Here is a 57,285-nt window from a genome sequence, read left to right as displayed (position 1 = left end):
GCACCCCGTGCGCCTCGATGACCGGGGTGCGCGCGGGGTGGATGCGCCGCCCCAGGGCCCGCAGCCGCGCCACCAGCTCGGGGAACTCGAAGGGCTTGGTGAGGTAGTCGTCCGCGCCCAGCTCGAATCCTCCCACGCGCGCGTCCAGGGTCCGGGACGTGGTGAGCACGAGGATGCGGACCTCGGGGTGCTCGTTGACCACCCGTCGGCAGACCTCGTCGCCGTGGATGATGGGAAGATCACGGTCCAGGACGATGATGTCGTAGTCGTTGGTCGCCACCTGCTCCAGGGCGCTGGCCCCGTCGCCGACGACGTCCACCGCCATCGCCTCGCGACGCAGCCCTGTGGCAATGGCCTCGGCGAGGTAGTCCTCATCCTCGACGACGAGCACGCGCATCGTCCTGTCTCCTTCGCTGTGGTCTCGCTCGGTCTCCCGCTGGAGGGCCTGGCCCGGGCCCCGGCTGAGGTTATGCCCCCTGTCTACCCGCATGCGGCCCGCTTTGTCGCCCGGCCCCGACGCCGGCGCCACGTGTTGCGGAGGCGTAAGCGAATCCTTGAACGCCCCGACAACACCGTCACCGGTTGGCTTCGTCTTGACCGAAGGGGTGCCCCCGACTCGGCCGAAAGGACTTTTTCCCATGAAGACGAGCCTCAACACCCGGGGCGCACCCGGCAGTGCGAGCCTCCTGCACTCCTCCGACCGCTGCGCTCAACGCGCAGTGGCGAAGAGCCGGGAAACCTGACGGGAGGTGATGGAGACGTCCCGGCGGGAGGCCGCAGAGCCTTCGCGTTGACGGCGCCGGACTGCGGTGACGAGCGTCTTAGGCGCATGGGAGAGGAGGCTCAGGTCGGCCGGGACCCCGCGAGGGCCCCGCACAGTTGAGTGCGGGGCCCTCGCTCTAGCGATAGGAAGAGCGTGTTGCCAACCTCGAGAAAACGCCTCCCACATGGGTGGATATACCGTCATGGGGGAGGGGGGGCGCCTCAGCCCCCGTGATGCTGCTCGGCCCCGGCCGCTGTGCGGAGCATCATGTCATGACCGCCTGAGGACCTTGTAGTCTGATCCGGTCACCCCTATCAAGGAGATCCCAACAATGTCTCAGCCGATGACACCCGGCCAGCCCTATAACCCGCAGTCCGCGGCCTCCGCCCCCGGCGTCCCCGGTGGGTACCAGGCCCAGTACCAGCAGCCCCAGCCGGCGCAGTACGTCCCGGGTCAGCAGATGCCCGGCCAGCCCGCTCCGGTCAAGCCCACTGGCAGCTCGATGTTCAGCGCCCTGTTCAATGGCTCGGTCGGCTTCGCGGGCAAGCACGCCCACCAGATCTTCCTCGTCGCGGCGCTGTGCTACGGAGGTGGCTGGCTGCTCGACGTCATCAGCGGGCTGATCAGCACCGCGAATATCAAGTACGAGGCCTCCTCGGCCTGGATGCACTTCCTGTTCAGCACGCTCCTCGGTGATGGCGCCCGCGTCCTCGCCCAGCTCCTCTTCTTCCGGCTGATCCTGGAGATCGCGCGCCATCTGTCCCTCAAGGGCCCGCGTGACTGATCCTCGTCGCGCGGCGTCGCGCGCAGGATCATGCCTGGCTGCCCCACTCCGGCTCGAGGAGTGGGGCAGCCCTTTCCGCGTCCGGAGGCTGACAGCCCCTCAAGCGCTCGGCCTCGCGGATGAGGAAGCCAGCCCCGTCTTGGGAGAGAATCCCCTCATGTTCCCTGCCCCCAACACCGATCCCCAAGGAGGACGGCCGTGACCAATCGCTCTCCCAGTGCCGTCCGCCTTGTCTCCCGCTACCTGTTCGCCTCGGGCCTCGTCTGCTTCCTCGACACCTTCCTCAGCACGGTGCCCGGGATCGGCAGCGCCCTCTACATCCTCGTCAACTGGCTCATCCCCGTCACCATCGTCGACTGGCTCTCAGGCGTCATCCTCCTGCTCCTCGCCTCCGGCATCGCAAGGCGCAAGCGCGCGGCGTGGATCATCATGGTCATCGGCGTGACATTCAGCCTGCTCGCCTTCACCGGCCTGATCGCCTCCTTCCACCTGGCCCCGGACGACGTCCTCTTCACCGACGAGACCCGCTGGGCCCTCGCCATCAATCTGCTCATCCTCATCGCGCTGCTCATCGTCCTGCTGCGCCACCGGCGGGATTTCACGGTGCGCTCGCCGCGCGGCAACGCGGGGCGGGTCCTCCTCGTCCTAGTGGTCAGCTCCGCCATCGTCCTCCAGGTGGGGATCCTGGGCTCCTTCTTCTACACGGGGCTCGGCATCAGCCAGGCCAAGCGCTTCCTCCTCGCGCTCGTCAGTGATCCCGATACGCCCTCGCCAGTGCCCTCGTGGCTCTTCGCGCTCGTCGGCCTGGGACTCGCCCTCAGCCTCCTGATGGCCTTCTCGGTCATGCTGCGATCCCAGCGCAGCGAGGCCAGGCTCACCGTCGAGGAGGAGACGCGCGTGCGCGAGCTCCTCGCCGCCCACCCCGCCGACTCTCTCGGCTACTTCGCCACCCGGCGGGACAAGTCCGCGCTCCTCACCGAGCACGGCGGCGTCGTCTACCGGGTGGGCCTGGGCGTCGCCCTCGCCTCCGGCGACCCACTCGGTGATCCCGCCGGCTGGCAGGCCTCCGCCCTGGCCTTCAAGCGCCATGCCGAGTCCTTCGGCTGGGTGCCCGCCGTCATCGGGGCCTCCGAGGCAGGCGCCCGGGCCTACACCGAGGCCGGCCTGCGCGCACTGCGACTGGGCGACGAGGCCATCCTGTCCACCGCCTCCTTCGGCATCAACAACCTTCCCGAGGTGCGCCGCGCCGTCCTCAAGCTCACCGAGCTCGGCTACACCACCCGCATCCGGCGCCACTCCTCGATCCCCGCCGCCGAGTTGGAGCACTTGTCACGACTGGCCGGGCGCTGGCTCGACGGCGAGCCCGAGCGCGGCTTCTCCATGGCACTGGGCCGCTTCGCCGATCCCTCCGACGGCGAGTGCCTCATGGTGGAGGCCCTCTTCCCCGAGGGCGATGAGCGCGGGGAGGTCGCCGGCCTGCTCTCCTTCGCCCCCTGGGGCGCCGACGGCGCCAGCCTCGACGTCATGCGCCGCCATCCCGAGGTGGACAACGGCGTCACCGAGCTCATGGTTGCTGCGTTCATGAATGACGGCCGCGAGCTCGGCATCCACCGCGTCTCCCTCAACTTCGCCGTCTTCCGTTCGGCCTTCACCGAGGGCTCCCGGATCGGCGCCGGCCCGATCCAGCGACTGTGGCGGCGTGTCCTCCTGCTTGCCTCGCACTGGTGGCAGCTTGAGGCCCTCTACCGCTCCAATGCCAAGTACGACCCGGAATGGGTGCCGCGCCTCATCTGCTACCCCGAACCGAGCGACTTCACACGGGTGGCCGCCGCCATGGGCGTCGCGGAGGGCTTCGTCAACGCGCCCCGATGGCTCTGCCCCATCCCGGACCAGGACCAGCGCGCCCCGGAGGAGTCCGCCGCGCTCCTGGCCGCTTCCGCCGGATCGACGATCGCCCGTCCCGGGCCCAAGCGCTCCGACCAGCTCATCGCCCGCGCCGCCACCCGCGAGGCCATGCTCGCGGACGGCATCGATCCCTACCCGGCATCCGTGAGCGTCGACGCCGCCTGCGCCACCGCCGAGGGCCACTGCGCCGTGGCCGGGCGCGTGCTGACGATCCGCGACCACGGCAGCGTCATCTTCGCCACGCTGCGCGACGCCAGCGGTGACCTCCAGATCATCCTCGAGGCCGGGCGCGCGGGGACCGAGGCCCTCGCCTCCTTCCGGCGCCTCGTGCGCGGCGGGGACCAGATCGCCGTCGTCGGCGAGATCGGAGACTCCCGCACGGGCACGCGCAGCCAGCTCGCCGACTCTTGGATGATGACCTCCAAGGCGCTGCGACCCCTGCCGGACAAGCACCGCGGCATCCAGAACCCCGAGGTGCGGGTGCGCCTGCGCCATGTGGACCTCATCGTCAACCAGCGCCAGCGGGAGATGGTGCGCTCCCGGTCGGCCGCCATCCAGGCCGTGCGCGAGACCCTTCTGGGCCGGAGCTACCTGGAGGTCGAGACCCCGATCCTTCAGCCCGTCCACGGCGGCGCCAACGCCCGCCCCTTCCGCACCCACATCAACGCCTACGACCTCGACCTCTACCTGCGCATCGCTCCCGAGCTCTACCTCAAGCGCCTCATGGTCGGCGGGATGGAGCGGGTTTTCGAGATCGGCCGCAACTTCCGCAACGAGGGCGCCGACGCCACCCACAACCCCGAGTTCACGATGCTCGAGGCCTACCAGGCCCATGCCGACTACAACGTCATGAAGGACGTCATGCGGGACATGATCATCACGGCCTCCCGGGCCGCGACCGGCTCGACGATCGTGCGGGGGAGCGTGGGCGGCGTCGAGCACGAGATCGACCTCGCCGCGCCCTGGCGGACCGTCACCATCGCCGAGGCCGTCTCCACAGGGCTCGGTGAGGAGGTCGGCACCGACACCCCGGTGGCTGAGCTGCGCCGCCACGCGGAGAGCATCGATATGCCCTACGACCCCAAGTGGGGGTGGGGGACGATGATGCAGGAGCTCTACGAGCACCTGGCCGAGGGCACCACGGTGGAGCCGACCTTCTTCTCCGACTTCCCCGCCGCCACCTCGCCGCTGACCCGCCAGCACCGCAGGGACGCGCGCCTGGCCGAGCGCTGGGACCTCATCATCTTCGGCTCTGAGGTGGGCACCGCCTACTCCGAGCTCGTCGATCCCGTCATCCAGCGCGAGCGGCTCACCGCCCAGTCATTGGCCGCCGCTGGAGGGGACCTGGAGGCCATGGAGCTCGACGAGGCCTTCCTGGCCGCCCTCGAGCAGGGCATGCCGCCCTCGGGCGGACTGGGCATGGGGCTGGACCGCCTCGTCATGATGCTCACCGGCGCCTCGATCCGTGAGACCATCGCCTTCCCGCTGGTGAGGCCGGGCCGGTGAGGCGCCAGGTCCTGGCGGTCAGCGCCGTCGTCCTCTACAACACCTGGATCGCCTGGCCCCTCAACGGCGGCCCTGACGCGCTCCTCGGCTATGTCTCCGAGCTCGCCGCGGCCGACCAGCCCTTCTCCTGGTTCTTCCGCGCCGGCGACATCGCGGCCGCCGTCGTCTTCGCGCTGATCGCGCTGCTGGGGCGGCGGGGCTGGGAGGCCTGGCTCGGGCAGCGCTGGGCCCGCCGCGTCTGCCTGGCCCTGGCCGGGGTGACGGTGGGAACCGTCCTCGACGTCATCTTCAACCTGCCCTGCGCGGAGAGCAGGGACGCTTCCTGCGCCGCCATGCCGAGCCTCCAGAGGCACCTCCATGAGACGGCCTCCGCCATCACCTCGGTGGCGGAGGTCGCCATGATCACCCTCGTCGCCCTCGCGCTCGCGGCCCGCGATGGGTGGACCCGGCGGGCACGACAGGCGGCCCAGCTGGCCGGGGTGGTGACCGTGCTGCTGCTCACCAGCGCGGTGGCGCCTTACGCCCTCCCCGGCGTGCAGGGACCTATCCAGATCGTGCAGATCCTCCTATGCTCGCTGTGGATCGCCTACTTGGCATGGCAGCTACCGCAGGAGCAGCATGACTGACGCGCAGGATCGGTGGGAGAGCCGGCTCGCCGAGCACACCGTCCACCGCCGCCAGGGCGAGGGGCCCGTCGTGGTCCTGCTCAACGGGTGCGGGCTGGCCTCGGTGTCCTGGGACGCCGTCGTCGAGACCCTGCCGGGGCGCGCCATCATCGCCGTCGACCGGCCCGGCCGCTGCGGCACGGTCAACGACGGCCTTCCCGATCTGCGCCAGGAGGCCGACATCCTCGCCCGCATCGTCGGCGACGACGCCCCGGCGATCGTGGTGGCCCACTCCATGGCGGCCTTCCAGGCCGAGGCGCTGGCCCGCCTCCACCCGAGCCTCGGCGCGGGGGATCGTGCTCGTCGACCCCGCAGTCAAGTTGAGCGCTCGCTCCGGTCATCTGCGCCGCGCGGGGGCGGAGGGGATCGCCCGCGCGCTGGGCTCGGCGGTCCGGGTCGAGCCGGTGCGGCGCGTCGCGGCGGCCGCGGTCCGCTACGGGATGCGTCATGAGACCTCCCGCCCCGAGGCCCTCGACGACGAGCTGTGGCGCGCCTGCCATGACTCCCCTGAGGCGCTGGCGGCCTCGGCCGCCGAGTTCGTCTCCTACGGCGGCCAGGCCGCGGACTTGACCGCGCTGCGAGCCGAGCAGGCGGCGCCCGCGGCGGTGCCCGCGATCGTCCTGGAGGGCAGGCCCTTCCGCCCTGCGAGCCAGGAGGAGGCCCTCGCCTCCGCATTCTCCCACCTGGAGATCCGTCGCTTGCCGGGCTCGCGCCACCTCATGATGCTCGACGCTCCCGAGGAGATCGCCCGCGCCGTCCGCGACCTGAGCCAGGCCACCGCCACCGCGCCGTGATGCGGCGGCGCGGTGACGAGGCGCCCGGGCCACCGTCCCCAACGCGCGTGGGGCCCCGAACATACGGTGCGGGGCCCCACGTACTGGCGGCTGCGCCGAGGCGCCCGTCAGAACGAGCGCGTCACAGCATCACTGCGCCACTGGTCGTCACTCGTTGCCGATCTTGGAGTCGGCGGCCTCGACGGCGGAGTCGATCTTCTCGTCGAACTTGCCGCCGGTGACCTTCTTGGCGGCTCCGGCCGCGGCACCGAGGACCTTGTCGCTGACGGCCTCGACCTTGTCGCTCTTGAGGGCGTCGCTGGCCTTGTCGGCCAGGTCGCCGGCCTTGTTCTTGAGGTCATCGATTCCCATGATGCTCTCCCTTCCATCGGAGGACGCCGCGCCGGGCGGCGCGTGTCTGACATGATGGAATCAGACACGGTCCCATCAGGCAAATTGACGACGTCTCAGACATGTCGCGGGACTTCGGACGGGTGCCTGCGCCCGCAGCGCTCGGCCGAGGAACAGCCGAGAGGGATCGCCGAGGGCGAGGCGCCCGGATCACCACTGCCAGGTGGGACGCGGCGCCTCCCCAGCGGTGACGGCCAGGCGCAGGGCCTCCCGGACGGCGCGGGGGAGCAGCGAGTGGACGAGCCGGTAGGAGTCCTCGACGAGCTCGTGGGCGGTGGGGGCCTCATAGCCGGGCGCCGTGAGGTCGATGCTCACCCAGTGCTTCTTGGCCTGGTGGAATCCGGGCTCCGTCCAGGGGATCGAGCGGCGCACGGCGACGGCGTCCTCCGGCTCGAGCTTGACGTTGACGATGAGACGGCCGTCGGTGTGGGTGAGGAGCAGCGCGAAGAGCCGAGGGCCGATGCTCGCCACGCTCGTTCCCCACTCGGGCTTGTGCCCCACCCATGCCCCGGGGAGCGTGGCGGCGTACTCGAGCAGCTCCGAGGCCCGGTCGAGGGCCGGTTCGGCGGATGTCATGCCTGAAGGCTACGTCTCTGGCGTCGGCGCCCACCGGCGCGCTCTGCCCTGACTGGTGCGGTTTGCGCCGGGGCTCGGGTCTCCTCAGTGGGAGAAGGGCTCAAGGACGGGGCGTCACTTGACGCTGCTGGTCACCTGGGCGGCGAGCTTGTCGGCCATGGAGGCCTCGGTGGCGGTGACGGTGATGGCCGCGTGGCTTCCCTCGGAGGTGGGGGCGAAGACAACGGCTCCGTAGCCCGTGCCATCCTTCACCGTGACCTCGTAGTGGACCACGGTGGCCTCACCGTTGGTGGTGCTGATCTTCTCGTACTTCGTCATGCTGCTCGCGCCGGTTGCCTTGGCGAATTCAGACGCGCTCCTCTCGTCCGTTGGCACCTGTGACTTGGGGAAGGTCTGACGGGCGACGATGATGTTGTCGGCGTAGGGGAGGCTGCCGATCGCCTTGGCCTCTTGGCTCGAGACGAGCAGGTCGACATGCTTCATACTGGCCTTGTAGGTCGCCGGATCCTGGCCCACTGCCTTCGCGGCCGCTTCCACGACGTCCTCATCCAGGTTGGACGGATCGGAGATGACCGTCCAGTCGCTGGGGACGAGGAAGGAGATGCCGGCGGTCGAGGCGGTCACCTTCTGCCCGTCGGCCGATGCGGCGGAGTTGGAGTCGGCCATCGCGTCGGTTGAGGCCATCGCGGTGGCGGTCGTGGCGGTCGCGGAACTGGTGGAGTCAGCGTCCTTGGACTTGTCGGATGAGCACGCCGCTAGCGGGAGCGCCAGTGCGAGCACTGCGACGGCGGCGAGGGGGCGGGGCGTCTTCATGAAGATCTCCTTGCGGTAACGACGTGCGTTCACCTTATCCCGCGCCATGCGGCTCCCACCAGGGCGCCTTGAGGAGAAGACCTGGGAAGTCCTCCCCATCGAGGGGGAAGCGCCCCGCTGCGTAGGAAAGTTGAGTGGAATAGACTCAACTCGTCGGTAGTTGAGGTGGACGGAGGGAGCGGCCCGCACCACGGCCCCTCCCGGGCCCCTCCCGCTCGGACTCGCCCACCAGGCATGACATCCCAAGGAGAACCATATGGACACCAACTACACCACTCGCTCCCAGGAGGCGATCTCCGGGGCGATGCAGGCGGCCGCCGCCGCCGGCAACCCCCAGGTCGACACGGCCCACCTGCTCGCCGAGCTCCTCGGCTCCGAGGACTCCACGGCCCTGGCCCTGCTCACCGCCGTCGACGCGGACCCCGCCCGGCGGCAGCGCATCGGCGCGGCCTGCCGCCGCATCCTCACCTCCCTGCCCGCCTCCTCGGGCTCCACCGTCTCCCAGCCCCAGCCCTCGCGGGCCCTCCTCGCCGCCCTCGAGGCGGCCGCCGGCGAGGCCAAGGCCGCCGGGGACGACTACATCTCCGCTGAGATGCTGCTCATCGGACTGGCCGCCGGCAACCCCGGCGACCCCGTCGCCTCGCTCCTGCGCGCCGAGGGCGCCGCCCCCGACGCCCTGCGTGAGGCCCTGCCCGCCCTGCGTGGTGGCGCCCGCGTCACCTCCCCCAATCCCGAGGGCACCTACAAGACCCTCGAGAAATACGGCTCCGACCTCACTGAGGCCGCCCGCGAGGGCAAGCTCGACCCCGTCATCGGCCGCGACGCCGAGATCCGCCGCCTCGTGCAGGTCCTGTCCCGGCGCACCAAGAACAACCCCGTCCTCATCGGCGAGCCCGGCGTGGGCAAGACCGCCGTCGTCGAGGGTCTCGCCCAGCGCATCGTCGCTGGCGACGTCCCTGACTCGCTGCGCGGCAAGCGCCTCATCTCCCTCGACCTGGCCGGGATGGTGGCCGGCGCCAAGTACCGCGGCGAGTTCGAGGAGCGCCTCAAGGCCGTCCTGGCCGAGATCAAGGACTCCGACGGCGAGGTCGTCACCTTCATCGATGAGCTGCACACTGTCGTGGGAGCGGGCTCGGGCGCCGATTCCTCCATGGACGCCGGCAACATGCTCAAGCCCATGCTCGCCCGCGGCGAGCTCCGGCTCGTCGGCGCCACGACGCTCGACGAGTACCGCGAGCGCATCGAGAAGGACCCCGCCCTCGAGCGCCGCTTCCAGCAGGTCCTCGTCGACGAGCCCAGCGTGGCCGACACCGTCGCCATCCTGCGCGGCATCGCCCCCAAGTACGAGGCCCATCACCAGGTGACGATCTCCGACGGCGCCCTCGTGGCCGCCGCCGCCCTGTCCGACCGCTATATCACCGGCCGCCAGCTGCCCGACAAGGCCATCGACCTTGTCGACGAGGCTGCCTCCCGCCTGCGCATGGAGCTCGACTCCAGTCCCGAGGAGATCGACGCCCTGCGCCGCCGTGTGGACCGCATGCGCATGGAGGAGTCCTACCTCGCTGAGTCCCTCGGGGCCGACGGCGGGGATGGCTTTCCCGCGGGCGGCGGCGCGGACTCCGCCGAGGCCGCCGCTGACCGCGAGCGCCTTGAGCGCCTGCGCGCCGAGCTCGCCGACGCCTCCGAGGAGCTCGCTGGGCTGACCGCCCGCTGGGAGGCCGAGAAGGCCGGCCACAACCGCATCGGCGAGCTGCGCGCCGCTCTCGACGAGCTGCGCACCAAGGCCGACCTCGCTGAGCGCGAGGGCCGCTTCGAGGAGGCCGGCCGCCTGCGCTACGGCGAGATGCCCTCCCTGGAGGAGCAGATCCGCCAGGCCGAGGCCGCCGAGTCCGCCTCCGCCGTCGCCGGCCCTGACGGCGTCGCGCGAGACGCCGCGGCGGCGGCTGAGCCGATGATCGCTGAGAAGGTCGGCGCCGCCGAGATCGCGGAGGTGGTCGCCGCCTGGACCGGCATCCCCGTGGGGCGCCTGTTCCAGGGCGAGTCCGCCAAGCTCCTCCACATGGAGGACGCCATCGGGGAGAGGCTCATCGGCCAGAGGGCCGCCGTCGCCGCCGTGTGCGATGCCGTGCGGCGCTCGCGGGCCGGCGTGTCCGACCCGGACCGCCCCACCGCCTCCTTCCTGTTCCTGGGCCCCACGGGGGTGGGGAAGACCGAGCTGGCGAAGTCCCTCGCGGACTTCCTCTTCGATGACGAGCGCGCCATCGTGCGCATCGACATGTCCGAGTACTCGGAGAAGCACTCGGTGGCCCGGCTCGTCGGCGCCCCTCCCGGGTACGTGGGCTACGAGGAGGGCGGTCAGCTGACCGAGGCGGTGCGGCGTCGCCCCTACTCCGTGGTCCTGCTCGATGAGGTGGAGAAGGCCCATCCCGAGGTCTTCGACCTGCTCCTCCAGGTGCTTGACGACGGGCGCCTGACCGATGGGCAGGGGCGCACCGCGGACTTCCGCAACGCGATCCTGGTGCTCACCTCCAACCTGGGCTCGCAGTTCCTCATTGATCCGCTGCTCAGCCCCGACGAGAGGCGCGACGAGGTCATGACGCGGGTCCGCTCCCACTTCAAGCCTGAGTTCCTCAACCGGCTCGACGACACCCTCGTCTTCGACCCGCTCACCAAGGAGGAGTTGGGCCGGATCGTCGATATCCAGCTCGCCCGGATGGCCGAGCGCCTGGCGGACCGGCGCCTTGCGCTCACCGTCACCGACGCCGCCCGCCAGTGGCTGGCCGACGAGGGCTACGACCCCGCCTTCGGGGCGCGGCCTCTGCGCCGCCTCGTTCAGCGGGAGATCGGGGACCGCCTGGCCAGGCTCATCCTGGCCGGGGAGGTCCTGGACGGCCAGGAGGTCGTCGTCGATCTCAGCCTCGACGGCCCGGCCGCAGGCCTGGCCCTGCGCGCCGTGGGCGAGGGGCGCGCGCCAAGCGCGTCAAGCGCCCCAGCGGCGCCGCTTGCATAAGAGCAACGAATCGCGAGGGCGCGCCCGATTAGGAAAAGCTCGGGCGCGCCCTCGCGCATAGCGCTCAGGGCGCCTCTCCCCGCACCCCGCAAAGAGAGCGGGCGAACGAAGACCGGATACCTGTGGGGGTATAGATCGTGGGTGATCCTGGGTGTCAACCATGTATGGCGGAGGGTCGTAAGGATGGTGGATCCCACTAAAGTCGGACCCCATTTCAGGATGTTATTTTTCTGTAACTATTGATGTGAGAGGCGTTCCTGAAGAACGTGGGTGTCATATGCCCGTTTTCACATGTGTCGTCCGTGAGGGATGAAAAAGGGGCCCCGCACCTCAGCACGGTGCGGGGCCCCGGTCGGGTACGGGGGCGCGGTCCCTGAATCGCGCGAGTCCCGAACGCCGCGGCATGTCATCGGAGTCCCTGATCTCCTCGTGCCGGGGCGTTTCCCGACGGCGTCATCATATGCGACTTGATCCCCGCGAAGCACATTCAGGGCTCAGAAGCTGTCCTGGAATGGGATCGCGCCGAGCTCCGGTCTGTTCAAAACGGCGGAGAATCGCCAGATCGTAGCCTTGGCGCCCATGGGATCACATTTCCATAACGAGACGTCCGAGCTCGTGGACCCGGTCGGTGAATATGCCTGAGGCGCCCCACGAGAAGAGCTCCTCGGCGCGCTCGGGCGAATTGACGGTCCAGACATTGACCCCGTAGCCCAGGGCGCGGATCTCCTCGACCAGTGCCCTCTCCAGGCCCTCGTCCGCGGGGTTGACCGCCTCAACCCCCAGCATCTCCGCCCGGCTGCGCCAGTCCCCGGCCGGCATCCCGGCCTCCATGAGGAGCGCGAGCCGAGTGGCGGGGCGGCGCCAGGCCATCCGCTCCAGGAGCAGCGGCTTGAAGGAGGAGACCACCACCTGGCTGCTCGGCGCGCAGGAGGCCAATTGGTCCAGGCGCTCCGCGACGGCGTCGACGAGATCAGCGCAGGCTCGCGCGCCTGCCTCGCAGGGCTTCATCTCCACGTTGACGCTCAGGCCCTCGGCGGCGATCGCCCCCAGCGCCTGCCCGAGCGTCGGCAGGGGCTCACCGGTGTACGGGCGCGAGCCGTCCTCAGCGATGAACCACGAGCCGGCGTCGATGCCCTCCAGGTCCTTGCGGGACAGGGCGTAGTAGGGGCCCGTGCGGTCGGTGGTGCGGTCCAGGGCGGAGTCGTGGATGACGATGGGCGTTCCATCGCCGATGACATCCACGTCGATCTCCACCCAGGAGGCCCCCGCCCGCGCCGCGCGGCGGATCGAGGCGAGCGTGTTCTCCGGGGCGAGGGAGGGGGCGCCCCGGTGGCCCAGCACGACCCGGGTGCCCGCCGGCACCGGCCGGGGGCAGGGGAGGGGCTCGTGGGGCCGGGCGGGGCGGGGGCGCTCAGCGGTGGTCATCGCGCCGCGCGGCGCTGATCCGACGGGGGCGCGGTGCCAATACCACCAGTGGGGGCGTTCCACCATTCCTCCCACAGGAGTGTGTGGGGCGTCACCGAGGCCAGGGCGGGCACGACGACGAGCCCGGGATCGGCGGGGAACACCTTGGCCGCGCCGATCTGGACCACATGGATCCCATTGGTGCGGGCCGAGGCCACGCCCGTCGCCGAGTCCTCCACGACGACGCACTCCGCGGGAGCCATGCCGAGTCGCTCGACCGCCGTGGCGTAGGGGAGGGGGTCAGGCTTGGCGCCCGCGCCGTCGTCCCCCGTGACGGTCACGGCGAACACGTCCCCGAGGGCGCGCGCCACGCTCTCGACGATCCGGCGGGGGGAGGCGGACACGATCGCCTGCGCGACCCCGACCAGCGCCAAGGCTGAGGTGATCCGCTCCGCGCCGGGGAGCAGGGGAGGGGAGGCCGCCACGCGCGCCTCGACGTCGTCGGCGATGGCGGTGAAGAGCTTCCCCGGCGGCGGGGTCCGTCCAGTCGGGGACGGCGCCCGTCTCGGCGATGAGCCGCCGCGCCGTCTCGATGGACGCTCCGGTGAGGCGCTCCACGATCCCCGGGGTGGGAGCGCCCCCGGCCTCGCGGGTGCGGGCGACGAAGGCCTCGTCCCAGAACGGTTGGGAGTCCATGAGAGTGCCATCCATGTCCCACAGGACCGCTCGGATCGTGAAGCCCGGGCGGGAGGGGGGAACTGTGGCAGCCACCCCATGAGCGTAGCGCGCGGCGCGCGCCCGCGGGGCCTTCCTGTGGCATCGTGGGGACGGAGCATCGATCCGGGAGGAGGCCCGCCCGTGAGCCGTACTGAGCGCCGGGCGACGATGGCGGATATCGCGAGCGCCGCCGGGGTGTCGCGGACCACCGTCTCCTTCGTCCTCAACGACCGTCCGGACTCGCGCATCCCCCAGGCCACGCGGGCGAGGGTCCTTCGGGCCGCGAAGGAGCTCGACTACCGGCCGCGGGGGACGGCGCGCCTCGCCCACCCCCGGTCCAGCAGCGCCCTGGGCGTGGTCACCGACATCCTCACCGGCCCGCAGGCCTCCTCCATCATCCGCGGCATGCAGGACGCCGCCCTTCGTGAGGGAATGCCCTTGCTCCTCGTCCCCACCACGGGGCGCGCGGAGGACGACCGCCGCGCAGTCGCCTCGCTCCTGGAGCACCGGGTGGGCGCCGTCCTCCAGGCGCGCGCCAGTGGCGCCCAGGTCGCCGTGCCGGCCGAGGCCCGCGACATCCCCACGATCCTCGTCAACTGCCAGTCATCGGACAGTGGGCGGCCCAGTGTCCGCCCCGATGAGGAGCGCATCGCCGGTCTCGAGGCCGATGCGCTCCTGACCGGGGAGCACCGGGACATCGGCGTCATCGAGGTCTCCGGGGCCGACGTCGGCGCCCAGCCCCGGCGCGATGGCTACCGGGCCAGCTTCACGCGCGCCGGGATCGACTGGGATGGCGTTGCCACCGCCGTCGGGTACGGCACCGTCCAGGGCGGCTACCGGGCCGCGGGCCAGCTCCTCGACGCCCACCCGTGGACGACCGCCCTCCTGTGCGGCAACAACAGGATGGCGATCGGCGCCTACGACGCCGTGCGCGAGCGCGGCCTGCGCGTGCGCGACGACGTCGCCATCATCGGCATCGACGACGAGGACCTCGCCCCCGTGCAGCTCCGCCCCGGCCTGACCTGCGTGGCGCTTCCCTTCGAGGAGATGGGAAGGGTCGGCGTCGAGCGCCTGGCGGCCATGCTGAGGGGCGAGAGCGTGCCCGTCCAGACCCTGCTGCCAGGGCGGCTCGTGCGCCGCGCCTCCATCTGAGGCCCGGTCGCAGGAGCCGCGGGCCCGGAGGGCCTAACTAGGGCGGGCGGCGGGCTGGGCGGGTTAGGGTCGGCGTCGGAGCGGGGCAGGAACGTGGCAGGAACATGGCGGGCGCATGGCAGGATCGGGGCATGGCAACCCAGGACACCCAGGACTCGGCGGCCCCGCGGGACGAGGCCGCCGACCTCCCGAGCATCGCCTTTCGCTCCGCCTACGACCAGGGGTTCGCGCGCGTCGCCGCCGTCACCCTGCCCGTCGTTCCCGGGGACCCGGACAAGAACGCCGCCGCCATCATCGACCAGGCCCGGGCGCTCGGGGAGGACGGCGTCTGCCTCGCGGCCTTCCCCGAGCTGTGCCTTACCGGTTACGCCATCGACGACCTCCTCCACGCCGACGTCCTCCTCGATGAGGCGCTCGCCGCCATCGAGACTATCCGGGCCGCGAGCGAGGACTTTCTCCCGGCGATCGTCATCGGGGCCCCGATCCGCGTGGGCAACCGCCTGTTCAACTGCGCCGTCGTCATCGCCGGAGGGGCCGTGCGCGGCGTCGCCCCCAAGTCCTACCTGCCCACCTACCGCGAGTTCTACGAGGCCCGGCACTTCGCCGCCGGCGACGCCCCCGGGGCCGACCAGCGCCGCGCGCGCCTGCGGGGGGTGCGGGGCCCGGGGGGCGCGGGAACCGCTGACGCGACCGTGCCCTTCGGCCCCAACCTGCTCTTCGACGTCGTCGACGTCCCCGGCCTCACCTTCCACGTGGAGGTCTGCGAGGACATGTGGGTGCCCGTCCCGCCGTCGTCCGTCGCCGCGCTCGCGGGCGCCACGGTGCTGCTCAACATCTCCTCCTCGCCGATCACCGTCGGCCGCGCCGAGGACCGCCACCTCCTGGCGCGCTCCTCCTCGGCCCGGGGCCTGGCCGCCTACGTCTACGCGGCCGCCGGGCAGGGCGAGTCGAGCACGGACCTGGCCTGGGACGGCCAGACCATGATCTACGAGAACGGCGAGCTGCTCGGCTCCTCCGAGCGTTTCCCGGACGGGCCGCGCGCCACCATCGCCGACGTCGATATCGAGGGGGTGTGCGCCGAGCGCCTGCGTCAGGGGACCTTCGAGGACAACGCCCGCACCCTGGCGCGCGCCGCCGGCGGCGCGGACGCCCGGGGTCCCGCCTCGTTCACCAACCCCAGGGCCTTCGAGCGCGTCGAGATCCCGGCCGCTGATCTGCGCGCGCCTCGGACGGATATCGGGCTGCGGCGGCGCGTGGACCGCTTCCCCTTCGTGCCCGATGACCCGGCGCGCCTGGCGCAGGACTGCTACGAGGCCTACTCCATCCAGGTCGAGGCGCTCGTCCAGCGCCTGCGCGCCATCGGCAACCCCAGGATCGTCATCGGCGTCTCGGGGGGGCTCGACTCCACCCAGGCGCTCATCGTGGCCGCCCGCGCCATGGACCGCCTGGGCCGTCCCCGCTCCGACATCCTGGCCTACACGATGCCCGGCTTCGCCACGAGCGCCACCACCCGCCGCAACGCCGAGGACCTCGCCGTCGGGCTCGGCTGCGCCTTCTCCGAGCTCGACATCCGCCCCACCGCCACGCAGATGCTCACCGAGATGGGCCACCCCTACGGGCGCGGCGAGCGCGGTCCCGAGGTCTACGACGTCACCTTCGAGAACGTCCAGGCCGGGCTGCGCACCGACTTCCTGTTCCGCATCGCCAACGCCCGTGGCGGGATCGTTCTGGGGACGGGGGACCTCTCCGAGCTGGCGCTGGGCTGGTGCACCTTCGGCGTGGGCGACCACATGGCGCACTACGGGGTGAACGCCGGGATCCCCAAGACCCTCATCCAGCACCTCATCCGCTGGGTGGTGGCCGAGCGGGTCTTCGACGACGCCGTCGGGCGCACGCTGCTGTCCATCCTCGACACCGAGATCAGCCCGGAGCTGGTTCCCGGCAGCCAGGACGAGCCCATGCAGTCCACCCAGTCGCGGATCGGCCCCTACGCCCTCCAGGACTTCACCCTGTGGCACGTGCTGCGCAGGGGCTCGCGGCCCAGCCGGATCGCCTTCCTGGCGGAGAAGGCGTGGTCCAACGCCTCCGAGGGCGATTGGCCGCGGGGCCTGCCCGAGGCGGATCGGGTCGCCTACGCGCTGCCGGAGATCCGGCGCTGGGAGCTGCTGTTCCTCAAGCGCTTCTTCGCCAACCAGTTCAAGCGCTCGACCCTGCCCAACGGCCCGAAGGTCGTTGCCGGGGGATCGCTGTCCCCCCGCGGGGACTGGCGCATGCCCTCCGACGCGAGCGGCGCCGCCTGGATCGCCGAGCTCGAGCGCAACGTCCCCCGGTCCTAGTCCTCCGCCTCCGCCCGCCCCCGGCGCCGAGACCGGTCGAAAATATGAGCGAGACCGGTCCGGCATCCACAGATGAGGGCCGATGCCAACGCGCAGCACCGCCTGTGGATAGTGGATCGGTTCCGCTTCTCGTCGCGATTTGTCAGGACATATGAGGCGCTGGTGGTGTCTCAGATGCCCCGGAGCGTCCTGGGTCGAGGGTCGGGGTGGTGGGCCGGACGAGATCTCTTGGGGCAAGCTCCTCACCGCTGCCGGCACCGCTTCGCCCGCGCCCCGGCCGACTGCCAGAGCGTGTGCAGCACCTGCCGGCCTCGCCGGGCCCGGGAGGGGGCGCCCTCGCCCATGCCTGGGCCGCCGCCCCCGGCGGCACCGCCGAGCGCGTCTTCTTGGCTCCTTCGCCAACCGCCCCTAACCATCGCAGCACCGTCTCGGATGTCCTGACGCACCACAGGTGGGGGCGAGGCTGGTCCGCGAACCGGTCTCGTTGCTGTTTTCGACCGGTCTCGCTCCTGTTTTCGACCGGTCTCGGCGAGGGGGGCGGTTGGATCGGCGCGAATGTGATGAAGATCATGATTAGCGCCTGCGTTAGCGGATGTCTCGTGTGGGCCACGCGATATCGAGGATGTGGTGGGCATCTCATTGCTAACGCTCGGGCTCGTGCGTTGCTAACGCAGGTTATCTCCGGTGCTACCGGGTCTCATCGAGCTCTATTGGCCTGTCAGAGCGCCTATTGTCCCTGTCGCCACATCGTTTGCCGACGTCGGGCCCGCTCGCCGTCGGCCCGACTGGAAGGCGGTTATCCGTGGTATCCGTGATCATCGCTGCTCATGGGCGCATGGCGGAGGGACTGCTCGGCTCCTCCGCCATGATCGTCGGCCCGAGCGACGACGTCGTCGCCGTCACCTTCGAGCAATCGGAGGGGCCCGACGACCTCCTCGCCAAGTACGCCGCGGCCGTTGAGGCCTCGCCGTCCGAGCAGCACCTCATCCTGTGCGACCTCTTCGGCGGGAGCCCCTACAACGCCGCGGCGCGCTTCGCGGCGGAGCGCCCCGGCGCCGACGTCGTCTCCGGCGCCAATCTGCCCATGCTCGTCGAGGTCCTCGCCCGCCGCATGGCCGGCGCGGACCTGCTCGAGCTCGTCGAGGTCGCCCGCACCGCCGGCAAGACCGGCATCAAGATCCTCTCCGAGGAGTACGCCCCCACCACCCCCACCACCCCTGACGACGAAGGAGACGAGCTCTGATGGACATCAAGCTCCTGCGAATCGATTCCCGCCTGGTTCACGGACAGGTCGCCAACAACTGGGCGGGCTCCCTGGGTGCCGAGGCCATCCTCGCGGTCTCGGACAGCGCCGCCAACGACGAGCTGCGCAAGTCCCTCCTCCTTCAGACCGGCGGTGGCAAGGTGAAGGTCCACGTCCTGGGAGTGGAGAAGGCGGGGCGGGTCTACAAGAACCCCAAGTACGCCGCTCTCAAGGCCATCATCGTCGTCGAGACGCCTGCGGACATCGTCCGGCTCCTCGACCTCGGGATCGAGGCCGGCGAGGTCAACGTGGGTGGCATGACCTTCAAGCAGGGGACCTCACAGGTCTCCCAGGCCGTCTACGCCTCCCCTGAGGATGTCGCCGCCTTCGCCGAGATCGACTCGCGCGGCATCCCCCAGTACATCCAGCAGGTCCCCACCACTGGTCGTTCCGACCTCATGCCCACCCTCAAGTCGAAGGGGCTGCTGTGAGTCCGTCCTCGCGCTGAGCCCATGCGAAAGGTTCTTCCATGCATGACATCTCCACGATCCAGATCATCCTGGTCACCGTCGTCGCCTTCGTCGCGGGGCTGGGGAGCGTCCTCGACGAGCGTCAGTTCCACCGCCCCCTCGTCGCCTGCACTCTGACGGGACTCGCCCTGGGCCAGCCCACCGTCGGCATCGTCGTCGGGGGCACCCTGGAGCTGATCGCGCTGGGCTGGCTGAACGTCGGCGCCGCCATGGCCCCCGACGCGGCCCTGGCCTCGACCATCTCCACTGTCATCGCCGTCGCCTCCATGGACGGCGACGGCGGTACCAAGGCCGCCATCGATGCCGCTATCAGCGTCGCCGTCCCACTGGCCGTCGCCGGCCAGGCCCTGACGATCTTCGTGCGAACAATCGCGGTGTTCTTCGCCCATCAAGCCGATCGATACGCCAAGCACGCCAACTACCGGGGCATCGTGGCCATGCACTTCACCGCCCTGGGCCTCCAGGGCCTGCGCGTGGCTGTCCCCACTGCGATCGTCGCGGCGCTGGCCTCCGGCGACGCCGTCAACAAGGCGCTGGACGCCATCCCCGAGGTCATCACCAAGGGGCTGGGGATTGCCGGTGGGTTCATCGTCGTCGTCGGATACGCGATGGTCATCAACATGATGAAGGCGCGCAAGCTCATGCCCTTCTTCTTCCTGGGCTTCGTCTTCGCCACCTTCGCCACGACGATCGCCGGTAAGGGCTCCGCCTCCGACCCCCAGGGCGCCGGGGACATGGCGAACTGGGTCCTCCAGGTCATGCCGACAGGAGTGACGCTCGTGGGCCTGGGCATCGTGGGCGCCTGCCTCGCCGTCATCTACACCCAGCTCAACCCTGAGTTCGCCAAGCCGGCGCCCGCGCCCCAGGCGGCGCCCGCGCCCGCCGGTGGCGGTGCCTGCGCGGACGATGACCTCGACGACGAGCTCGACTGACTGAATGGAGAACGTGATCATGACTTCCACCACGACAGCCGTGCCGCAGCGCTCCCTGACCAACAGGGACTTGCGGTCCATGTACTGGCGCTCGACGACGCTCCTGGGCTCCTTCAACTTCGAGCGCATGCAGGCGATGGGCTTCTGCTTCACCCTCATGCCCGCGATCAAGAAGGTCTACAAGGGTGACAAGGCCGCGCAGGCCGCCGCTCTCGAGCGCCACCTGGAGTTCTACAACACCCACCCATGGGTGTCCTCCGTCGTCTTCGGCATCACCGCCGCCATGGAGGAGCAGCGCGCCAAGGGCGAGCCCATCGGCGACGACACCATCACCAACGTCAAGATCGGCCTCATGGGGCCGCTCGCCGGAGTCGGTGACCCCATCTTCTGGGGAACCGCCCGGCCCGTCCTCGCGGCCCTGGGCGCCTCGCTGGCGCTCGACGGCTCCATCGTGGGGCCGCTGCTGTTCTTCCTGGGCATCAACGTCCTGCGCGTGGCCACGCGCTGGTACGGGCTCAAGCTCGGCTATGAGCGTGGCACCGCGATGGTCACCGAGGTCGGCGGCGGCCAGCTCAAGAAGATCACCCAGATGGCCGCCGTCATGGGCCTGTTCGTCATGGGCGCCCTGGTCTCGAAGTGGACGACGATCAACTTCCCGGCCGTGGTCGCGTCGGTCGAGGACAGGGGCACTGGCATCGTCACCGACACGACGCTGCAGATGATCCTCGACCAGCTGCTGCCGGGAGTGGCCGCGCTGGGCCTGACCTTCCTGTGCATGTGGCTGCTCAACAAGAAGGTCAACGCGCTGTGGATCATCCTGGGCCTGTTCGTCGTCGGCATCCTCGGCGCCTGGACGGGCCTCCTCGGCTGAGCCGGGAACCGGCCCCCATGCCCTAGGCTGCGAGGGGCGCGTGGAGCGCCGCTCCCGCGCCCCTCGCGCGCACGGGCGTCGTCGCCCGCGCCAGGCCCGATAGCCCTGAGATCCGCCAGCCCAGCCAGAAGCCCGATGGAGGGCCCATGCGCCGCCTCATCGTCACAGACCTCGACTCCACCATCATCTTCAACCGCGGCGTGGCCCAGGCCGACCGCGAGGCCATGGCGCGCTGGCGAGCCGCCGGCAACCTGCTCGCCATCGACACCGGAAAATCCATCTTCGCCGCGCGCGGCGTCCTGGAGCCCGAAGGCGTGCGCTTCGACTACGGCATCGTCTTCACCGGCGCCGTCCTCATCGACGGCGACTACCGGCTCCTCGCGGCCCGCTACCTCCCCGACGGGGTCGCCCGCGCCATCGTCGAGGACACCGCCGGTCTGCCCGGCGTGACCACCTACGCCACCACGATCACGCAGGACTACGTCCTGGCTGACAACAACGACGACACCTCCCCCATCCTCCAGGTCTTCGAGCCCATGAGCGCCACGCGGATGGGTGAGCACCGCTTCATCGGAGTTCCGCTGCGCGTCACCGACGACTTCCTGCGCGAGCGCATCGAGATCGAGGCCGTCGAGCGCTGGGGGGCGGGGATCGAGTGCCACCGCAACCTGGAGTTCCTCGACATCGTGCCGACCGGCTCCTCCAAGGGGGGTGGGCTCGCCGAGCTCCTCGCCGGCCCCTTGGCGCCCATCCGGGCCTCCGAGGGCCTCGAGGTGTGGACGCTCGGGGACTCCTACAACGACGTCTCCATGCACGCCCTCGCGGACCACCCCATCACCCTGCCCTGGGCCCCGCCCGAGGTGAGCCGGGCCTGCGAGCGCGTGGTCGGCTCCATGGCCGAGCTCATCGACGGCCTCCTTGGCCAGGCCGCACCGGTCCCCTGAGGTGTGATGGCTGTCATCTCCTTGATACCCTGGCCGCATGACTCGCCGCTGGATCACCCCGCTCCCCAGCACGGCCACTCGGGCCGCGGTGACGGCGCTCATCGCCGTCGCCGGATTGGCCGGATGCTCCGGTTCCACGCCCGCCGCCGACCCCAGCGCCGCGGCCACGGCGGCGTCCGCCAGCGCCGAGCAGCCCGGCGCGGGGCTGCCCACCGAGCTGCGCACCGCTACCTCGACCCCCGCCCCGCTCGCCGCCGTCACCGCTTCCGCGCAGTGCGCGGCGATGGACGGCGCTGTCACGAAGGCCCTGGCCGAGACCCCCGAGGGGCAGCGGTACACGGCGCTCGCCGACTCGAGGGATCCCGTGGCCAAGCAGAGGGCATGGGAGTCCTTCGCCGGAGTGCTCGCGTCGACCTACCGGGGCCAGCTGGCCGACGCCGCCGGCTCCGACCCGACGGCCACCTCCGCCCTGGCATCCCTGGACACCTACGTGAGCGTGAGCGGCAGGCTCTCGGGCGGCGAGATCGCCGAGTACGCGGACGCCGCTCAGGCCGAGGACGACATCAAGTCCGGGCGGACCCCGACGCCCAACCCCGAGTACCAGGCCGCCGCTGACTCCCGCGCCAAGGCGCAGATCGCCCTCACCGGCTGCCTGTCGACCTGGCCGGTGGTCTTCTGACCCGCCCCACGCCCCTGGCGGGCCCCCTGCCCCGATCCGAATACCGCAGAACCCCACAGCCGGGGCGATGAAGCGCCCCTCCCCACGAGAGAAGAAGCCATGCACTGGAAACGGAGCACTGCCCGCCGCCTCGCGGCCGCTGGCCTCGCCGCCGCCCTCGCCCTCCCCCTCGCCGCGCAGGCGGGCGCCGTCGATGACCCGGGGGCGGCGCCATCCCCCAGCGACTCCGCCTCGGGAGCCGACAACCGCCTGGGCCCCACCCCCGCGGAGCGCCAGCCCGACGCGGGCGGATCGCCGTCGGCGCCAGCGATCGATCCTCAGGCGGCCGCGCCCGCAGCCGAGGGCCCCCAGCCGGAGGCCCTCCGGGCCGCCGCCGAGCCCTTGTCCTTCAGCTCCGCCGGCGCGTGGGTCAGGGCTGGCTGGCGCTGGTGGTGGAGGAACCCCGACGGCACCTTCCCCTCCTCCCAGTGCGCTCCCATCAACTACGCCATCTACTGCTTCGACGCCGAGGGCTACATGCGCACCGGCTGGTGGAAGGACGACGCCGGCTGGCACTACAACCGCGAATCCGGCACCCAGTACACCGGTTGGATCGAGGATCGCGGGCACTGGTACTACCTCGACGCCTCCAGCGGCGTCATGCGCACAGGCAGCCTCATCGTGGGCGGGGCGCGCTACTTCCTCGACGCCGATGGCGCCATGGCGCTCGGATGGATCAAGCACGCCGACGGCTGGCGCTACTACGCCCCCTCCACCGGGGCCATGGCCACCGGGTGGCTCGGCCTTGACGAGTGGTACTACATGGACCCCTCCAGCGGCATCATGACCACCGGCAGCCGGAGCATCGACGGCAAGACCTACTGGTTCTACGACTCCGGGGCCTGGTGGGCCTACTGGGCGCCGTCGTGGTTCCTCCAGCCCACCAAGACCATCACCCCGCTCAATGGCGCCAGCAATAACCTCACCAGGGGGATGAACGGCGTCAAGGTGAGGATCGTGCAGCAGTCGCTGGGCCTGTGGAGCCCCTCGAAGCTCGCCTCGGTGGACGACGCCCTCATGTCCACCGTCGCCAACTTTCAGAGCCGTGCCGGGCTACCGCCCACGGGCGTTGTCGACAAGGCCACCTGGGACGCCCTGGGAACCGGCTATGACTGGTTCGCCATCGAGGACTACCACGCCACCCCCATCCGCCTGAGCGCCACCCGCTCCGAGCGCATCGAGGCGATGATCGGTTACGCGCAGGACCAGATCGGATCGAGCTACACCTGGGGCGGGGCCGGGCCCTACGCCCTCGGCTACGACTGCTCCGGCCTGGTCCTGCAGTCCCTCTACGCCGGCGGCCTCGACCCCCAGCCCATCAACGCCCACCGGCACGCCTGGCCGGATTACCGCACCTCGCAGGAACTCTTCCGCCACCCCAGGATGCAGCACATCCCGCTGTCCCAGCGTCAGCGCGGTGACCTCATCTTCTACGTCAACGGCTCGGGGACGATCACGCACGTGGCCATCTACCTCGGCGGCGATCAGGTGGTCCACACCGACTGGATGGGCAGGCCCGCGCGCATCCAGCACATCACCGTCGGTTACGGCTGGGACGGAATGGTCGGCGAGGTCGTGCGCCCCTTCCCGGAGAACTGAGCCGGGGATCTGAGCGGCGAGCCCTGCCCTTCCGCTCGTTGGAGCGATGAGGCGCCCCGCCCCGGACCGGGGCGGGGCGCCTCTGGGGCGGGATCCGACTGCCGCGGGTGCCGAGCGCGACCTTCAGAGGGCTCAGTTCTTGGGGGCGCTGTGGCGGTACACGTTGGTCTCGCGCAGCTCGAAGCCGCAGCGCTGGTAGAGGCGGTTGGCCGCCTCTCGGGATGGGCGCGAGGTGAGGTCGACGGTGCGGGCCCCGAGCTCCTGGGCGTGGGCGACCGCCGCCTCGACGAGCTGCCTGCCGGCGCCCTGCCCGCGCGCCTCGGCGTCGACGACGACGTCCTCCACCCAGGCCCGCAGACCCGTGGGGATCGTGAAGGTCGCCAGGGTCAGCATGCCCAGGATCGGGGCGGGGCCTGCCCCGGCCGGGGAGTCCGGGCGAAAGGCGAAGAGGTAGACGCCGTCCTGAGCCAGAAGAGCCTCGCACTGCTCGGCGGTGAGCGCGGGGGCGCTTCGGGAGAGCTGGGGGATGAGGCGCTCCATCGCCTCGACGAGCTCGGGTCCGGCCTGGGTGACGATCTCGGTGGCCATCGTGGTGCCTCTCTGCGTGACTGCCGTGGGACGCGCGCCGCGTGAGGGCCGGCGCGAATGCCCTGAGCCTAGCGGCGATGGCCCGGGGCGGGGACAGGATGGGCGCACGGCGTCAGGATCGGGAGTAGTCTCGGGAGACCCAGCGCGGCACCGTTGGGACGAGCATCCAGCCGGAGGAGGCCCCGCCATGACCGAGCGCACCGAGCCGACCCAGGCGACTGGGCTGAGCGATCCGGCCGGGGGCGGCGCGCCGCCCGCCCCGGAGCGCGCCTTCGAGGCCCACGAGATCTTCTTCTCCACCACCGACGCGGCCGGCCGCATCCGCCGTGCCAACTCGATCTTCATGAGGCTGTCCGGCTACCCGCGCGGGGCGCTCGTGGGCCGGGCCCACAACGTGGTGCGCCACGCCGCCATGCCCGCCGGGCTCTTCCGCGGGGTGTGGGAGGACATCGAGGCCGGCCACGCGGCAAGCGCCTACATCACCAACCGGGCCTCCGACGGCGGGCGATACCGGGTCTTCGCCACCATCGTCCCCTCGGGCAGCGGCTACCTGTCCATCCGCACCCTCCCCCAGCTCATCGAGCAGCGTGACGCCTTCGAGCGGGCCTACGGCCGCGTGAGGGAGGTCGAGGCGGCCTCGGCCGCGGGCGGCTCCACCCGCCGGGAGGTCGCGGCCGCGGGACAGGCGGCGCTGGGGCGCGAGTTGGAGGCGCTGGGGTACGAGTCCACCGTGGACTTCACCCGGCGGGCCGTGGCCTCCGAGGTGGCCGCGCTCGTGGCCGCCGGGGTCGGCATCCCGAGCGCGGAGGGGGCTGAGGGGCCGGTGGCCCGCGTGCTGGCGGAGATGCACGCGATCGAGGGGGCCACTAGTGGCCACCTCGCCCTCCTCGACGAGCTCGCCCGCCTCGTGCGCCTCCTGGAGCGCCGCGCCACCGACATCCAGGCGCTCTCGACGAGGCTGGCCGAGTTGCGCGCCGCCCTGCGGGCCACGCGGGATGAGGTCGCGCGCCACGGCGCGGCGCGGCCCGGGGAGGGCGCGGGCGCCGGGGCTCAGGGCTTCGAGGAGCGTTACCAGAGGGTCGACGCCCTCGTCCTGGAATGCGCCGAGGAGCTCCGGCCGCTGGCCGGGCAGGTCTCCGAGCTGCGCGGCGACGCCTACTCCGTGCGCTTCGCCATCGCCCTCATGCGCCTGCACAACCTCGCCTCGGGCTTCTTCGCGGCCCAGATCCTCGCCGGGGATGATGACGTGGCCGAGAACGACGCCGTCGGCTCCCTCGAGGAGCTGACGAGCGCCCTGAACGAGGGCATCTCGCGACTCACCGACCATCGGGCCCTCCTGGAGGCCCGGCGAGAGCTCGTCGGCGGGGAGCTCGACGCCGTCGCCGAGGAGCTCGCGGCCACGCGGGAGCCGCTCACCGAGCTCCTGGCCGAGGCCGCCGCGGCGGGCGCGGGGGAGGGCGAGGCGGCGCGTAGGGCGGCGGCCCTCATCGGGGATGGCTTCCCCGAGGCGCGCGACCTGGCGGACTTGGCGGGGGCCGTCCGCGATCTGGAGATCCCCGCGCTGGCCGCTGAGATCCAGGAGCGCATCACCGCCGTGCGACGCGCCCTGACCGAGCTGCGCTGAGTAGCGCTGAGCAGCGCTGAGTAGCGCTGAGCGTCGGCTAGCGCTTTTCGCGCCGACTGGTGCGGAAAACACCGACCGGTGCGGGCAGGACGCACCACTGGGTGTGGATGGCGCCGCTCGGATAGCGCCGCCGGGGTCAGGCGCGCAGCGGCCATGGCTCGGGCATCTGCTCCAGGCCAGCCCTGACCAGGCGCTCGATCATCGCCGCGCCGTCGTGGTACCACGCGTCGGCCCAGCGCCACCGCCGTACCTTGACGCCGTACAGGTCCTCGAGGTCGTTCTGCCGGTCCTTCTCATCGAGCAGCACCGCTCGCGGGTCCTTCCCGAAGGACGCGGCGTCGTATTTGATCCTGCCGTCGTACTCGCCGACCAGGTTGATCGAGGCCCAGAAGAAGTCGACGCGGATCACCCGGCCACCGACGTCCAGCACGTACTGCAGGACCGGTCGCGGCAAGCGCCCCTGCCATTGGCGCACCCGCGACACGGACTCGCCCGGCGACTCGGAGCGCTCATCGGCCAGGCCGAGGGCGGTGCGAGCGGTCCGCACTCCCCGGCTGCCGGCCGGGAGCCGCTCCAGCGCCTCGCGGATCTCCTCCCAGACGCACAGCTCCTCATGGAGGGCGGCATCCATCGCGCACACGCCCGGGATGAGACCGCCCCAGCGAGCGATATCGATGACGGTGTCCGCGACCGACGGCAGGAGGAGGCCGTGGTGCTCCGAGACGCCCGTCAGCCCCTCCCGCTGGTGGCGGCGCAGCAATGACGTCGTCCCCCGCTGGCCCGACACGCGCAGCGCTTCCACCCGGTCCAGCCGAATTCCGACGATTGGCAGGCCGTGGACGACCGCGGCCGAGGCCCCGATCAGGATGGTGCCCTGCTCGGTGCGTCTCACCGCCTCGATGAGAACCTCGTGTCGCTCTCGCGGCAGCATCGTCTCCCAGGCGGCCGCCTCCGTGTAGATGCCCGAGGCGATCCGTATCAGGCCATTGATCCGCTCGGGGTGCCGGGGACCGTTGTCCAGGGCCGACGTCTCCTTGGCGATCACGATGACAGGCGCCGGCGGGGCGGTGAATCGGGCGGGGCTTACTTGGGCTGTGCTCATAGGACTGAGAGTGCGACTTCTCCGACGACTACCGGCAGCACGTCCACTGGAGCGGGTGTGGGATGGGCGTGACGCCGCCCTGTGGTTCCCGATCCACTGCGGCCATTGCCGCGCATCGATGGGAGGCTTCTATGAGATCGGGCAGATATCGGCGGGGCGACGTCGATCGCGATGCCGACTGGTGCGTTTCGCGCCGACTGGTGCGGAAAACACCGACTGGTGCGTGCAGGACGCACTGCTCGGTGCAGATGGCACCGCTGGGGCAGGCAGCACCGCGCAGGACGGGTGGCACCGCCTCAGCGCGCGAGCTCGACGAGCACCTCGGCGTGCGAGGTGTGCGGGAACATGTCGAACAGGCGCGCGCGGCGCACCCCCAGCGACGGCATCCTCGCGAGATCGACGGCGAGCGTCGCCGGATTGCACGAGGAGTACAGCACCCGCGCCACCCCCGAGGCCTCGATCCGCCCCGCCAGCTCCTCCCCGATCCCGCGCCTGGGCGGGTTGACGACGAGAAGATCCGGGAGCCCGCCCAGTTCGCGCGCTGCCGAGGGGTCGAGCACGTGGGCATCGCCCGCCTCGAACCGAACCCGATCAGCGGGCAGTCCCGTCAGCGCCGCCGAGGCCCGCGCGCCGTCGATCGCCGACGACGAGATCTCCACCCCGAGCGCGCTCGGCCCGGGTTCCCTGCCCTGACTCGATGCTCCCGCGAGCGCCAGTGCGAAACCGCCCACTCCGCAGAACAGGTCCCACATTCGCCGTGCCGGTCCCGCGCCATCGGGGGAGTCGGCCGTCCAGTCGCGGGCCGTCGAGTACAACGCCTCAGCCACGGCGGTATTCGTCTGGAAGAAGGAGCGCGTCGGCAGGTAGAGCGCCAGCTCGCTCGGCCCCGAGCCGCTCGGCAGCGATAGCCGCATGAGCAGGCGGTCCTCCTCGGTGAGCACGATCTCCTCCGTGCCCTCCAGGATCGCCTGATGGACGGGCTGGATATTCGCGCTGGCCACGGCGAGCGTCGGCAGGAGCTCGCGCAGGCGCGCCATCCCGTCGCGCAGGCGCCCCACAAGGCGCTCGGAGCGCAGGACGAAGCGGACCATGAGATCGCCGTCCGGCGAGGCGGTGACCAGCAGGTGCTTGAGCTCGCCCCGCCGCTCGGGGATCGAGTACGGCTCCAGCCCGGCCTCGCCGATGAACCCGGCGAGCACCGGCAGGGCCTCCTCGATCACCGGCACATGGAGAGGGCAGGAGCGCAGGTCGACGGCGCCGCCCCAGCGATCCGCCAGGCCCAGGACCGGCGCGCCCGCCGTCCCGCTGACCGCCATCTTCGCCTTGTTGCGGAAGCGCGAGGGCTCGCTCATGGCCGGGGGCTCCCAGGCGGCGTCGGGAACACGCGCGCCCAGGCGCTGGACGACAGCGCCCTGCTTGGCCGCCACCTGATCGGGCAGCGCCACGCCCATCCACGGGCAGGAGTGGCAGGCCCCCGAGTCGTGCAGCGCGCACATGCCTCCCGACGGCGCGCTTGAGCCGACGGCATGGGCGGCACGGTGATCAACTGGCACACCCGAGGATATCCCGACGCCCCGCGCCGGGCCGTTGGAGTCGCCGGCGGTGCCCCGTGCCCCGGCACCGTCGCCGGCCTCGCCCGCGCACGGCACACTGCTCCCATGAGCCCTTCCGACGCCACCCCCAGCGCCCCGCCCGCCACCGCTGTCCCCTCCGCGGCCCCCCTCATGCTCCCGCGCACCGGGATCGGCACTGACGTCCACGCCTTCGCCGCCGCCGACTCCGGCACGCCCTTGCGCCTGGCCTGCCTGGACTGGCCCGGTGAGATCGGGCTGGCGGGGCACTCCGACGGCGACGTCGTCGCCCACGCCTGCTGCGACGCCCTCTTCTCCGCCGCCGCCCTGGGCGATCTCGGCTCCAACTTCGGCACCGCCGAGCCGCAGTGGAAGGGCGCCGCGGGAAGCGCGCTCCTGGCCGAGGCCGCGCGGCGCGTGCGGGCCGCCGGCTTCGAGATCGGCAATATCGCCGTCCAGCTCGTCGGCGAGCACCCCCGCATCGCCCCCCGCATGGCCGAGGCCACCGCCGCGCTCAGCCGGGCCGCTGCCGCGCCCGTCCACTTCTCCGCCACCACCACCGACCATCTGGGCTTCCTCGGACGGGCCGAGGGGCTGCTCGCCATCGCCACCGCCCTCGTCTACCCCGTCGACCCGCCCGCGCGCCCCTGACCCGGGCCCCGACCCGCGCGCCGGCCCTGGGGCGCCGGCCCGGGCCCCCGCCCCGGGCCGCCCGTCCCCCGACGTGCCCACCGGATAGGCTGCCCCCGTGAGCACCGAGACCACCGACGCCCCAGCACTGGCCCTGCGCCTGTACGACTCCGCCGCGCGCGAGGTCGTTCCCCTGGCCCCCACCGCCACCCCCGGGGTGGTCGGCATCTACCTGTGCGGCGCCACCGTCCAGGGCTCCCCGCATATCGGCCACATGCGCTCCGGCATCGCCTTCGACGTGCTGCGCCGCTGGCTGGAGCGCTGCGGGCAGAAGGTCGTCCTCATCCGCAACGTCACCGATATCGACGACAAGATCCTTGCCAAGTCCGCCGCCGCCGAGCCGCCGGTTCAGTGGTGGGCCTGGGCGCAGCGCTTCGAGCGCGAGTTCGACGCCGCCTACCGCGCCCTGGGCATCGCTCCCCCCACCTACGAGCCGCGCGCCACCGGCCACGTCCCCGAGATGATCGACCTCATCTCCCGCCTCATCGACGCCGGTCACGCCTACGTCGGCTCGCCCGGCAACGTCTACTTCGACGTCGCCTCCCTGCCCGACTACGGCTCCCTCACCAACCAGCGCCCTGAGGACCTGGCCACCACGGAGGACGAGGCCCAGATCGACGCTGACGTCGAGGCGGACAAGCGCTCCCCGCGCGACTTCGCCCTGTGGAAGGCCGCCAAGCCCGGCGAGCCCGACGACGCCGCCTGGGGCACCCCCTGGGGGCGCGGCCGCCCCGGCTGGCACCTGGAGTGCTCCGCCATGAGCCGGCGCTACCTGGGCGACGAGTTCGACATCCACGGCGGCGGCATCGACCTGCGATTCCCCCACCATGAGAATGAGCAGGCCCAGTCCCACGGCGCCGGCTGGGGCTTCGCCCGTCACTGGGTCCACAACGCCTGGGTGACCGTCAAGGGCGAGAAGATGAGCAAGTCCCTGGGCAACTCCCTCGTCGTGGGTGAGCTGCTCAAGGCCTACCCCGCCCCCGTGCTGCGCCTGGCGCTGGGCACTGCCCACCACCGCTCCACGGTCGAGTTCTCCGAGGAGACCCTCGCCGACGCCGCCGCCCTCTGGGAGCGGCTGGCCGGCGCGATCACCCGCGCGCTCGAGCTCGCCACTGGGGAAGCGGGCGGCCCGGCCGGCCCCGTGGACGCCCCCGCGTCAGGGTTGCGCTCGCGGTCCCTGCCGGGCGAGTTCACCGCTGCCATGGATGAGGACCTCAACCTCGCCGGGGCCATGGCCTGCGTCCACGCAGCCCTCAAGGCCCTCAACGCCGCCCTCGCGGCGCCCGCGCCCGAGCCCGCGGTGATCGCCGCCGCGGCCCTCGACCTGCGCGCCATGCTCGACGTCCTCGGCCTCGACCCCCTTTCCGAGCCCTGGAGGACGGGCGTGCTCGGCGGCGCCGGGTCCGACGGCCCCGACGCCGCCATGGGCGCTCTCGACCACCTCGTGACCGCGCTCCTCGACGAGCGCTCCGCCGCGCGCGCCGCCAAGGACTGGGCCCGCGCCGACTCACTGCGCGACCGGCTCGCCGCCGCGGGCGTCGTCGTCGAGGACTCCGCGGGCGGCGCCCGTTGGCACCTCGCGTGATCACCGCCTGACCCATTCCCGGCCCCGGCGCGGATCGCCGCCCGAGCCGCCACCCCACGAAACGTAGACAGGAGGGCACGCGATGCCCGGCAACGAGCAGTACCCCGGCCCCCGGCGCCGCCCCGGATCCAAGAAGGGCCCCACGAAGGGCTCGGGCGGCAATCGCCGCCAGCGCCTGGAGGGCAAGGGCCCCACGCCCAAGGCCGAGAACCGCGTCGGCCACCCCAAGGCGCTCGCCAAGGCCCGCGCTGAGGCCCGCGCCTCCGGGGCCAACCAGCGGGTCAACCAGATGGAGCGCCTCAAGAGGGGCTTCCGCGTGCCCGAGGGGTTCGAGATCGTCTGCGGTCGCAACGCCGTGGCCGAGGCCGCCCGCGCGGGCGTGCCCATCAGCCGCGTCTTCATGGCCGTCTCGGCCGCCTCCGATGACCGGCTCGGCGCCGTCGTCCGTCGCGCGGCGCTGCTGGGCGCTCCCGTCCTGGAGACCACCCGCCTCGACCTCGACGCCCTCACCGACCGCGCCGCCCACCAGGGCGTGGCCATCGAGATCCCCGCCTACGAGTACACCACCGCCGCCGACCTCCTCGACCGCGCTCGCTCGCTCGGTCGCACGCCCCTGCTCGTCGCCCTCGACCAGGTCACCGACCCCCACAACCTGGGGGCAGTCCTGCGCTCGGCCGGGGCTTTCGGGGCCGACGGCGTGATCATCCCCGAGCGCCGCAGCGCCGGGGTCACCGCCACCGCCTGGAAGGTGTCGGCCGGCGCGGCCGCCCGCGTGCGCGTGTCCCGCGAGACCAACCTGGTGCGGGCCCTGCGGGAGTTGAAGAAGGAGGGGTGCTTCGTCGTCGGGCTCGACGGCGGGGGCGACACCCCGGTGGGGGGGCTCTCCCTGGCCGATGCCCCCCTCGTCGTCGTCACTGGCGCCGAGGGCGCGGGACTGTCCAGGCTCGTGCGCGAGACCTGCGACGTCATCGCCTCCATCCCGATCTCCGCGAGCGTGGAGTCCCTCAACGCCGCCGTGGCTACGGGCATCACCCTGTACGAGGTGGATCGCCTGCGCCGCGCGGCGGCCGAGGGCTGAGCGGGCGGCGCGGGTCTCGCCATCCCGGGCTGGTCGCGGCCCGGAGCCGCGACCGCGCTCAGGCCCGGAGCCGCGCTCCCGGCGCGGGTCCTGGAGCCCCCTCATTCACACGCGGGCGGTATTGCTGCCACAATGGGCCGCAGTCAACCCCGAGGAGACCGCCATGGCACAGGACGCATCGCAGCGCTGGAACCGCACGGAGGGAGTCGTCATCGCCCCCGGCACAGCGCCCCAGGAAGTGGCCGAGCGCCTGGACTCCGAGCGCGTCGTCGCGCGCCTCGAGTGGTACCCGAGCACCCCCCACCTGCTGTCCATCACCCTGCTCGCCGACGCCGAGGCGCGGGTCGCCGTCACCCCGCCCAGCCGCGGCGGCGTCGTTCCCGGCATGGGGGTCAGCGAGCTGGCCGAGTCCCTCGCGCGCGCCTTCGGCGCCTCGGTGACGATCGGCCCGGCCTCCTTCAACGCGCTCCCCGCTGACACCGAGCTGCCCGGGCTCGTGCGCCATGGCACGCCGACGGCCCGCACCGTCATCGTCTCCCCGATCAGCGCATACATGGTGCCCCTGCAGGCCACGCTCCTCGAGCGGCCGCTGGCGGTGGCCACTGTCCCGGAGATCGATCGGCGCATCGTCCTGCACTCCGGTGAGGGCCTGGCGCTCGGGATGTTCGGCTGGGACGAGGAGTCCCTGCCCGCGCTCGTCTTGACGGTCGACGAGGGCGACATGACCGTTCGCGCCGTGACCACCGGGGACTCTGAGGACGACGCCGTCTTCTCCTGGGGCATGACCTCCCAGTACGTGTGGGGCGGGGTCGCCGAGCCCGGGCCCGCGCTGAGCGCCGTGGTGGACGGCCTCCTCGCCGACGTCACGGACGCGTCGGCGATCACCGCCGCCGTCCCGGGAGCCGATGCCGAGGCCGTTGCCAAGGCCCTGGCCACCCCGGGCGCCGCGGGTCTGACCGCGATGATCAAGGCCCTGGGACTGCCGGGCTGGGTGGACATGGTGCTCTCCGGGGCGCTGGCGCCCGTGGAGGTGCCGGGCGTCGTCGTCCACGAGCCCCGCGGCCTGGCCAATGCTGTCACCCGCTCCGTCGGCCTGATGGTGAGCGACCCGGGAACACCCGGCCAGGCGATCCGGCAGGCCTACGTGGAGACCGTCACGGAGAAGCCGTGGACGGTGCGCGCCGCGGTCGTGCTGGAGGGCGGGATCGGCGGGGCGCTGCTCGGAGCGGCGCTGCGCCGGCGCGGTGGGATCCACAAGGGGGTGGCGACGGTGGGAGCGATGGTGCTCGTCGACGCGGTCCTCCAGGCCTCGCTGGCCTCCGTCGTGCGTCATCGCGAGCTGCGCCGCCGCGCGGACGAGGAGACGCGCCTCGTCGAGACCCAGCTCGTCTCCGACTAACCCGCCGAGACCGGTCGATATCAAGAGCGAGACCGGTCGATATCAGCATCGAGACCGGTCCACGGCACGCAGGGCGGCCGCGCCCTTGGCGTACCGGAGTGGCCTGTGGATAACCGACCGGTCTCGCTCTTATTTTCGACCGGTCTCGCATATAGGGGGAGGTGATCACTCGCCCTTGAACTTCATGCCGGCGGTGAAGCCGAAGGGGTTGGCGCTGTAGGCCTCGGCCGTCTCCTCATCGCGGGCCGCGAACTCGGCGTCATCCTCGATGAGCGGCTCGTCGTCATCGGTGAAGATCGCCTCCATCTCCTGGCTGTCCCCGAGCGACAGGTAGGACTCCTCGTCCCAGTGCTGGGGGAGCACATGGGTGATGTAATCCTGAGTGGCCTCCTCGGTGGAGACGTCGCGCTGCTGGGCCTCCGACATGTACCAGCGGTGCTCCAGCACCTCGTGGAAGATCTCCGCGCTCTGGAGCTTGCGGCGCAGCTCGATCGGCACGGACTGGATGGTTGGCTCGAAGACCTCGGCGAGCCAGATATGCGCCACTTGCTCGAGCGGCCGATCCCGCATCCCGCGTGTGACCCGGTAGGCCTCCAGGTCGTTGAGCATGCGGCGCCCCTGGCGCTCCTGGACATCCAGTCCCGTCAGGCGCAGCAGGCGGCGGTGGTAGTAGCCGGCGTCGACCACCTTGGGCTGGATGACGAGGTGCTCCCCGGTCTCGTCCGTGCGCATGGTCAGCTCTCCGACGTCGAATCCCTGCTCGTTGAGCCGCTCGATACGACGGCGCACCCGCCAGCGCTCGTTCATGGAGAAGGACTCCTCACCAGTGAGGATCTCCCACAGATCGTGGTAGCGCTCGATGATCCGGTCCCCGACCTCTATCGTGTCGACGCTCGGCTCCAGGAGGGCCCCGGCCTGCAGGTCCATGAGCTCGCCGATGATGTTCGTGCGGGCGACGTCGATGTCGTACAGGCGCTTGCCCTCCGTCAGACCGCCCTCGGGGTAGAGCTTCTCCCGTCTCGGCGTCCACGAGGTAGGCGGCGAAGGATCCCGCGTCCCGGCGGAACAGCGTGTTCGACAGGGAGACGTCCCCCCAGTAGAAGCCCAGCAGGTGGAGGCGCACGAGCAGCACCGCGAGGGCGTCGATGAGGCGCGTGGCCGTGTCGGGGCTCATGTACTGGCTGAACAGGGCCCGGTAGGGCAGGGAGTAGGACAGGTGCTCCGTGACGAGGGCGGAGTTCAGGCGCTCACCGTCGGCGCTCATGCGGCCGGTGATGACTGCCGTCGGGGTGACGCAGGGGGCGCCCAGCCGCACCAGGTCGCGCAGCAGCGCGTACTCGCGGTGCGCCACCGACTCGCCGATCTCCTTGACCGCGATGACGCGCTCGGAGAGGTTGACGAAGCGCACGACGTGCCGGGACAGGCCTCGCGGCAGGGCGGCCAGGACATCCTGGGGCCAGTCCTCCAGCGACAGCTCCCAGGGCAGGTCGAGGAGGGCCGGATCGATCGTCGCGGCCGAGATCTGCATGGACATGAGCATGCGACGATTCTCGCAGGAATCCCGTGCTGTCGGACAGACAGTGTATGAGGTCGTGACGCTGCCCTGGGGCGCCGCCCGACGGCGCCTCACCGGCGGTCGCGCCAGCGCTCCCCGCTCCGCCACGGCGGAGCCCCGCCCCCGCCGTGGCGGGGACGGGGCTCGGATGATGACCCGGGAGGGTCGTGGGGCTCGTGATCAGGCGGGCAGGCGCTCGCCGGTGGCCGCGGAGAAGATGTGCTCCTGGCCGGGCTTGATGCGCACGTGGACCGTCTCGCCAGCGCCCGGAGCGGTGCGCGGGGGGACGCGGACGATGATCTGGCTGGAGTCCTCGCCGCTGCCGAGCTTGTCCTCCGAGCCCTCGGCGCCCACGAGCTCGCCGTAGATGTAGGCGTCGCTCCCGAGCTCCTCGACGAAGGACACGCGCACCGGGATCGAGTGCTCATCGGAGGCGGAGACCACCTCGAGGGACTCGGGGCGGAACCCGATGGTGATCTTGCCGCCGTCCTCGGGCTTGATGGCGTCGAGGGTGGCGCGACTCAACTGGATCTTGGCGGAGCCGATGGAGGCGACGTCGCCGTTGACGGTGAAGTGCCCCAGGTTCATCGCGGGAGAGCCGATGAAGCCGGCCACGAACTCGTTGGCGGGCTTGTCGTACATCTCGCGAGGGGTGCCGACCTGCTGGAGGAGGCCGTCCTTGAGGACGGCGATGCGGTCTCCCATGGTGAGGGCCTCGGTCTGGTCGTGGGTGACGTAGACCGTGGTGACGCCCAACGAGCGCTGGAGGGAGGCGATCTGCGTGCGGGTCTGGACGCGGAGCTTGGCGTCCAGGTTGGACAGGGGCTCATCCATGAGGAAGACCTTGGGCTTGCGCACGATGGCGCGGCCCATGGCCACGCGCTGGCGCTGACCACCGGACAGGGCCTTGGGCTTGCGGTCGAGGTACTCGGTCAGGCCCAGGATCTTGGCGGCCTCGCGGACGCGCTTGTCGATCTCCTCCTTGGGGGTGCCGGCGATCTTCAGGGCGAAGCCCATGTTGTCATGCACGCTCATGTGCGGGTACAGGGCGTAGTTCTGGAAGACCATGGCGATGTCGCGGTCCTTGGGCTGGACGTCGGTGACGTCCCGGTCGCCGATGAGGATGCGGCCGGAGTTGACGTCCTCCAGGCCGGCGAGCATGCGGAGCGAGGTCGACTTCCCGCAGCCGGACGGGCCGACGAGGACGAGGAACTCGCCGTCGGCGATCTCGAGGTTGAGCTGGTCCACCGAGGGGCGGTCATTGCCCGGGTAGATGCGGGTGGCGTGATCAAAGGTCACGGTAGCCATGGAGTTATTCCCTTCACCGGCAGGTACGTGCCGGACGATCCGTGGTGGAGAGGTGCCGGGATGTCAGCGTTGACGGAGGTTGATGGAGTTCGGTCGAGCCGGGCAGCGCGTGGCGTCCTTGGCGCGGTGCCGGGGCGGAAGCCCTCGACGGGAGACATAGTGTCATGGCGCACTCCCGAGCGCGACACCTGTCAGGACGAGACCTGGGCAAACAATGTGTGAACCGCCTCACATGCTGGGCGCCATCCTGCTTGATCCTGCTCGGCCGGTACCCTGGCCGCATGACGCAGCCCTCGGACTCCCTTCCTCCGTCGATCAGCGGACTGCGGGCGGGCGCCACCGTCGGCGGCTACCGGCTCCTGCGGCGTCTCGGCGCCGGGGGCATGGGCGCGGTCTGGGAGGTGACCGATGAGGCCGGCGACCGCGTCGCCATGAAGATCCTCCACCCGCAGATCGCCGCCGACCCCATGGCGAGGCGACGCCTCGACCGGGAGGCCCAGGTCCTGGCCAGGGTGCGGGATGCCCGCGTCGCCCGCATCCTCGACATCGAGACCGGCGACTCCGAGTCCGCTCACGGCATGACCTTCGTCATCACCGAGCTCGTCGAGGGCCCCACCCTCCAGCGCGAGGTCGACCGCGAGGGGGCCTACGACCTCGTCACCGACGCCCGCGACCTGTCCGACCTCGCCCATGGCCTGGTCGACGCCCTGCGCGCCGTCCACGCCGCCGGCGTCATCCACAGGGATCTCAAGCCCTCCAATGTCATGCTCGGCGCCCAGGGCCCGGTCCTCATCGACTTCGGCATCGCCCAGGTCGCCGACGACGTCCGCCTCACCCAGGCCGGCCAGGTCACCGGGACGCCCGGGTTCATCCCGCCCGAGATGCTCGACGGCGACGAGCCCTCCCCGGGTGTCGACTGGTACGCCTGCGCGGGTGTGCTCCTCTTCGCGGTCACCGGGCGCGCGCCCTTCGGCTCCGGCCCTTGGCAGGTGGTCTTCCGCCGCGTCTACGCCGGCACGCCCGAGCCTCGGCGATCTTCCCGAGGAGCGCCCCGCCCTGGCGCGGGCCTTCCGCGCCGCCCTGGAGCCCAAGGCGGTGGACCGCCTCTCGATCGACGGGCTTCTCTCCGTCCTCGATGAGATCGCCGACGGCGGGGACGGCTCCCGGGCGCTCGCCGCGGTTGCGCCCGGGGCCGGCGGCGCTGGGCCGCTGCCGTCCTCGGGGGCGCCGGACGGCGCCTACGGGACGCCAGTGGCGAGCGGGCCGAGCCCGACGTCGGTCCAGCGCCCGGGGGGCAGTCCCACGATGACCCCCGCGGCCTCCGGCTACGGCGCCACCCCGGGATCCTATGGGAGAGTCCCCGCGCCGAGCCCCTTCGAGGGCGCCGCCCCCGATGCGCGGGCCGGCGGGACGGCGCTGCCAGCCTCCTACGCCCCCGGCTCCGGCGGGGCGGGACCCGGCGGGGCCTCTCCCATGAGCCGGCCCTCCTCGCCGCCCGCGCTGCCGACTCCTCCCTTCGGCGGGCCGGTCCCCCCGGTCGGCGGGCCGAGCGCTGGCTGGGCTCCTGCCCAGGCCGCCCAGCCGATGCCGGCCGCGATCTCCCCCCAGGCCCAGGGGGTGGGCGCCCCCGCCCCCGGCCCGACCGCGTCGGGGTGGTCAACCGGTCCCGCCAGCACCGGGCCGACGGGCGTGGGGACCGCTTCCGCCGGGGCGCTCGACCCCGCGGGCCCCGATGCCCGCCCCGCCTCGGCCGGGACGTCCGGAGGCGCGGACGCCCCGGCCGCGGTTCTTCCCGACTGGGCCCGCGAGCCCCGGCGCCGTCCCGCGATGATCCTGTGCGTCGGCTTCCTCCTCGTCATGCTCGCCATGTGGGTGCCTGTCTGGGTGGCATTGGCCGCATCCATTCTCGTCGTGCTCGCCGGCGCCGCGGGCCGTGGGGATGACGACCGGCGCTGGCGCAGGCTTCACAAGGGGAGCGCGACGGCGGCGGACACCGCTCGCATGTGGGCCTCGAGCCCGCTCTACCTGCTGCGCTCTGCCGGGGCAGCGCTGCCTGCGATCCTCCTCGCCGGCGTCGTCGCTGGTGGCCTCTACTTCTTGCTCCGGGATCCGATGGGCGCGGAGGTCGGTGCGGACCCGTCGGTCCTCGAGGGCGTGCGCCTGCGCCATCGCAGGGCCCTCCTCCTGGCGGGCTGCGAGCTCGTCTTCCTGCTCATCGTGTGGTTCGTCCCCTGGGGCGCGTCCACTCGGCGCGGTGGCGCCAAGATCGTGTCCGCCTTCATGCCCGGTCGGCCGATCCGCGTGCTGTGGGCCGTCGTGCTCCTGTCCCTCGGCGTCGGGTGCCTCGTGCTGGAGATGCTCATGCGCCTCCCGCCGGCGACGCTCAGCCCCCTCCAGTGAGGGGGCGGCGCCGTCGGCGATCGCCGGGGGCGCGGCGCGGGCCCGGGGCAGTGACAATTAGCGCGGCCCCTTCCTGAAGAGTGAATTTTCAATTATTGTCGGTGCGAACCGTCGCGCAACGACACCTACGCAGATTCGGAGGAGCCGATCATGGCCTCGAGTGATCCCCGCCCAACCAAGGCCGAGCGCCGGGAGGCCGCCCGCGCCAAGGCCCAGACCCTGCGCGAGGAGCAGGCCCGCAAGGCGCGCCGCGCCACCCTTACGCGCCGCGCCCTCATCGGGGCCGGAGCCGTCGCCATCGTCGGCGGGGTCGGCGGGACCATCTGGTACTCGAGGTCCGCTGAGGAGGCCAAGAAGAACAGCAAGCTGCCCTCCGGCGTCCGCGACGACGGCTCGTGGACCTACGGGGCCGATCTCGCAGTGGGCTCCTCCAACGCCGACGCCCCGGTCCTCGACGTCTACTTCGACTACTCCTGCCACTTCTGCGCCAACTTCGAGGTGGAGCACTCCGAGGAGATGAAGAAGCTCGCCGCCGACGGCAAGATCACCCTCGCCCTCCACCCCGCGCAGTTCCTCAAGCAGGACTGGACCAACCTGGCCTACCACGCCATGGGCGCCGTCCTCGATAACGAGCCCGCCAAGGCCTTCGACTACCACGACGCCCTGCTCGCCCACTTCGGCACCGCGTTCTCCAAGAAGGACGTGGGCCTGCTCACCAAGGACGCCATCAACGACCTCGCCTCTCAGGCGGGCCTGTCCTCGGACACCCGCAGCGTCATCAAGAAGGCGGTGAGGTCCTCCGGCTATCAGAAGTGGATCGACGTCTCGACCAAGGCCTTCAACGACGGCGGCTTCCGTGGCACCCCGACGATCGTCTACGACGGGAAGCAGGTCGACTTGAGCCTGCTCCAGGCCAAGAACAGCCTGGTCGACTACATCAACGGCCAGCAGAGCAGCGCAGCACCCGCCACTCCGGCCGAGACCCCCGCCACTCCGGCCGAGACCCCGGCCGCGTCGGATGGGCCCACCCCTGAGGAGGGCGCCGAGACGCCCGGCTCCTGAAGAGCGTCCCGCTATCCCCGGCACATGTGCCACACTTGCGCCCGGGCCTCGTGCCGAGGCCCGCGCCGCCGCGTTAGCTCAGCTGGTAGAGCAGTTGTCTTGTAAACAGCAGGTCGCCGGTTCGAACCCGGCACGCGGCTCCACGCCCATCGGCCCTGAGCGGCATGAGGATCGATACGCGCGGCGCGCCCCTCCCGCGTCGATGCGCGGGAGGGGCGTGACTCCGCGGGGCCGGCCAGTGCTGTGGGTCAGGCCCCCGCGCGCCGCTTGCCGATGATGTCGACGGCGACGGCGAGCAGGAGGACCAGCCCCTTGATGGCCTGCTGCCATGCGGAGTCGACCGCCATGATGGACAGCCCCATGTTGAGCACGCCCATGATGAGCGCTCCGATGATCGCCCCGGACACCCTGCCGATGCCCCCGGAGACCGCGGCGCCCCCGATATAGGCGGCCGCGATCGCATCCATCTCATACAGGTTGCCGGCCGTGGAGACCGCGGCGCCCGCACGGGATGTCGTCACGATGGCCGCCAGTGAGGCGAGGAGGCCCATGTTGACGAACAGCAGGAAATCGACCTTGCGCACATCAACGCCCGACAGGCGCGCGGCCTTGAGGTTGCCGCCCACGGCGTAGACGTGTCGGCCGAAGACCGTGCGCCCCATGATGAAGGAGTAGACCAGGATGACCAGGCCGACGATGACCAGCACGATCGGCGTGCCCCCGGCCGAGTAGGCGAGCAGCGCCGTCAGCGCCGCGATCGCGGCCGCGAGGACGCCCTGGCGCACGAGGAAGGCGCTCAGGGGCATGACGGAGCGGCCCGCGGCCACCGCGCGCCGTCGGGCCCGCGCCTGCGGCAGGACCAATCCGCCGATCGCCACGAGGCCGATGAGGATCGTCACGCCGTCGTAGTCCTGGAAGTAGCCCAGCCAGGGCGGCAGGGAGCCATTGGCGATCGACACGAAGCTGGAGGGCATGCCGGAGACGGTGCGCTGGACCAGGACCACGGTCAGACCGCGGAAGATGAGCATGCCCGCCAGGGTGACGATGAAGGCGGGGATCTCCATGCAGGCGACCCAGAACCCCTGCCAGCACCCCACGAGCATCCCGATGCCGACGGCGATGAGGACCACCACGATCCACGGCAGGCCCTGGTTGACGATGAGCAGGCCGATGACGCCGCCGATGAACCCCACGAGGGAGCCGACGGACAGGTCGATATGGCGCCCGATGATGACCATGACCATGCCCACGGCCAGGATCATGACGTAGGCGTTCTGCTGGATGAGGCTGGCCACGTTGTTGGGCGACAGCAGGAGGCCGCCGGTGAGGACCTGGAAGAAGAGGATGATCGCGACCAGGGCCGCGAGGATGCCGTACTGGCGCAGGTTGCGCCCCAGGTATGCGTTGACGCCCTTCACTTCGCGCCGTCCTTTCCCGCTGATTGATCGTGGTCGCTCTTCTCGATGGTCATGAGCCGCATGAGGCTCTCCTGGTCCGCCTCGCTCCGGGGGAGCTGGCCGGTGATGCGCCCGTGGCTCATGGCGTAGACGCGGTCGCAGATGCCCAGCAGCTCGGGCAGCTCGGAGGAGATGACGAGGACCGCCTTGCCGGAGTCCGCCAGCTCGCCGATGATCTGGTAGATCTCGTACTTGGCGCCGACATCGATCCCGCGCGTGGGCTCATCGAGGATGAGGACGTCGGGGTCAGTGAAGATCCACTTGGCCAGGACGACCTTCTGCTGGTTGCCCCCGGACAGGGAGCCGACGGGGGTCGACAGGGAGGCGGTCTTCGTCCGCAGCTCGTGGCGGTAGCGCTCGGCGATCTCGATCTCGGCGCTGTCGTCGACGACGCCGCGACGAGAGATCTTCCGCAGCGCCGCGGCGGTGGTGTTCGTCTTGACGTCCTGGATGAGGTTGAGCCCCAGCGCCTTGCGGTCCTCGCTGACGTAGGCCAGCCCCTGACGCATGGCCCGGGCGACCGAGGAGGTGGAGACCTCAACCCCGTCCTTGAGGACCGTGCCGGAGATCCCCGTGCCGTAGGAGTGCCCGAACACGCTCATCGCGAGCTCGGTGCGCCCGGCGCCCATGAGGCCGGCCAGTCCCACGATCTCACCGCGCCGCAGGCTCAGCGCCGCCCCGTCAACCACCTTGCGCGCGGTGTCGATGGGGTGGTGGACCGTCCAGTCGCGGATCTGGAGGATCTCCTGGCCGATGCTCGGCGCTCGCTCGGGGTAGCGGTTGTCGAGGGAGCGGCCCACCATGAGGCGGATGATCTCGTCCTCGGTGATCGCCCCGGGGCCCCGCAGGGGGGCGGTCTGGATGGTCCGGCCATCGCGGATGATCGTCGTGCGGTCCGCGATGCGGGAGACCTCCCCGAGTTTGTGAGAGATCATGACCATGGAGATGCCGCGCTCGCGCAGGCCCCGCATGAGGCCGAGCAGGTGCTCGGAGTCCTCGTCGTTGAGCGCGGCCGTCGGTTCGTCGAGGATGAGCAGGCGCACGTCCTTGGACAGGGCCTTGGCGATCTCGACGAGCTGCTGGTGGCCGACCCCCAGGTCCGCCACTCGCGTCCGCGGCTGAATGTCGAGGCCGACCTCGGCCAGGAGACGGGCCGCCTCGTCATTGGTGTCGTCCCAGTTGATGACGCCACCGCGCTGCCTCTCATTGCCCATGAAGATGTTCTCAGCCACCGACAGGTAGGGGCTCAGCGCCAGCTCCTGGTGGATGATGACGATGCCCAGCGCCTCGGACTCCCGCACGGAGCGGAACTCGCGGACCACGCCGTCGTAGACGATGTCGCCGTCGTAGGTGCCGCGCGGCCACACCCCCGACAGGACGTTCATGAGGGTGGACTTGCCCGCGCCGTTCTCCCCGCAGATCGCGTGGATCTCACCGCGCCGCACATCGAAGGTGACATCCTGGAGGGCGGTGAACCGCCCGAAGGACTTCGTGATGCCCCTCATCTGGAGGATGAGGCCCCCCGGGCCGCCGTCAATGGCGGGAGGCGACGTCGACTCTGGGCTCATGACTCCCCTCCTGCCATGCGCCCGCGCGCCGGGCTCATAGCCCGACCTCCTCGGCGCTGTAGTAACCGGAGTCGACGAGGACCTCCTTGACGTTGCCCGCATCGACGGTCACCGGCTCGAGCAGGTAGGCCGGGACCACCTTGACGCCGTTGTCGTAGGAGCCGGTGTCGTTGACCTCGACCTGCTCGGACTTGACGATCTGGTTGACCATCGTCGCGCAGCGCTCGCCGAGCTTGCGCGTGTCCTTGAAGACGGTCATCGACTGGCGGCCCGTCACGATATTGGCGACATTGGCCTGATCGGCGTCCTGGCCGGTGAGCGCCGGCCAGTCGGCCGGCCCGTAGCCCGCGGAGTCCAGCGCCTGGGACACGCCCAGGGCGATGGCGTCGTTGGGCGCCAGGACCGCCCCGACGCGGGTGGTGGTGCTGTAGAAGGAATTGAGGCGGTTCTCCATCTCCGCCTGGGCCGTGGTGTTGGACCAGGCCTGGATGCCGATGGACTGCCAGTCATCGACGGATGCGGGCATCTTTCCCGAGGGGCACACGAGGGCGCCGGCCTTGACGTAGGGGGCGAGCACGTCCCAGGCCCCGGCGAAGAAGAAGCGCGCGTTGTTGTCGTCCGGGGACCCGGAGAAGGGCTCGATGTTGATCGGCCCCTTGGCGGACTCCAGTCCGAGCGCGTCGACGAGGTACTGGCCCTGCAGCGCGCCGACGTTGTAGTTGTCGAAGGTGACGTAGTAGTCCACGGCCTCGGTGTCGCGGATGAGGCGGTCGTAGGCGACGATCGTGATGCCGAGGTTGGCGGCGGACTGGAGGACCGGCGCCAGGGCCGAGCCGTCGATCGCGCCGACGACGATGACCTTCGGCGACTTGTTGATCATGGTTTGGAGCTGGGAGCTCTGCTGCTCGACCTTGTTGTCGGCGAACTGGAGCTCGACCTGGTATCCCAGGTCGGTCAGGAGCGTCTTGAGGTTCTCGCCGTCGCGGCTCCACCGCTCGAGGTTCTTGGTGGGCATCGACACGCCGACGAGGGCGCCCTGCCGCCCGGAGGACGCGCCGTAGTAGTCGGCGGAGCGCTCGGCCGTGCACGCCGTGACGGCGGCGGCGAGGCTCGCGGCCCCGCCGGCCACGAACGACCTGCGGGTCAGGTTCGACATAGGGCCTCCTTGCCTGCTATGTGAGGGGTGGCCCGGCGAGCCACCTATTTGTTGCACCGTAGCAGTTGAAGGAATCCCTGTAAATAGGGGTGTCCTGCCTCAATATGTCGGTGACAGTTCATCCTCAATACAGAGGCGTGGCAGTCAATGACGTCCTGAGGCAGGACACCTGTTGGTGGGGGGCGCGGTCAGCGTCCCGGAGCGGTGCGCGGCTCCGTCGCCCGCGGGGCCCGGGTGGTTGGGGGCGCGGAGTCTCGGTTGCTCAGTCGTGGGTGAGGAGGAGTCTCGCGGCGGCGGTGTAGGCGGCGCGGATGCCTGGTTGGGGGGGCGCGGTGAGGCGCTCGGGGGCGCTGGGGGCCCATGCGGGGGGCTGATCGGTGTTGGTCAGGACCCAGGCGGCTTGTTTGGCGGCGCCGTCGGCGACGTGCTCCCCGGGGGCGGGCGCGTCCACCGGCACGCCCAGGATGGCGGGGGCCAGGGCCTTGGCGCAAGCCCATTTGGTCCCGCCGCCGGTGAGGGTAACGGCCTGGATGCCCACCCCCTGGGCGCGCACGGCGTCCAGGGCGTCGGCCATGAGGCACAGCAGGCCCTCGGCGGCCGCGCGAGCGTAGTTGGCCGGGGTCAGGTTGGTCAGGGTCATGCCGGTCAGGATCCCGGTGGCGCCCGGCAGGTTGGGGGTGCGCTCACCCTCGAGGTAGGGCACGTGGACGAGGCCGCCGGCGCCCGGCTCAGCCGCCAGGGCCATGGCGTCGAACTCGTCGTAGCTCACGCCCAGGACCTTCTTGGCGGCGTCGAGGATCCGGGCGCCGTTGAGGGTGCAGGCCAGTGGCAGGAAGGCGCCGGTGGCGTCGGCGAAGCCGGTGACGAGGCCGGAGGCGTCGTGCGTGGGCGTGGTGGACACCGCCGCGACGACGCCGCTGGTGCCCAGTGACACGCTGGTCTGGCCGGGGCGCAGACCCAGGCCGAGTGCGGCGCCGGCGTTGTCACCGCATCCGGGGCCGAGCGCCAGGTGGGACAGGTCGCGCCCCAGGACGTGGGAGCCGCCCCGCAGGGCGACCTCCTGGGGTGCCACCACCCGCGGCAGGACGATCGCCTGCGCCTCCTGCTCGCTGATGCGCAGGGCGCGGGCGAGCAGGTCGCGGCGGTAGACATTGGCCACCGCGTCGAAGTAGCCGGTGCCCGAGGCGTCGGAACGGTCGGTGGTGAGGGTTTGGAGGGACTGGGCGCCTGAGAGCCTCCAGGTGAGCCAGTCGTGGGGCAGGCACACGGCGGCGACGCGGGCGGCGTTGTCGGGCTCGTGGTCCGCCAGCCAGCGCAGCTTGGTGATGGTCAGCGAGGCGACGGGCACGCTGCCGACGGCCTGCGCCCAGGCCTGGCGGCCGGCCGCCTCGTCGCCGCCGCCCAGCTCGCTGATCAGATCGAGTGCCGCGCCGGCCGAGCGGGTGTCATTCCACAGCAGGGCCGGGCGGATGACCTGGCCGTCGGCGTCGAGCACGACCATGCCGTGCTGCTGGCCGGCCACGCTCAGGGCGGCGACGTCGTCGAGGCCGCCGACGGCGTCGAGGACCTCCCCCAGGGCGCGCCACCACTGATCAGGATGGACCTCAGTGCCACCAGGATGCGAGGCCTTGGCCTGACGTGACAGGACACCGCTATCGGCGTCACGGATGACGATCTTGCATGACTGCGTCGACGAATCAACGCCAGCAACCAGAGTCATGATGCTCCTTCCATGGTGAGGGCGCGGTGCGCTGATGTCAGTGCGGGCAGGTGGGCGGTCAGGGGCGGGAGCGCCCGGGGTGGCGGCGCGCCGCCACCGCCCCGGGCCGTCCGGTCTCAGCCGATCAGACGCATGACGGCCTTCTGGTAGAGGTCGACGAAGTGGTAGTCGCGGGCGGCGGCGGCCTCGGCGTCGAAGTCCTCGAAGGCGGAGCGGTCGGCCAGGAAGTCCGCTAGGGACTCGCCCGATCCCAGGGTGGGCTCGCCGAGCTCGTAGACGCCGGAGAGCCTCAGGGCCTCCTGGACCTCGGCGTCGGCGCGGAAGGCCTTGGCCTTCTCCGCGAGCTGGAGCCACATCTCCATGTTGGCCGCGGCGGACTCCCACACGCCGTCCATGCCGTCGGTGCGTGAGGGCTTGTAGTCGAAGTGGATGGGCCCGTCGTAACGGGGCCCGCCCCCGGGGAAGCCGTTGACGAGCAGGTCGACGGTGAAGAAGGCGCTGAGCAGGTCGCCGTGGCCGAAGACGAGGTCCTGGTCGTACTTCAGGCCCTTCTGGCCGTTGAGGTCGATGTGGAAGAGCTTGCCGGCGTTGAGGGCCTGGGCGATGCCGTGGGTGTAGTTGAGGCCCGCCATCTGCTCGTGGCCGACCTCCGGGTTGAGCCCCACGACGTCGCCGTTGTTGAGCTCGGCGATCAGGGCCAGGGCGTGGCCGACGGTGGGCAGGAAGATGTCGCCGCGGGGCTCGTTCGGCTTGGGCTCCAGGCCGATCCTGAGATTGTAGCCCTTGTCCTTGATGTAGCCGGCGACGGTGTCCAGGCCCTCCTTGTAGCGGTCGAAGGCCGCGTTGAGGTCCTTGGAGGAGTCGTACTCGGCGCCCTCGCGCCCTCCCCACATGACGAAGGTCGTGGCGCCGAGCTCGGCGGCCAGGTCGATGTTGCGCAGGACCTTGCGCAGGCCGAAGCGGCGGATGGAGCGGTCGTTGTTGGTCAGGCCGCCGTCCTTGAAGACCGGGTGGGTGAAGGTGTTGGTCGTGACCATCTCGATGGTCAGGCCCGTGGCGTCGACGGTCTCCTTGAGCCGGCGCACGATGTCGTCGCGCTCGGCGTCGGTGGCGTCGAAGGGGAAGACGTCATTGTTGTGGAAGGTGATGCCCCACGCGCCGAGCTCAGCGAGCCTCTCGGCGTACTCCCACGGCTTGAGGGCGGCGCGGGTCTTGTCGCCGAAGGGGTCGGCGGCCAGCCAGCCGACGGTCCACAGGCCGAATGAGAACTTGTCTTCCTTCGTGGGCTTGCGAGCCATGATCTCCTCCTCGAGCCGGGCGTGCGCCCATATTTGTTTGGCGGCACAACTATGGCATGGCGATGAGGTAGGGTCAAGGGGTGCCCGCTCGTACCACCTCGGCGGCATCGTCATCACCGCCCGCCAGCACCGCCTCCTCGGCGCGCCAGTCGACGCTGCGTACCGCGAACCTCGCGCTCGTCGCCCGCCAGGTGCTGTCCGCCCCGACGCCGGTCTCCCGGGCCGACGTCGCCGCCTCGACGGGGATGACGCGCTCAACGGCCTCGCGCCTGGCCGACGACCTCGTCGCGGCCGGCATCATCGCCGAGCTGGAGCCGGTGCCCTCCGTCGGTCCTGGCCGCCCGGCCGTCCCGCTCGTGGCGCCCAGCGGCACCTTCGTGGCGCTCGGACTGGAGGTCAACGTCGCCTACATGGCCGTGCGCGCCATCGACCTGTCCGGTGACCTGCTCGCGGAGCGCGTCGTCGTCGACGACTTCGCCGGCTCGGATCCCGCGCGGGTCCTCAGCGCCCTCGCGCGCCTGACCACCGACGTCCTGACCATCTCAGCCGTCCAGCAGTCCACGGTCGTGGGGGCGGGCCTCGCCCTGCCCGGCCTGGTCTCCGGGGACCGGCTGCTGCGCGCCCCGAACCTGGGCTGGGAGGACCTGCGCCCGTCGGACGTCCTGGCGCCGGCGCTCGAGCCCGCCGGGCTGGCCTCGATCCAGGTCGGTAACGAGGCGAGTCTGGGCGCGCTGACAGTCGGGCGGCGGCGCCCCGCCATGGTCCACGCCTGGCCCAGCTACATCTACCTGTCGGGGGAGAACGGGATCGGCGCGGGACTCGTGCGCGACGGGGCCGCGGTCGACGGCGCGAACGGGTTCGCGGGGGAGATCGGGCACGTCCAGGTCGATCCGCGTGGCCCGGAATGCACCTGCGGCAACCGCGGGTGCCTTGAGCGCTACGCCGGGCGCCGCCTCATCCTGTCCGCGGCCGGGCTGGCCGACGACGCGCCCGCGGAGAGCCTCGTGGAGGCCTGGGAGGCGGGGGAGCCCCGGGCCAGGGCCGCTCTCTCGCGCGCGGCCCACGCCCTGGGCGTGGGCCTGGGGGCGGCGATCAACATCCTCGACATCCCCATCGTCGTGCTCGGCGGCCATCTCTCCCCGCTGACCGAGGTGCTGCGCCCCGAGCTGGAGGAGGAGCTGCGCGCGCGCGTCCTGGCCTCGGCGTGGTCCCCCCCGCAGGTGCTCAGGGCCGACAATGACCAGATGTCCGGGGCCACGGGCGCGGCCTGGGCGCTGCTGGAGGGGGTCGCCGCGGATCCCAGCGCCTGGATGTAGGGCCGCGCCTCCGGGCCTCACCCACTCCACCTCCGCGGCTCCGGCCCCGGATACCGGGCATGAGTCGGCGACGCGGGAGACTGGGCCCATGACCTCCCATCACTCGCTCCTTCCCTCCGACCCTGGCGGGCGGGCCGCGCCGCCCGGCCCCGCGTCCCCGGCGCGGCCGGCCTCCCCTCCCGCCCCCGTCCTCACCGCGCGCCAGGCCGCCGATCTGCGAGCGGACCTGGAGGAGTCCGGATGGGGCGTCGACGCCGTCACCGGCCTCATCGGAAGCGTCGCCGAGGCCGCCCTGCGCCGGGAGGTCCGCCTGCCCGCCCTGCGCGCCGCACGGGCCGCCCTGGAGGCGGGGCGCCAGGCGGGTGCCGGGCCGAGCCCGGTCGCCGTCCTCACCGCGCTGTTCATGCTCGGCGAGCCCGTGAGGGCGGGAGAAGCTCGATAGCGCCCTCCCGCGCACCGGGGCTCGCGGCGCCGCCCGGATCGGCCTCGTCGCGCTGGAGGGGGGCGAGGAGGCCGAGGGCCGCGGGAACCGCCCGGGACGAGCCGCCCTCGCGCGCGCCCTGGTGGACCTGCGCCCTCACGAGGCCCGCGACGACGCCGGAGAGGCGCGCTGGTGGGTGGCCTCCGACGTCGGGGAGCTCGTCTCGGGGCGGGCCCTGGCCCCCGATCACGTGCTCGGTATCGGCGGCGCCGGCCTCACCCTGGCCGGGCTCGCGCCGCGGCGGCCGGTGGGCGACGCGCTCGACCTGGGCTGCGGCTGCGGCATCCAGAGCCTTTACCTCGCCCGGCACGCCGAGCGCATCACCGCCACCGACATCTCCGAGCGCGCCCTGGCCTTCACCGCCTTCAACGCCGCGCTCGCCGGCATCGCCCCCGAGCGCCTCGAGCTCCTCGCGGGCTCCTTCCTGGAGCCGCTCGGCCGACGCCGGTACGACCTCATCGTCTCCAACCCGCCCTTCGTCCTCACCCCGCCCGCCGTGCGGGAGGCCGGCCTGCCGCTCATGGAGTACCGCGACGCCGGTGGGCCCGTTCTGCCGAGCCTCGTGCCGGGCCTCACCGGGAGGCTGGCCGACGGCGGCACCCTCGTCATGCTCGGCAACTGGGAGCACGGCGCCGGTGGAGACTGGCGGACGAGAGTGGGGGAGTGGTTCCCCGACGACGTCGACGCCTGGGTCATCGAGCGCGACGCCCAGGACCCGGTCGAGTACGCCACCATGTGGCTGCGCGACGGCGGCCTGGCCCCTGAGCGCGAGCGCGACGCCTTCGAGGCCGCCCTGGGCGCCTGGATCGGCGATTTCGAGGCGCGCGGCGTCGAGGCGATCGGCTTTGGCTACCTCCTCGCGCATCGGCCCGAGGCTGTGGGTGCCGCGAGTCCCCGTCGCGGGCCCTGGCGCGTCCTGGAGGAGGTGGGCACGAGCCCGTCCGGGGCCCTGGGGGCTCATGTCGCGGCGTCGATCGCCGTCCGCGGCCGGCTGGCCCTCCTGGATGACGACGACGTCGCCGCCCTGAGGCCGGTCGTCGCCGCCGACGTGACCGAGGAGCGCTACCACGTGCCCGGGCGCGCCGACCCCAGCGTCATCCTCCTGCGCCAGGGCGGCGGACTGGGGCGCTCCGTCCAGGCGGGCACCGCCCTGGCCGCGCTCGTCGGCGTGGCCGACGGCGAGCTGTCCATCGCCCAGATAGCGGGCGCCGTCGCCGCGCTCCTGGACGCCGACGCCGAGGCGCTCACCGCCGAGCTCGTGGCCCAGTGCCGGGATCTCGCCGCCTGGGGAATGCTCAAGCTCCCCTCCACCCCCTGATCAGGCGCCGAGACCGGTCGAAAACAAGAGCGAGACCGGTCGAAAATATGAGCGAGACCGGTTCGGGGACGCGCGGCGGGACAGATCGGAGCGCCGCGTGGCCGCGGCGCCGCATCGGATGGTGACGCAGTGATCCCGCAAGGCGGTCGGCCTGGTGCTCAGCACGAGCCTGTCGGTATGGTGAGGCTCACCTGATAATCGGCTGATTGGTGGAGAGATCCTGCATGACCAACCCCTGGGAGATCTACGACGCGCTCATCGACGACCTCCCCGATGACGCGCGCGTGACTGCCGTCCACCGCGGCCCGCAGTGGACGCGCGTCTTCAACGACGGCGGCGGCTGTGGCGCGGGTTACACCATCGACGCCCACTCGCGCCCGGCGCTCAGCGCTGACTCCCCAGTGGAGGGCCGGCCGCTCCGTGACATCGCCTCGCTGGTGAAGTCCTGGAACCTGGCCGAGGCGAGCGTGGGTCTCGCCGCGATCAACTCCTGGTACTCCCGCCAGGAGACCGCTGTCGCCAATGGCTTCGCGCCCACGGGGGAAGGAGTGGGTTGGCGAGAGGTTTTCGACCCCTACAACGAGCGCTTCGCCGGAGCCCGCGTCGGCATCATCGGGCACTTCCCCTTCGCCCGGGGAGCGCTGACCCGAGCCGCGGAGGTCCTCATCCTGGAGCGCGACCCGCGCCCTGGCGACTACCCCGATACCGCTTGCGAGTACCTGCTCGCGGATTGCGACGCCGTCCTCATCTCGTCGTCGAGCCTCGTCAACAAGACGATGCCCCGGCTCATCGAGCTCGCCGTCGGCGGGGGAGCGCACACGGTCCTCGTGGGGCCGTCGACGCCGATGCACCCCCTCTTCCTCGACCTCGGCGTCGACACGATCACCGGCTGGGTGGCGGACCGCAGCCTAGAGGTGAGCATGCTCGATGTCCTGCCCGGCATCGGCCCCGGCCGCCGCATGCATCTGCACCGCGTTCCGTCCTGACCTCGACGGGCGGGACGCGGGGCGCCGTGAGCGGGACCGGTCTCGTTCCTGTTTTCGACCGGTCTCGATGAATCAGGGGAGGCGCCAGTCGACGGGGTCGGCGCCCTGCTCGACCAGCAGCGCGTTGGCGCGCGAGAACGGCCGCGAGCCGAAGAACCCCCGGGAGGCGCTCAAGGGCGAGGGATGCGGCGAGGCGACGATCGGCGTCGATCCCAGCATCGGGGTCAGCGACTGCGCGGGTCGGCCCCACAGGATCGCCACCAGCGGGCCGCCGCGCTCCACCAGCGCCTCGATCGCCCGCTGTGTCACCCGCTCCCAGCCCCATCCCTTGTGCGAGGCCGGCGAGCCCGGCCGGACCGTCAGCACCCTGTTGAGCAGCATGACCCCCTGGCGGGACCATGGGGTGAGGTCGCCGGAGGTCGGCCGCGGCGTGCCGAGATCGCTCACGAGCTCGGTGAAGATGTTCTCCAGGCTCCGGGGCGGGCGCACGCCCGGCGCCACGGAGAAGCTGAGCCCCATGGGGTGGCCCGGCGTCGGGTACGGGTCCTGGCCCACGATGAGGACGCGCACGCCGCCGAGCGGGTAGGTGAAGGCGCGCAGAACATCCGTTCCCGCCGGCAAGTAGCCGCGCCCCTCGGCGATCTCCTGGCGCAGGCGCGCGCCGATCTCATGGATCGTCGGCTCCACGGGCGCCAGGGCGCGCGCCCACGAGGGGTCGATGATCCGGTCGAGTGGCTGGGGCTCACGGGACTCGCTCATGCCCCGAGCGTAGAGCGTCATCACCACCGGGGGCGCATGAGCGAGATCTCGCATGGACGCTTCCCGGCCGACCCGCCCCGGAGCCCGCCGGGCCGCTCGCGCCCATGGATCAGCGGGCAGGTGCAACCACGCCCTCGTCGTGTCCGCTGCGCCGGGAGCGGCGGGCCGGTATTCTGCCCGCGTGAGCCACTACGACTACCCCGACGACGAGTTCGACGACGGCAGAGGCGCTGGACCCGCGCCGATCGGCGTTCACCGTGCCGAGCTCCCCGCCTGGCGGAGCTGGGTATCCCTCCTCGCTGTGCTCATCCTGGTCCCGATCCTGGCCTGGGGGGCCGTCAAGCTCCTGGGCCACTCCAGCAGCAGCTCCACGAGCACGGCGGGAACGTCGACGGCGGCCCCGGCCAGCACCGGCGCGCCCGCCCCGGGGGGCCCCGCCACCCCCAGCGGCGGCGCGGGTGACTCCTCCGCCTCCGCATCCGCCGCGCCGACGGGCAAGGCCGACATGTCCACCGGCATCACGCTTTACAACGGCACCTCCATCCAGGGCCTGGCGGGACGCACCGGTGAGAAGCTGACCGCCGCCGGATACACGCAGGTCAACGTCTCGCCGGGCGCCTACACCGTCGAGCGGCCCACGAAGACCACCGTGTACTACAACTCGGCCGAGCAGGCCGCCACGGCCCGCGCGGTCGTCGCCCTCCTCGGAGGCGGCGAGGCCGTGGAGGACTCGGGCCAGGCCCAGTCCAACCCGATCGTCATCATCCTGCGCGAGGACTACCCGGGCGCCTCCGAGAACGGCTCCGCCACCCCGGAGGATGGCCCCAACGGCGGCACCGCCGAGGCGGACAACGGCGACACCGGTAGGCGCAGGGGAAACAACCGCTGATGAGCGCCTGATGGGCGACGGACGCGAGCCCGCCCCCGCCGCCCCGGTTGAGGGGCCGCCGCGCGGCACGGGAACCCTGCGCCGCCGGAGCGCCATCGCCCTGCCCCTCCTCGCCGGGGGCGCGCTCGCGGCGATCCCCGCGATCACGCGCCTGACCGCGCGCCCCGAGCCAAGCCTCCTCAGCGAGGGGCTCGCCGTCGGGGCCGGCGGCCTCGTCCGCCCGCTCGCCCCCGGTACGCCCATCGACTACCTCCCCGGCACGCGCGTGCCCTCCTCCGCCGACCCCCTGGCCCTCGACGACGCCGCGCGCGCCGCGGCCCAGACCGCCTTCCTGCGGCGCGCCTCCGGCGCCCGCCTTCCGCAGGGGCGGTGGCAGGGGCTCGCCGCGGACGCCCTGGTCGACCTCCTCGCCCTCACGAGCCCGACACTCGCCGTCGAGCCCGCGCCCGCCACGGACGCGGCGGTCCCGTCCGCCGAGGCCGAGGCCTTCCCGGTGGGCGCCGTCGTCGCCGGTCCCGTGAGCGCCTGGCGCTACGTGTGGCCGCGCGACGCCTCCTTCGCGGCCGTCGCCCTCGACGCCGTGGGCCTGAGGGCGGAAGCCCTATCCGTCCTCCGCCGGCTCGCCGCGCTGCAGCTGCCCGACGGCGGATTCGAGGCCCGCTACAACGCCGTCGGCCAGGTGCCGGACGGCCGTCCCCGCCAAGAGGACGGAGCGGGCTGGTTCCTCTGGGCGCTCGGTCGGATCATCGCGGGGGGACGGGCCGTCCCCGCCGGCGGGGACGACCCGCTCAACCCGACCGACCTGGACGGCCTGGCCGATCCCGCCAGCCGGGCCGCCGACCGACTGATGACCCTCACGTCCGCGTCCTCCCACCTGCCCCCGGCCGGCCCCGACTACTGGGAGGTGCCCGAGAAGCGGACCACCCTCGGCCTGGCCGCGCCCGTCCTCCTGGGGCTGGAGGGGGCGCTCGCGCTTGCGGACTCGCTCCTGGCTGATCGCGTCGGCCCGGTGGCGGGCGCGCCCACCAGCGGGCTGCCCCCCGCCATCGCGAGCCGCGAGGTGCTCGCCCAGCGCGTGGAGGAGACGCGGGCAGCCATCGAGTTCTCCTTCAACCCAGGGTGGGGCCGCCACGTGCGCGATGACGACGTCGACGCCGCGATCGCGCTCGCCGGTCCGCCCTTCACCCGGGCCCTTGCCGGCAGCGCGCGAGTCCGCGCCGGCGCCCGAGCGCGGATGACGCGCGCGGCGGGCGGCCTCGCCCCGGGCTCGGGCTGGCGCGACGACGGCGTCTCCTGGACTCCGGAGACAGCCCTCCTGGCATGGTCGGCGGCGGCGCTGGGGGAGCGGGCCGAGGCGGAGGAGCTCATGGCCTGGCTGGAATCGCACCGCACAGCGGCGGGCGCCCTGGCGGAGAAAGTCCTGCCGGACGGGCGGCCCGCCGGCCCCGCGCCCCTGGCATGGACCTGCGCGCTCGTGCTGCTGGGGGTCTGCGAGCTCGCCGGCTGACCGACTCGAGGCCGCCGGGATGCCTGCGCGTCCGCGGGAGGGGCGGGTTCGCCGTCGGGGGAAGCCGGCGCGTGGCGCGGCGGGCATCTTGCACTCGGGCACCGAGAGTGCCAGCATTGCCGTTAGCACTCGGAGCCTTCGAGTGACAATTGACCCGGCTGGGACGTGAGGACCGGTGCTGGGCGTGACGTGAACGCCCGGAGTCGATCCGTCCGTCGCGGGCGCGGACCAGCCACCCACCACGCAGTGGAGGAACACAATGCCCAAGATCATCGCTTTCGAGGAGGAGGCCCGCCGCGGCATGGAGCGCGGCCTCAACGTCCTCGCCGACACCGTCAAGGTCACCCTCGGCCCCAAGGGCCGCAACGTCGTGCTCGACAAGAAGTGGGGCGCCCCCACGATCACCAATGACGGCGTGACCATCGCCAAGGAGATCGAGCTCGAGGACCCCTACGAGAAGATCGGCGCCGAGCTCGTCAAGGAGGTCGCCAAGAAGACCGACGACGTCGCCGGTGACGGCACCACCACCGCCACTGTGCTCGCCCAGGCGCTCGTGCGCGAGGGGCTGCGCAACGTCGCGGCCGGCGCCAACCCGATCGCCCTGCGCCGCGGCATCGACAAGGCCGTGGCCGCCGTCGTCGAGCGCCTGCTCGCCGACGCCAAGGACGTCGAGACCCAGGACGAGATCGCGGCGACCGCCTCCATCTCCGCCGCCGACCCCCAGATCGGCGAGTTCATCGCCGAGGCCCTGGAGAAGGTCGGCCACGAGGGCGTCATCACCGTCGAGGAGTCCAACACCTTCGGCCTCGAGCTCGAGGTCACCGAGGGCATGCGCTTCGACAAGGGCTTCATCTCCCCCTACTTCGTCACCGACGCCGACCGCCAGGAGGCCGTCCTCGAGGACGCCTACGTCCTGCTCGTGGAGTCCAAGATCTCCAACGTCAAGGACCTCCTGCCGCTGCTTGAGAAGGTCATGCAGGCCGGCAAGCCGCTGGCGATCGTCGCCGAGGACGTCGAGGCCGAGGCCCTGGCCACCCTCGTCGTCAACCGAATTCGCGGCACCTTCAAGTCCGTGGCGGTCAAGGCCCCCGGCTTCGGCGACCGCCGCAAGGCGATGCTGCAGGACATGGCGATCCTCACCGGGGGCACCGTCATCTCCGAGACCGTCGGCCTCAAGCTGGAGAACGCCACCATCGAGGACCTGGGCCAGGCCCGCAAGGTCGTCGTCACCAAGGACGAGACCACGATCGTCGAGGGCGCCGGTGACAAGGAGGCCATCGAGGCCCGTGTCGCCCAGATCCGCGGCGAGATCGAGAAGTCCGACTCCGACTACGACCGTGAGAAGCTTCTCCGAGCGCCTCGCCAAGCTGGCCGGCGGCGTCGCCGTCCTCAAGTCCGGCGCTGCCACCGAGGTGGAGCTCAAGGAGCGCAAGCACCGCATCGAGGACGCCGTGCGCAATGCCAAGGCCGCCGTCGAGGAGGGCATCGTCGCCGGTGGTGGCGTCGCCCTCATCCAGGCCGCCGCCGCCCTGGAGGGCCTCGAGCTCGAGGGTGACGAGGCCACCGGTGCCGCGATCGTGCGCGTGGCTGTCGAGGCCCCGCTCAAGCAGATCGCTGTCAACGCCGGCTATGAGGGTGGCGTCGTGGTGGACCGCGTGCGCCACCTGCCCGTCGGTGAGGGCCTGAACGCCGCCACCGGCGAGTACGTGAACCTGCTCGGTGCCGGCATCGCCGACCCGGTCAAGGTCACCCGCTCCGCCCTGCAGAACGCCGCGTCCATCGCGGGCCTGTTCCTCACCACCGAGGCCGTCGTGGCGGACAAGCCCGAGCCTCCGGCCGCCCCGGCCGCCGGCGGTGACGACATGGGCGGCATGTACTGATCGCTCCTCCCCTCGAGGGGACCTCTCAGGGGCGTCAGCCCCTGGGCCCATCGACGGCGGGCCGTTCCACTGGGTTCTCAGTGGGACGGCCCGCCGTCGCGCGGAACGGCTCACATGGGGGCGAAGAGGGCCTGGTTACCGGACTCGGCGTCGGAGTAGGAGCTGGCCGAGATGCCGAGCGCGGCGCGGAGCATGTCGAGGCTGTCCTGGACCCGCAATTGAGTGAGGTGCCAGGAGGCGGCCGCCGAGCTCATGGACATCGAGGCGGTGCCGGACCAAGTGGTCTCCAGCGTGGCGATGTCGCTGTTCATGGCGTCGACCTCGGCCTGGATGGTGGAGATGCGAGTGGCGGTCCGGCTGGCGGTATCGGAGACCGCCTGGGTGTCGACGGAGAAGATGGGCATGATGGGGCCTTTCCTGCGTGAGTGGGTGAGCGCCGGGCGGCGCCGTCGATCACGGTAGGCGCGCGTGGGGGACGGGCTGGCCCGCTCTCCACAAGGGACTCCGGGCAGCCTGCGCTGCGCCGCCTGTGGGGGCAGGCTCCAAGCGATGTGGTCGACCCGTGCGTGAATCGGGTGACCGCGCTCGATTCACGCACGGAGGCGACCGGTGCGCTCCCACTCTGCCGCCGGTTCGCGCGACGACGATGCTGACGAGATCGTCGGGCGTGAGGGCGGAGGAGGCTCTCGGGGGAGCGCAGGGCGGAGCGGCGCAGGGGAGCGGGGGCTCAGAGCCCCCCGGCCGCGTCGTCGACGACCTCGTCGAGAATCGGCATGAACTCGCCGGTACGGGCCTCGCGGGCGATCTTGGCCTCCTCGGTCTTGAGGCGCAGGCGCTCGGCCATGCGCTCGCGCTCCGCCTGGGCCATCGCCTGGCGGTTGCGCGGCTCAGGCCCCTCCCCGGCACGGGGAGACGACAGGAGGAGGTCGATGTCCTCGGCGCAGGTCTCCATCGAGGTGGCGTGCTCATCATGCTCGCGCTTCCTCTCATGGGCGCGCGGGATGCCCCGTGGGGGCGTCTGAGGTGACGGCGTGGACGGCGCCGATGGGACGGAGTCCGATGCCGCTGGGGGCGTCGGCGGGGTCGAGGGGATCGGGGCCTCGGGGCGCGCCTGCGCGGCGGGCCGGACGGGGGGCGGAGGCGCCGGGGCCTCTCTTGACTCGGCGGGCTGGGAGCGCTCCGAGGGCGCCGGAGCGCTCGGAGCCGTAGACGCGGAGGCTGGCTCGGTGGGAGCCGGGACGGCCGTCACCCCGCGCGCGGGGTTGGCGGGCGCGGCGGCGCCGCCGTCAGCGGGCCCGCGGGAACTGAGTCCGTCGCTCGGCGGGGCCCCTCCATC

44 protein-coding genes, 1 tRNA gene and 4 pseudogenes (2 of these 49 only partly in view) are annotated in these 57,285 nt (G+C 71.7%); 30 read left to right on the top strand and 19 right to left on the bottom strand.

Features of this window, described 5'->3' with window-relative positions:
• Positions 1–397 carry the 5' portion of a response regulator transcription factor gene (locus ABXS69_RS10390; RefSeq protein WP_366180574.1) on the bottom strand. It extends 263 nt beyond the left edge of the window, so only the first 397 of its 660 coding nucleotides appear in the window; its start codon is at positions 395–397; its stop codon lies off the left edge, out of view.
• 697 nt (positions 398–1,094) lie between these two features.
• Between ABXS69_RS10390 and ABXS69_RS10385 the strand changes: the two genes are divergently transcribed.
• The 5 genes from ABXS69_RS10385 (at position 1,095) to ABXS69_RS10365 (ending at position 6,417) form a co-directional block, all read left to right on the top strand.
• Complete coding sequence (locus tag ABXS69_RS10385) at positions 1,095–1,547, top strand: hypothetical protein (protein WP_366180573.1); 453 nt, start codon at positions 1,095–1,097, stop codon at positions 1,545–1,547.
• 198 nt (positions 1,548–1,745) lie between these two features.
• Positions 1,746–4,958: a bifunctional lysylphosphatidylglycerol synthetase/lysine--tRNA ligase LysX gene (lysX, locus tag ABXS69_RS10380; protein ID WP_366180572.1), complete on the top strand. Its 3,213-nt coding sequence runs from the start codon at positions 1,746–1,748 to the stop codon at positions 4,956–4,958.
• A complete protein-coding gene (locus tag ABXS69_RS10375; protein ID WP_366180571.1) occupies positions 4,955–5,584 on the top strand; it encodes a DUF998 domain-containing protein in 630 nt (209 codons plus the stop codon). The genes lysX and ABXS69_RS10375 overlap by 4 nt, the downstream gene beginning before the upstream one ends.
• Positions 5,577–6,074 (top strand): alpha/beta fold hydrolase, encoded by a 498-nt coding sequence (locus ABXS69_RS10370; protein ID WP_366180570.1) that lies wholly within the window; start codon positions 5,577–5,579, stop codon positions 6,072–6,074. Before ABXS69_RS10375 ends, ABXS69_RS10370 begins: the two co-directional genes overlap by 8 nt.
• Entirely contained in the window at positions 6,064–6,417 is a 354-nt protein-coding gene (locus ABXS69_RS10365) for a hypothetical protein (RefSeq protein WP_366180569.1), read from the top strand. The genes ABXS69_RS10370 and ABXS69_RS10365 overlap by 11 nt, the downstream gene beginning before the upstream one ends.
• A gap of 147 nt (positions 6,418–6,564) precedes the next feature.
• Here ABXS69_RS10365 and ABXS69_RS10360 read toward each other — a convergent pair whose 3' ends face one another.
• The 3 genes from ABXS69_RS10360 to ABXS69_RS10350 form a co-directional block, all read right to left on the bottom strand.
• Positions 6,565–6,768, bottom strand: a complete 204-nt coding sequence (locus ABXS69_RS10360) for an Rv0909 family putative TA system antitoxin (protein ID WP_366180568.1) — start codon at positions 6,766–6,768, stop codon at positions 6,565–6,567.
• Positions 6,769–6,957: 189 nt separating this feature from the next.
• On the bottom strand, positions 6,958–7,383 hold the full coding sequence (locus tag ABXS69_RS10355; protein ID WP_366180567.1) for an MmcQ/YjbR family DNA-binding protein: 426 nt from the start codon (positions 7,381–7,383) through the stop codon (positions 6,958–6,960).
• Positions 7,384–7,497: 114 nt separating this feature from the next.
• Positions 7,498–8,196, bottom strand: coding sequence for a hypothetical protein (locus ABXS69_RS10350; protein ID WP_366180566.1), 699 nt, complete (start codon positions 8,194–8,196; stop codon positions 7,498–7,500).
• Between the two features lie 256 nt (positions 8,197–8,452).
• On the opposite strand from ABXS69_RS10350, the gene ABXS69_RS10345 reads away from it, so the two are divergent.
• Positions 8,453–11,206: an AAA family ATPase gene (locus ABXS69_RS10345; protein ID WP_366180565.1), complete on the top strand. Its 2,754-nt coding sequence runs from the start codon at positions 8,453–8,455 to the stop codon at positions 11,204–11,206.
• A 585-nt stretch (positions 11,207–11,791) separates the two neighbouring features.
• Here the strand turns inward: ABXS69_RS10345 and ABXS69_RS10340 are convergent.
• Positions 11,792–12,631, bottom strand: coding sequence for a glycerophosphodiester phosphodiesterase family protein (locus ABXS69_RS10340; RefSeq protein ID WP_366180564.1), 840 nt, complete (start codon positions 12,629–12,631; stop codon positions 11,792–11,794).
• Positions 12,628–13,321: pseudogene (locus tag ABXS69_RS10335) on the bottom strand (HAD family phosphatase). The gene ABXS69_RS10340 and the pseudogene ABXS69_RS10335 overlap by 4 nt, the downstream one beginning before the upstream one ends.
• A gap of 147 nt (positions 13,322–13,468) precedes the next feature.
• On the opposite strand from ABXS69_RS10335, the gene ABXS69_RS10330 reads away from it, so the two are divergent.
• From ABXS69_RS10330 to ABXS69_RS10290, 9 genes are all read left to right on the top strand, one after another.
• Positions 13,469–14,479, top strand: coding sequence for a LacI family DNA-binding transcriptional regulator (locus tag ABXS69_RS10330; protein WP_366180563.1), 1,011 nt, complete (start codon positions 13,469–13,471; stop codon positions 14,477–14,479).
• A 131-nt stretch (positions 14,480–14,610) separates the two neighbouring features.
• A complete protein-coding gene (locus ABXS69_RS10325) occupies positions 14,611–16,815 on the top strand; it encodes an NAD(+) synthase (protein ID WP_366180562.1) in 2,205 nt (734 codons plus the stop codon).
• Between the two features lie 802 nt (positions 16,816–17,617).
• On the top strand, positions 17,618–18,058 hold the full coding sequence (locus tag ABXS69_RS10320) for a PTS sugar transporter subunit IIA (protein WP_366180561.1): 441 nt from the start codon (positions 17,618–17,620) through the stop codon (positions 18,056–18,058).
• Entirely contained in the window at positions 18,058–18,549 is a 492-nt protein-coding gene (locus ABXS69_RS10315; RefSeq protein ID WP_366180560.1) for a PTS sugar transporter subunit IIB, read from the top strand. Before ABXS69_RS10320 ends, ABXS69_RS10315 begins: the two co-directional genes overlap by 1 nt.
• 38 nt (positions 18,550–18,587) lie before the next feature.
• Positions 18,588–19,520 carry a PTS mannose/fructose/sorbose transporter subunit IIC gene (locus ABXS69_RS10310; RefSeq protein ID WP_366180559.1) on the top strand — a complete coding sequence of 311 codons (933 nt, stop codon included), beginning with the start codon at positions 18,588–18,590 and terminating at the stop codon, positions 19,518–19,520.
• 19 nt (positions 19,521–19,539) lie between these two features.
• Entirely contained in the window at positions 19,540–20,391 is an 852-nt protein-coding gene (locus ABXS69_RS10305; protein ID WP_366180558.1) for a PTS system mannose/fructose/sorbose family transporter subunit IID, read from the top strand.
• Between the two features lie 146 nt (positions 20,392–20,537).
• Positions 20,538–21,335, top strand: a complete 798-nt coding sequence (locus tag ABXS69_RS10300; protein ID WP_366180557.1) for an HAD hydrolase family protein — start codon at positions 20,538–20,540, stop codon at positions 21,333–21,335.
• A 37-nt stretch (positions 21,336–21,372) separates the two neighbouring features.
• A complete protein-coding gene (locus ABXS69_RS10295; RefSeq protein WP_366180556.1) occupies positions 21,373–22,014 on the top strand; it encodes a hypothetical protein in 642 nt (213 codons plus the stop codon).
• Between the two features lie 99 nt (positions 22,015–22,113).
• Entirely contained in the window at positions 22,114–23,652 is a 1,539-nt protein-coding gene (locus ABXS69_RS10290; protein WP_366180555.1) for an NlpC/P60 family protein, read from the top strand.
• 132 nt (positions 23,653–23,784) lie between these two features.
• On the opposite strand, the gene ABXS69_RS10285 is transcribed toward ABXS69_RS10290, so the two are convergent.
• Complete coding sequence (locus ABXS69_RS10285) at positions 23,785–24,240, bottom strand: GNAT family N-acetyltransferase (RefSeq protein ID WP_366180554.1); 456 nt, start codon at positions 24,238–24,240, stop codon at positions 23,785–23,787.
• 187 nt (positions 24,241–24,427) lie between these two features.
• Between ABXS69_RS10285 and ABXS69_RS10280 the strand changes: the two genes are divergently transcribed.
• Positions 24,428–25,864 carry a chemotaxis protein gene (locus tag ABXS69_RS10280; protein WP_366180553.1) on the top strand — a complete coding sequence of 479 codons (1,437 nt, stop codon included), beginning with the start codon at positions 24,428–24,430 and terminating at the stop codon, positions 25,862–25,864.
• 136 nt (positions 25,865–26,000) lie between these two features.
• On the opposite strand, the gene ABXS69_RS10275 is transcribed toward ABXS69_RS10280, so the two are convergent.
• Positions 26,001–26,966, bottom strand: coding sequence for a hypothetical protein (locus tag ABXS69_RS10275; RefSeq protein ID WP_366180552.1), 966 nt, complete (start codon positions 26,964–26,966; stop codon positions 26,001–26,003).
• Between the two features lie 296 nt (positions 26,967–27,262).
• Entirely contained in the window at positions 27,263–28,462 is a 1,200-nt protein-coding gene (locus ABXS69_RS10270) for a methyltransferase domain-containing protein (protein ID WP_366180551.1), read from the bottom strand.
• A 162-nt stretch (positions 28,463–28,624) separates the two neighbouring features.
• Between ABXS69_RS10270 and ispF the strand changes: the two genes are divergently transcribed.
• The 4 genes from ispF (at position 28,625) to ABXS69_RS10250 (ending at position 33,289) form a co-directional block, all read left to right on the top strand.
• Positions 28,625–29,188: a 2-C-methyl-D-erythritol 2,4-cyclodiphosphate synthase gene (gene ispF / locus ABXS69_RS10265; protein ID WP_366180550.1), complete on the top strand. Its 564-nt coding sequence runs from the start codon at positions 28,625–28,627 to the stop codon at positions 29,186–29,188.
• A gap of 97 nt (positions 29,189–29,285) precedes the next feature.
• Complete coding sequence (gene cysS, locus ABXS69_RS10260; RefSeq protein ID WP_366180549.1) at positions 29,286–30,812, top strand: cysteine--tRNA ligase; 1,527 nt, start codon at positions 29,286–29,288, stop codon at positions 30,810–30,812.
• An 82-nt stretch (positions 30,813–30,894) separates the two neighbouring features.
• On the top strand, positions 30,895–31,890 hold the full coding sequence (rlmB, locus tag ABXS69_RS10255; RefSeq protein WP_366180548.1) for a 23S rRNA (guanosine(2251)-2'-O)-methyltransferase RlmB: 996 nt from the start codon (positions 30,895–30,897) through the stop codon (positions 31,888–31,890).
• 163 nt (positions 31,891–32,053) lie between these two features.
• Positions 32,054–33,289, top strand: coding sequence for a hypothetical protein (locus ABXS69_RS10250; RefSeq protein WP_366180547.1), 1,236 nt, complete (start codon positions 32,054–32,056; stop codon positions 33,287–33,289).
• A gap of 165 nt (positions 33,290–33,454) precedes the next feature.
• Here the strand turns inward: ABXS69_RS10250 and ABXS69_RS10245 are convergent.
• Both ABXS69_RS10245 and ugpC read right to left on the bottom strand, forming a co-directional pair.
• A pseudogene (locus ABXS69_RS10245) lies at positions 33,455–34,829 on the bottom strand (DUF4032 domain-containing protein).
• 195 nt (positions 34,830–35,024) lie between these two features.
• Complete coding sequence (gene ugpC, locus ABXS69_RS10240; RefSeq protein WP_366180546.1) at positions 35,025–36,152, bottom strand: sn-glycerol-3-phosphate ABC transporter ATP-binding protein UgpC; 1,128 nt, start codon at positions 36,150–36,152, stop codon at positions 35,025–35,027.
• A gap of 281 nt (positions 36,153–36,433) precedes the next feature.
• On the opposite strand from ugpC, the gene ABXS69_RS10235 reads away from it, so the two are divergent.
• From ABXS69_RS10235 to ABXS69_RS10220, 4 genes are all read left to right on the top strand, one after another.
• Positions 36,434–37,291 carry a serine/threonine-protein kinase gene (locus ABXS69_RS10235; protein WP_366180545.1) on the top strand — a complete coding sequence of 286 codons (858 nt, stop codon included), beginning with the start codon at positions 36,434–36,436 and terminating at the stop codon, positions 37,289–37,291.
• Positions 37,248–38,552 carry a hypothetical protein gene (locus ABXS69_RS10230; RefSeq protein WP_366180544.1) on the top strand — a complete coding sequence of 435 codons (1,305 nt, stop codon included), beginning with the start codon at positions 37,248–37,250 and terminating at the stop codon, positions 38,550–38,552. Before ABXS69_RS10235 ends, ABXS69_RS10230 begins: the two co-directional genes overlap by 44 nt.
• A 150-nt stretch (positions 38,553–38,702) precedes the next feature.
• Positions 38,703–39,614, top strand: coding sequence for a thioredoxin domain-containing protein (locus ABXS69_RS10225; RefSeq protein ID WP_366180543.1), 912 nt, complete (start codon positions 38,703–38,705; stop codon positions 39,612–39,614).
• Positions 39,615–39,681: 67 nt separating this feature from the next.
• A tRNA-Thr gene (locus ABXS69_RS10220) sits at positions 39,682–39,757 on the top strand.
• A 105-nt stretch (positions 39,758–39,862) separates the two neighbouring features.
• On the opposite strand, the gene mmsB is transcribed toward ABXS69_RS10220, so the two are convergent.
• From mmsB to xylA, 5 genes are all read right to left on the bottom strand, one after another.
• Positions 39,863–41,032, bottom strand: a complete 1,170-nt coding sequence (mmsB, locus tag ABXS69_RS10215) for a multiple monosaccharide ABC transporter permease (protein ID WP_366180542.1) — start codon at positions 41,030–41,032, stop codon at positions 39,863–39,865.
• Positions 41,029–42,639 (bottom strand): multiple monosaccharide ABC transporter ATP-binding protein, encoded by a 1,611-nt coding sequence (mmsA, locus tag ABXS69_RS10210; protein ID WP_366180541.1) that lies wholly within the window; start codon positions 42,637–42,639, stop codon positions 41,029–41,031. Before mmsA ends, mmsB begins: the two co-directional genes overlap by 4 nt.
• 34 nt (positions 42,640–42,673) lie before the next feature.
• On the bottom strand, positions 42,674–43,795 hold the full coding sequence (gene chvE / locus ABXS69_RS10205; RefSeq protein WP_366180540.1) for a multiple monosaccharide ABC transporter substrate-binding protein: 1,122 nt from the start codon (positions 43,793–43,795) through the stop codon (positions 42,674–42,676).
• Between the two features lie 262 nt (positions 43,796–44,057).
• Positions 44,058–45,515 carry an FGGY family carbohydrate kinase gene (locus ABXS69_RS10200; protein WP_366180539.1) on the bottom strand — a complete coding sequence of 486 codons (1,458 nt, stop codon included), beginning with the start codon at positions 45,513–45,515 and terminating at the stop codon, positions 44,058–44,060.
• A 116-nt stretch (positions 45,516–45,631) separates the two neighbouring features.
• On the bottom strand, positions 45,632–46,813 hold the full coding sequence (xylA, locus tag ABXS69_RS10195) for a xylose isomerase (protein WP_366180538.1): 1,182 nt from the start codon (positions 46,811–46,813) through the stop codon (positions 45,632–45,634).
• A gap of 80 nt (positions 46,814–46,893) precedes the next feature.
• On the opposite strand from xylA, the gene ABXS69_RS10190 reads away from it, so the two are divergent.
• From ABXS69_RS10190 to ABXS69_RS10180, 3 genes and pseudogenes are all read left to right on the top strand, one after another.
• Positions 46,894–48,129 (top strand): ROK family transcriptional regulator, encoded by a 1,236-nt coding sequence (locus tag ABXS69_RS10190; protein ID WP_366180537.1) that lies wholly within the window; start codon positions 46,894–46,896, stop codon positions 48,127–48,129.
• Positions 48,130–48,217: 88 nt separating this feature from the next.
• Positions 48,218–49,928 (top strand): annotated as a pseudogene (locus ABXS69_RS10185) (methyltransferase).
• Between the two features lie 224 nt (positions 49,929–50,152).
• Complete coding sequence (locus ABXS69_RS10180) at positions 50,153–50,914, top strand: DUF364 domain-containing protein (protein ID WP_366180536.1); 762 nt, start codon at positions 50,153–50,155, stop codon at positions 50,912–50,914.
• A 72-nt stretch (positions 50,915–50,986) separates the two neighbouring features.
• Here ABXS69_RS10180 and ABXS69_RS10175 read toward each other — a convergent pair whose 3' ends face one another.
• Entirely contained in the window at positions 50,987–51,673 is a 687-nt protein-coding gene (locus ABXS69_RS10175; RefSeq protein WP_366180535.1) for a uracil-DNA glycosylase, read from the bottom strand.
• A gap of 181 nt (positions 51,674–51,854) precedes the next feature.
• Between ABXS69_RS10175 and ABXS69_RS10170 the strand changes: the two genes are divergently transcribed.
• The 3 genes and pseudogenes from ABXS69_RS10170 to groL all read left to right on the top strand — a co-directional run bounded on the left by ABXS69_RS10170 (position 51,855) and on the right by groL (position 55,949).
• Positions 51,855–52,562 (top strand): LytR C-terminal domain-containing protein, encoded by a 708-nt coding sequence (locus tag ABXS69_RS10170; protein ID WP_366180534.1) that lies wholly within the window; start codon positions 51,855–51,857, stop codon positions 52,560–52,562.
• A 10-nt stretch (positions 52,563–52,572) separates the two neighbouring features.
• Complete coding sequence (locus tag ABXS69_RS10165; RefSeq protein WP_366180533.1) at positions 52,573–54,069, top strand: glycoside hydrolase family 15; 1,497 nt, start codon at positions 52,573–52,575, stop codon at positions 54,067–54,069.
• Between the two features lie 259 nt (positions 54,070–54,328).
• Positions 54,329–55,949: pseudogene (gene groL, locus ABXS69_RS10160) on the top strand (chaperonin GroEL).
• Positions 55,950–56,059: 110 nt separating this feature from the next.
• Here groL and ABXS69_RS10155 read toward each other — a convergent pair.
• Positions 56,060–56,353, bottom strand: a complete 294-nt coding sequence (locus tag ABXS69_RS10155) for a WXG100 family type VII secretion target (protein ID WP_366180532.1) — start codon at positions 56,351–56,353, stop codon at positions 56,060–56,062.
• 323 nt (positions 56,354–56,676) lie between these two features.
• Positions 56,677–57,285, bottom strand: the 3' portion of a protein-coding gene (locus ABXS69_RS10150; RefSeq protein WP_366180531.1) for a hypothetical protein. Its footprint extends 690 nt past the window's final position; only the last 609 of its 1,299 coding nucleotides appear in the window; its start codon lies off the right edge, out of view — the gene reads right to left on this strand; its stop codon occupies positions 56,677–56,679.

Origin of the sequence: Actinomyces timonensis, assembly GCF_040702965.1 — a bacterium.
GTDB lineage: Bacteria > Actinomycetota > Actinomycetes > Actinomycetales > Actinomycetaceae > Actinomyces > Actinomyces timonensis_A.
This window is presented reverse-complemented; position numbering and strand designations above follow the sequence as displayed.

Excerpts from the sequence above, each read along its gene's own strand:
- ABXS69_RS10385 (WP_366180573.1), top strand. The coding sequence starts at position 1,095 with ATGTCTCAGCCGATGACACCCGGCCAGCCCTATAACCCGCAGTCCGCG.
- ABXS69_RS10370 (WP_366180570.1), top strand. The coding sequence starts at position 5,577 with ATGACTGACGCGCAGGATCGGTGGGAGAGCCGGCTCGCCGAGCACACC.
- ABXS69_RS10365 (WP_366180569.1), top strand. The coding sequence starts at position 6,064 with ATGCGTCATGAGACCTCCCGCCCCGAGGCCCTCGACGACGAGCTGTGG.
- ABXS69_RS10360 (WP_366180568.1), bottom strand. The coding sequence starts at position 6,768 with ATGGGAATCGATGACCTCAAGAACAAGGCCGGCGACCTGGCCGACAAG.
- ABXS69_RS10355 (WP_366180567.1), bottom strand. The coding sequence starts at position 7,383 with ATGACATCCGCCGAACCGGCCCTCGACCGGGCCTCGGAGCTGCTCGAG.
- ABXS69_RS10350 (WP_366180566.1), bottom strand. The coding sequence starts at position 8,196 with ATGAAGACGCCCCGCCCCCTCGCCGCCGTCGCAGTGCTCGCACTGGCG.
- ABXS69_RS10345 (WP_366180565.1), top strand. The coding sequence starts at position 8,453 with ATGGACACCAACTACACCACTCGCTCCCAGGAGGCGATCTCCGGGGCG.
- ABXS69_RS10340 (WP_366180564.1), bottom strand. The coding sequence starts at position 12,631 with ATGACCACCGCTGAGCGCCCCCGCCCCGCCCGGCCCCACGAGCCCCTC.
- ABXS69_RS10325 (WP_366180562.1), top strand. The coding sequence starts at position 14,611 with ATGGCAACCCAGGACACCCAGGACTCGGCGGCCCCGCGGGACGAGGCC.
- ABXS69_RS10315 (WP_366180560.1), top strand. The coding sequence starts at position 18,058 with ATGGACATCAAGCTCCTGCGAATCGATTCCCGCCTGGTTCACGGACAG.
- ABXS69_RS10310 (WP_366180559.1), top strand. The coding sequence starts at position 18,588 with ATGCATGACATCTCCACGATCCAGATCATCCTGGTCACCGTCGTCGCC.
- ABXS69_RS10305 (WP_366180558.1), top strand. The coding sequence starts at position 19,540 with ATGACTTCCACCACGACAGCCGTGCCGCAGCGCTCCCTGACCAACAGG.
- ABXS69_RS10300 (WP_366180557.1), top strand. The coding sequence starts at position 20,538 with ATGCGCCGCCTCATCGTCACAGACCTCGACTCCACCATCATCTTCAAC.
- ABXS69_RS10295 (WP_366180556.1), top strand. The coding sequence starts at position 21,373 with ATGACTCGCCGCTGGATCACCCCGCTCCCCAGCACGGCCACTCGGGCC.
- ABXS69_RS10290 (WP_366180555.1), top strand. The coding sequence starts at position 22,114 with ATGCACTGGAAACGGAGCACTGCCCGCCGCCTCGCGGCCGCTGGCCTC.
- ABXS69_RS10285 (WP_366180554.1), bottom strand. The coding sequence starts at position 24,240 with ATGGCCACCGAGATCGTCACCCAGGCCGGACCCGAGCTCGTCGAGGCG.
- ABXS69_RS10280 (WP_366180553.1), top strand. The coding sequence starts at position 24,428 with ATGACCGAGCGCACCGAGCCGACCCAGGCGACTGGGCTGAGCGATCCG.
- ABXS69_RS10275 (WP_366180552.1), bottom strand. The coding sequence starts at position 26,966 with ATGAGCACAGCCCAAGTAAGCCCCGCCCGATTCACCGCCCCGCCGGCG.
- ABXS69_RS10270 (WP_366180551.1), bottom strand. The coding sequence starts at position 28,462 with ATGTGCGCGCTGCACGACTCGGGGGCCTGCCACTCCTGCCCGTGGATG.
- ispF (WP_366180550.1), top strand. The coding sequence starts at position 28,625 with ATGAGCCCTTCCGACGCCACCCCCAGCGCCCCGCCCGCCACCGCTGTC.
- rlmB (WP_366180548.1), top strand. The coding sequence starts at position 30,895 with ATGCCCGGCAACGAGCAGTACCCCGGCCCCCGGCGCCGCCCCGGATCC.
- ABXS69_RS10250 (WP_366180547.1), top strand. The coding sequence starts at position 32,054 with ATGGCACAGGACGCATCGCAGCGCTGGAACCGCACGGAGGGAGTCGTC.
- ugpC (WP_366180546.1), bottom strand. The coding sequence starts at position 36,152 with ATGGCTACCGTGACCTTTGATCACGCCACCCGCATCTACCCGGGCAAT.
- ABXS69_RS10235 (WP_366180545.1), top strand. The coding sequence starts at position 36,434 with ATGACGCAGCCCTCGGACTCCCTTCCTCCGTCGATCAGCGGACTGCGG.
- ABXS69_RS10225 (WP_366180543.1), top strand. The coding sequence starts at position 38,703 with ATGGCCTCGAGTGATCCCCGCCCAACCAAGGCCGAGCGCCGGGAGGCC.
- mmsA (WP_366180541.1), bottom strand. The coding sequence starts at position 42,639 with ATGAGCCCAGAGTCGACGTCGCCTCCCGCCATTGACGGCGGCCCGGGG.
- chvE (WP_366180540.1), bottom strand. The coding sequence starts at position 43,795 with ATGTCGAACCTGACCCGCAGGTCGTTCGTGGCCGGCGGGGCCGCGAGC.
- ABXS69_RS10200 (WP_366180539.1), bottom strand. The coding sequence starts at position 45,515 with ATGACTCTGGTTGCTGGCGTTGATTCGTCGACGCAGTCATGCAAGATC.
- xylA (WP_366180538.1), bottom strand. The coding sequence starts at position 46,813 with ATGGCTCGCAAGCCCACGAAGGAAGACAAGTTCTCATTCGGCCTGTGG.
- ABXS69_RS10180 (WP_366180536.1), top strand. The coding sequence starts at position 50,153 with ATGACCAACCCCTGGGAGATCTACGACGCGCTCATCGACGACCTCCCC.
- ABXS69_RS10175 (WP_366180535.1), bottom strand. The coding sequence starts at position 51,673 with ATGAGCGAGTCCCGTGAGCCCCAGCCACTCGACCGGATCATCGACCCC.
- ABXS69_RS10165 (WP_366180533.1), top strand. The coding sequence starts at position 52,573 with ATGGGCGACGGACGCGAGCCCGCCCCCGCCGCCCCGGTTGAGGGGCCG.
- ABXS69_RS10155 (WP_366180532.1), bottom strand. The coding sequence starts at position 56,353 with ATGCCCATCTTCTCCGTCGACACCCAGGCGGTCTCCGATACCGCCAGC.